59 protein-coding genes and 2 pseudogenes (2 of these 61 cut by a window edge) are annotated in these 55,648 nt (G+C 60.6%); 34 read left to right on the forward strand and 27 right to left on the reverse strand.

Annotated elements, in window-relative coordinates; translation table 11 throughout:
* Together AC07UR_RS06330 and AC07UR_RS06335 are read right to left on the reverse strand one after the other, a co-directional pair.
* Positions 1–777 carry the 5' portion of an ABC transporter permease gene (locus tag AC07UR_RS06330; RefSeq protein WP_209789335.1) on the reverse strand. Its footprint begins 123 nt before the window's first position, so 777 of the gene's 900 nt are visible here — the first part of the coding sequence; the start codon lies at positions 775–777; its stop codon lies beyond the left edge, outside the window.
* Position 778: 1 nt separating this feature from the next.
* Positions 779–1,870: an ABC transporter ATP-binding protein gene (locus AC07UR_RS06335; RefSeq protein ID WP_173421544.1), complete on the reverse strand. Its 1,092-nt coding sequence runs from the start codon at positions 1,868–1,870 to the stop codon at positions 779–781.
* 165 nt (positions 1,871–2,035) lie between these two features.
* Here AC07UR_RS06335 and AC07UR_RS06340 point away from each other — a divergent pair, with 165 nt between their 5' ends.
* The 9 genes from AC07UR_RS06340 to AC07UR_RS06380 all read left to right on the forward strand — a co-directional run bounded on the left by AC07UR_RS06340 (position 2,036) and on the right by AC07UR_RS06380 (position 11,724).
* A complete protein-coding gene (locus tag AC07UR_RS06340) occupies positions 2,036–3,115 on the forward strand; it encodes a polyamine ABC transporter substrate-binding protein (protein ID WP_209789336.1) in 1,080 nt (359 codons plus the stop codon).
* A gap of 101 nt (positions 3,116–3,216) precedes the next feature.
* Complete coding sequence (locus tag AC07UR_RS06345) at positions 3,217–4,071, forward strand: MurR/RpiR family transcriptional regulator (RefSeq protein WP_173421545.1); 855 nt, start codon at positions 3,217–3,219, stop codon at positions 4,069–4,071.
* 93 nt (positions 4,072–4,164) lie between these two features.
* Entirely contained in the window at positions 4,165–4,380 is a 216-nt protein-coding gene (locus tag AC07UR_RS06350) for a hypothetical protein (protein ID WP_209789337.1), read from the forward strand.
* A 144-nt stretch (positions 4,381–4,524) separates the two neighbouring features.
* Positions 4,525–5,361, forward strand: a complete 837-nt coding sequence (locus tag AC07UR_RS06355; protein WP_209789338.1) for a MurR/RpiR family transcriptional regulator — start codon at positions 4,525–4,527, stop codon at positions 5,359–5,361.
* 27 nt (positions 5,362–5,388) lie between these two features.
* The gene (locus AC07UR_RS06360) at positions 5,389–6,507 is read left to right on the forward strand and encodes an ABC transporter substrate-binding protein (RefSeq protein WP_412728346.1); all 1,119 of its coding nucleotides are present in this window, start codon (positions 5,389–5,391) and stop codon (positions 6,505–6,507) included.
* A 117-nt stretch (positions 6,508–6,624) separates the two neighbouring features.
* Positions 6,625–8,310, forward strand: a complete 1,686-nt coding sequence (locus AC07UR_RS06365) for an ABC transporter permease (protein WP_209789718.1) — start codon at positions 6,625–6,627, stop codon at positions 8,308–8,310.
* Positions 8,307–9,407: an ABC transporter ATP-binding protein gene (locus tag AC07UR_RS06370; protein WP_173421548.1), complete on the forward strand. Its 1,101-nt coding sequence runs from the start codon at positions 8,307–8,309 to the stop codon at positions 9,405–9,407. The genes AC07UR_RS06365 and AC07UR_RS06370 overlap by 4 nt, the downstream gene beginning before the upstream one ends.
* Positions 9,404–10,009 carry a histidine phosphatase family protein gene (locus AC07UR_RS06375; RefSeq protein ID WP_209789340.1) on the forward strand — a complete coding sequence of 202 codons (606 nt, stop codon included), beginning with the start codon at positions 9,404–9,406 and terminating at the stop codon, positions 10,007–10,009. The genes AC07UR_RS06370 and AC07UR_RS06375 overlap by 4 nt, the downstream gene beginning before the upstream one ends.
* Before the next feature lie 29 nt (positions 10,010–10,038).
* The gene (locus tag AC07UR_RS06380) at positions 10,039–11,724 is read left to right on the forward strand and encodes a Na/Pi cotransporter family protein (RefSeq protein WP_173421550.1); all 1,686 of its coding nucleotides are present in this window, start codon (positions 10,039–10,041) and stop codon (positions 11,722–11,724) included.
* A 169-nt stretch (positions 11,725–11,893) separates the two neighbouring features.
* Here the strand turns inward: AC07UR_RS06380 and AC07UR_RS06385 are convergent, their stop codons facing one another.
* Entirely contained in the window at positions 11,894–12,145 is a 252-nt protein-coding gene (locus AC07UR_RS06385) for a hypothetical protein (protein ID WP_077501159.1), read from the reverse strand.
* Between the two features lie 390 nt (positions 12,146–12,535).
* Here AC07UR_RS06385 and AC07UR_RS06390 point away from each other — a divergent pair, with 390 nt between their 5' ends.
* A complete protein-coding gene (locus AC07UR_RS06390; RefSeq protein WP_209789341.1) occupies positions 12,536–12,958 on the forward strand; it encodes a RidA family protein in 423 nt (140 codons plus the stop codon).
* Between the two features lie 106 nt (positions 12,959–13,064).
* Here AC07UR_RS06390 and AC07UR_RS06395 read toward each other — a convergent pair whose 3' ends face one another.
* Positions 13,065–14,204, reverse strand: coding sequence for a GlxA family transcriptional regulator (locus AC07UR_RS06395; RefSeq protein ID WP_234941675.1), 1,140 nt, complete (start codon positions 14,202–14,204; stop codon positions 13,065–13,067).
* On the opposite strand from AC07UR_RS06395, the gene AC07UR_RS06400 reads away from it, so the two are divergent.
* Both AC07UR_RS06400 and AC07UR_RS06405 read left to right on the forward strand, forming a co-directional pair.
* Positions 14,203–14,679 (forward strand): SRPBCC domain-containing protein, encoded by a 477-nt coding sequence (locus tag AC07UR_RS06400; RefSeq protein ID WP_209789342.1) that lies wholly within the window; start codon positions 14,203–14,205, stop codon positions 14,677–14,679. The genes AC07UR_RS06395 and AC07UR_RS06400 overlap by 2 nt on opposite strands.
* 239 nt (positions 14,680–14,918) lie before the next feature.
* Positions 14,919–15,890, forward strand: a complete 972-nt coding sequence (locus AC07UR_RS06405) for a 3'-5' exonuclease (RefSeq protein ID WP_173421553.1) — start codon at positions 14,919–14,921, stop codon at positions 15,888–15,890.
* Positions 15,891–16,147: 257 nt separating this feature from the next.
* Here the strand turns inward: AC07UR_RS06405 and AC07UR_RS06410 are convergent.
* From AC07UR_RS06410 to AC07UR_RS06420, 3 genes and pseudogenes are all read right to left on the reverse strand, one after another.
* A pseudogene (locus AC07UR_RS06410) lies at positions 16,148–16,774 on the reverse strand (DinB/UmuC family translesion DNA polymerase); the annotation flags it as partial.
* A 373-nt stretch (positions 16,775–17,147) separates the two neighbouring features.
* Complete coding sequence (locus AC07UR_RS06415; protein WP_268833707.1) at positions 17,148–17,279, reverse strand: hypothetical protein; 132 nt, start codon at positions 17,277–17,279, stop codon at positions 17,148–17,150.
* A gap of 18 nt (positions 17,280–17,297) precedes the next feature.
* Positions 17,298–17,423: pseudogene (locus AC07UR_RS06420) on the reverse strand (helix-turn-helix transcriptional regulator); the annotation flags it as partial.
* A 176-nt stretch (positions 17,424–17,599) separates the two neighbouring features.
* Here AC07UR_RS06420 and AC07UR_RS06425 point away from each other — a divergent pair.
* From AC07UR_RS06425 to AC07UR_RS06450, 6 genes are all read left to right on the forward strand, one after another.
* Entirely contained in the window at positions 17,600–17,899 is a 300-nt protein-coding gene (locus tag AC07UR_RS06425) for a DUF6634 family protein (RefSeq protein WP_209789345.1), read from the forward strand.
* Positions 17,886–19,748: an AAA family ATPase gene (locus tag AC07UR_RS06430; protein WP_209789346.1), complete on the forward strand. Its 1,863-nt coding sequence runs from the start codon at positions 17,886–17,888 to the stop codon at positions 19,746–19,748. Before AC07UR_RS06425 ends, AC07UR_RS06430 begins: the two co-directional genes overlap by 14 nt.
* A gap of 215 nt (positions 19,749–19,963) precedes the next feature.
* On the forward strand, positions 19,964–20,350 hold the full coding sequence (locus tag AC07UR_RS06435) for a hypothetical protein (protein WP_209789347.1): 387 nt from the start codon (positions 19,964–19,966) through the stop codon (positions 20,348–20,350).
* Between the two features lie 115 nt (positions 20,351–20,465).
* On the forward strand, positions 20,466–20,879 hold the full coding sequence (locus tag AC07UR_RS06440) for a hypothetical protein (RefSeq protein ID WP_209789348.1): 414 nt from the start codon (positions 20,466–20,468) through the stop codon (positions 20,877–20,879).
* Positions 20,876–21,757 carry a hypothetical protein gene (locus AC07UR_RS06445; protein WP_209789349.1) on the forward strand — a complete coding sequence of 294 codons (882 nt, stop codon included), beginning with the start codon at positions 20,876–20,878 and terminating at the stop codon, positions 21,755–21,757. The genes AC07UR_RS06440 and AC07UR_RS06445 overlap by 4 nt, the downstream gene beginning before the upstream one ends.
* Positions 21,758–22,246: 489 nt before the next feature.
* Positions 22,247–22,606: a hypothetical protein gene (locus AC07UR_RS06450; RefSeq protein WP_209789350.1), complete on the forward strand. Its 360-nt coding sequence runs from the start codon at positions 22,247–22,249 to the stop codon at positions 22,604–22,606.
* On the opposite strand, the gene AC07UR_RS06455 is transcribed toward AC07UR_RS06450, so the two are convergent.
* From AC07UR_RS06455 to AC07UR_RS06485, 7 genes are all read right to left on the reverse strand, one after another.
* Complete coding sequence (locus AC07UR_RS06455) at positions 22,525–23,874, reverse strand: adenylate/guanylate cyclase domain-containing protein (RefSeq protein ID WP_209789351.1); 1,350 nt, start codon at positions 23,872–23,874, stop codon at positions 22,525–22,527. The genes AC07UR_RS06450 and AC07UR_RS06455 overlap by 82 nt on opposite strands.
* A 118-nt stretch (positions 23,875–23,992) precedes the next feature.
* Positions 23,993–24,277, reverse strand: a complete 285-nt coding sequence (locus tag AC07UR_RS06460) for a copper-binding protein (protein WP_209789352.1) — start codon at positions 24,275–24,277, stop codon at positions 23,993–23,995.
* Between the two features lie 23 nt (positions 24,278–24,300).
* Entirely contained in the window at positions 24,301–24,780 is a 480-nt protein-coding gene (locus AC07UR_RS06465; RefSeq protein ID WP_234941676.1) for a cupredoxin domain-containing protein, read from the reverse strand.
* A gap of 39 nt (positions 24,781–24,819) precedes the next feature.
* Positions 24,820–26,169, reverse strand: a complete 1,350-nt coding sequence (locus tag AC07UR_RS06470; RefSeq protein ID WP_209789354.1) for a multicopper oxidase family protein — start codon at positions 26,167–26,169, stop codon at positions 24,820–24,822.
* Positions 26,170–26,183: 14 nt separating this feature from the next.
* The gene (locus AC07UR_RS06475; protein ID WP_209789355.1) at positions 26,184–27,647 is read right to left on the reverse strand and encodes a TolC family protein; all 1,464 of its coding nucleotides are present in this window, start codon (positions 27,645–27,647) and stop codon (positions 26,184–26,186) included.
* Positions 27,644–27,871, reverse strand: coding sequence for a hypothetical protein (locus AC07UR_RS06480; protein WP_234941677.1), 228 nt, complete (start codon positions 27,869–27,871; stop codon positions 27,644–27,646). Before AC07UR_RS06480 ends, AC07UR_RS06475 begins: the two co-directional genes overlap by 4 nt.
* Before the next feature lie 88 nt (positions 27,872–27,959).
* The gene (locus AC07UR_RS06485) at positions 27,960–28,337 is read right to left on the reverse strand and encodes a hypothetical protein (protein WP_209789356.1); all 378 of its coding nucleotides are present in this window, start codon (positions 28,335–28,337) and stop codon (positions 27,960–27,962) included.
* 277 nt (positions 28,338–28,614) lie between these two features.
* Between AC07UR_RS06485 and AC07UR_RS06490 the strand changes: the two genes are divergently transcribed.
* The 5 genes from AC07UR_RS06490 to copM all read left to right on the forward strand — a co-directional run bounded on the left by AC07UR_RS06490 (position 28,615) and on the right by copM (position 33,261).
* The gene (locus tag AC07UR_RS06490) at positions 28,615–28,989 is read left to right on the forward strand and encodes a hypothetical protein (RefSeq protein ID WP_209789357.1); all 375 of its coding nucleotides are present in this window, start codon (positions 28,615–28,617) and stop codon (positions 28,987–28,989) included.
* A gap of 323 nt (positions 28,990–29,312) precedes the next feature.
* Entirely contained in the window at positions 29,313–30,224 is a 912-nt protein-coding gene (locus AC07UR_RS06495; protein ID WP_209789358.1) for a CheR family methyltransferase, read from the forward strand.
* 195 nt (positions 30,225–30,419) lie between these two features.
* A complete protein-coding gene (locus tag AC07UR_RS06500; RefSeq protein WP_234941723.1) occupies positions 30,420–31,859 on the forward strand; it encodes an oligosaccharide flippase family protein in 1,440 nt (479 codons plus the stop codon).
* 54 nt (positions 31,860–31,913) lie between these two features.
* On the forward strand, positions 31,914–32,384 hold the full coding sequence (locus tag AC07UR_RS06505; RefSeq protein WP_209789720.1) for a YqaA family protein: 471 nt from the start codon (positions 31,914–31,916) through the stop codon (positions 32,382–32,384).
* Between the two features lie 448 nt (positions 32,385–32,832).
* A complete protein-coding gene (gene copM / locus AC07UR_RS06510; RefSeq protein WP_209789360.1) occupies positions 32,833–33,261 on the forward strand; it encodes a CopM family metallochaperone in 429 nt (142 codons plus the stop codon).
* Between the two features lie 142 nt (positions 33,262–33,403).
* On the opposite strand, the gene AC07UR_RS06515 is transcribed toward copM, so the two are convergent.
* From AC07UR_RS06515 to AC07UR_RS06530, 4 genes are all read right to left on the reverse strand, one after another.
* On the reverse strand, positions 33,404–33,910 hold the full coding sequence (locus tag AC07UR_RS06515; RefSeq protein WP_327795824.1) for an SRPBCC family protein: 507 nt from the start codon (positions 33,908–33,910) through the stop codon (positions 33,404–33,406).
* Between the two features lie 12 nt (positions 33,911–33,922).
* Complete coding sequence (locus AC07UR_RS06520) at positions 33,923–36,013, reverse strand: copper-transporting P-type ATPase (protein WP_209789722.1); 2,091 nt, start codon at positions 36,011–36,013, stop codon at positions 33,923–33,925.
* Between the two features lie 210 nt (positions 36,014–36,223).
* Positions 36,224–37,678, reverse strand: coding sequence for a multicopper oxidase family protein (locus tag AC07UR_RS06525; protein ID WP_209789723.1), 1,455 nt, complete (start codon positions 37,676–37,678; stop codon positions 36,224–36,226).
* A 98-nt stretch (positions 37,679–37,776) separates the two neighbouring features.
* Entirely contained in the window at positions 37,777–38,214 is a 438-nt protein-coding gene (locus tag AC07UR_RS06530) for a hypothetical protein (protein ID WP_209789361.1), read from the reverse strand.
* A gap of 104 nt (positions 38,215–38,318) precedes the next feature.
* Here AC07UR_RS06530 and AC07UR_RS06535 point away from each other — a divergent pair, with 104 nt between their 5' ends.
* Both AC07UR_RS06535 and AC07UR_RS06540 read left to right on the forward strand, forming a co-directional pair.
* Entirely contained in the window at positions 38,319–38,726 is a 408-nt protein-coding gene (locus AC07UR_RS06535) for a hypothetical protein (protein ID WP_209789362.1), read from the forward strand.
* A gap of 2 nt (positions 38,727–38,728) precedes the next feature.
* Positions 38,729–39,277 carry a c-type cytochrome gene (locus AC07UR_RS06540; RefSeq protein ID WP_327795825.1) on the forward strand — a complete coding sequence of 183 codons (549 nt, stop codon included), beginning with the start codon at positions 38,729–38,731 and terminating at the stop codon, positions 39,275–39,277.
* 37 nt (positions 39,278–39,314) lie between these two features.
* On the opposite strand, the gene nirK is transcribed toward AC07UR_RS06540, so the two are convergent.
* The 3 genes from nirK to AC07UR_RS06555 form a co-directional block, all read right to left on the reverse strand.
* Positions 39,315–40,391 carry a copper-containing nitrite reductase gene (gene nirK, locus AC07UR_RS06545; protein WP_209789364.1) on the reverse strand — a complete coding sequence of 359 codons (1,077 nt, stop codon included), beginning with the start codon at positions 40,389–40,391 and terminating at the stop codon, positions 39,315–39,317.
* A gap of 122 nt (positions 40,392–40,513) precedes the next feature.
* Complete coding sequence (locus AC07UR_RS06550; protein ID WP_209789365.1) at positions 40,514–41,428, reverse strand: LysR family transcriptional regulator; 915 nt, start codon at positions 41,426–41,428, stop codon at positions 40,514–40,516.
* Between the two features lie 61 nt (positions 41,429–41,489).
* Positions 41,490–41,711 carry a heavy-metal-associated domain-containing protein gene (locus AC07UR_RS06555; RefSeq protein WP_065376960.1) on the reverse strand — a complete coding sequence of 74 codons (222 nt, stop codon included), beginning with the start codon at positions 41,709–41,711 and terminating at the stop codon, positions 41,490–41,492.
* A 209-nt stretch (positions 41,712–41,920) separates the two neighbouring features.
* Here AC07UR_RS06555 and AC07UR_RS06560 point away from each other — a divergent pair, with 209 nt between their 5' ends.
* On the forward strand, positions 41,921–42,523 hold the full coding sequence (locus tag AC07UR_RS06560) for a Spy/CpxP family protein refolding chaperone (protein WP_209789366.1): 603 nt from the start codon (positions 41,921–41,923) through the stop codon (positions 42,521–42,523).
* A gap of 128 nt (positions 42,524–42,651) precedes the next feature.
* Entirely contained in the window at positions 42,652–43,179 is a 528-nt protein-coding gene (locus tag AC07UR_RS06565) for a hypothetical protein (RefSeq protein WP_209789367.1), read from the forward strand.
* A 90-nt stretch (positions 43,180–43,269) separates the two neighbouring features.
* Here the strand turns inward: AC07UR_RS06565 and AC07UR_RS06570 are convergent, their stop codons facing one another.
* Genes AC07UR_RS06570 through AC07UR_RS06590 form a run of 5 tightly spaced genes read right to left on the reverse strand, consistent with a single transcriptional unit; the run spans position 43,270 to position 47,312 of the window.
* Entirely contained in the window at positions 43,270–43,986 is a 717-nt protein-coding gene (locus AC07UR_RS06570; protein WP_209789368.1) for a nickel/cobalt transporter, read from the reverse strand.
* Between the two features lie 5 nt (positions 43,987–43,991).
* A complete protein-coding gene (locus AC07UR_RS06575; RefSeq protein WP_209789369.1) occupies positions 43,992–44,426 on the reverse strand; it encodes a YqaA family protein in 435 nt (144 codons plus the stop codon).
* 37 nt (positions 44,427–44,463) lie between these two features.
* Positions 44,464–45,786: an MFS transporter gene (locus AC07UR_RS06580; RefSeq protein ID WP_209789370.1), complete on the reverse strand. Its 1,323-nt coding sequence runs from the start codon at positions 45,784–45,786 to the stop codon at positions 44,464–44,466.
* A 16-nt stretch (positions 45,787–45,802) separates the two neighbouring features.
* A complete protein-coding gene (locus AC07UR_RS06585) occupies positions 45,803–47,029 on the reverse strand; it encodes a nickel/cobalt efflux transporter (protein WP_209789371.1) in 1,227 nt (408 codons plus the stop codon).
* 7 nt (positions 47,030–47,036) lie between these two features.
* Positions 47,037–47,312, reverse strand: coding sequence for a metal-sensing transcriptional repressor (locus AC07UR_RS06590; RefSeq protein ID WP_209789372.1), 276 nt, complete (start codon positions 47,310–47,312; stop codon positions 47,037–47,039).
* 81 nt (positions 47,313–47,393) lie between these two features.
* On the opposite strand from AC07UR_RS06590, the gene AC07UR_RS06595 reads away from it, so the two are divergent.
* The 3 genes from AC07UR_RS06595 to AC07UR_RS06605 are packed head-to-tail and all read left to right on the forward strand — an operon-like array spanning position 47,394 to position 49,230.
* Complete coding sequence (locus AC07UR_RS06595; RefSeq protein WP_209789373.1) at positions 47,394–47,777, forward strand: hypothetical protein; 384 nt, start codon at positions 47,394–47,396, stop codon at positions 47,775–47,777.
* Positions 47,778–47,824: 47 nt separating this feature from the next.
* On the forward strand, positions 47,825–48,556 hold the full coding sequence (locus AC07UR_RS06600; RefSeq protein ID WP_209789374.1) for a HupE/UreJ family protein: 732 nt from the start codon (positions 47,825–47,827) through the stop codon (positions 48,554–48,556).
* 23 nt (positions 48,557–48,579) lie between these two features.
* Complete coding sequence (locus AC07UR_RS06605; protein ID WP_209789375.1) at positions 48,580–49,230, forward strand: transmembrane anchor protein; 651 nt, start codon at positions 48,580–48,582, stop codon at positions 49,228–49,230.
* A gap of 237 nt (positions 49,231–49,467) precedes the next feature.
* On the opposite strand, the gene AC07UR_RS06610 is transcribed toward AC07UR_RS06605, so the two are convergent.
* Positions 49,468–50,958 carry a sensor histidine kinase gene (locus AC07UR_RS06610; RefSeq protein WP_209789376.1) on the reverse strand — a complete coding sequence of 497 codons (1,491 nt, stop codon included), beginning with the start codon at positions 50,956–50,958 and terminating at the stop codon, positions 49,468–49,470.
* 362 nt (positions 50,959–51,320) lie between these two features.
* Here AC07UR_RS06610 and AC07UR_RS06615 point away from each other — a divergent pair, with 362 nt between their 5' ends.
* From AC07UR_RS06615 to AC07UR_RS06630, 4 genes are all read left to right on the forward strand, one after another.
* Complete coding sequence (locus AC07UR_RS06615; RefSeq protein WP_234941679.1) at positions 51,321–51,698, forward strand: hypothetical protein; 378 nt, start codon at positions 51,321–51,323, stop codon at positions 51,696–51,698.
* A gap of 112 nt (positions 51,699–51,810) precedes the next feature.
* Positions 51,811–52,215 carry a FixH family protein gene (locus AC07UR_RS06620; protein ID WP_209789377.1) on the forward strand — a complete coding sequence of 135 codons (405 nt, stop codon included), beginning with the start codon at positions 51,811–51,813 and terminating at the stop codon, positions 52,213–52,215.
* The gene (locus tag AC07UR_RS06625; protein ID WP_209789378.1) at positions 52,212–53,639 is read left to right on the forward strand and encodes an efflux RND transporter periplasmic adaptor subunit; all 1,428 of its coding nucleotides are present in this window, start codon (positions 52,212–52,214) and stop codon (positions 53,637–53,639) included. The genes AC07UR_RS06620 and AC07UR_RS06625 overlap by 4 nt, the downstream gene beginning before the upstream one ends.
* Positions 53,636–55,648, forward strand: the 5' portion of a protein-coding gene (locus AC07UR_RS06630; RefSeq protein WP_209789379.1) for an efflux RND transporter permease subunit. The gene runs 1,164 nt beyond the window's last position; only the first 2,013 of its 3,177 coding nucleotides appear in the window; its start codon is at positions 53,636–53,638; its stop codon lies off the right edge, out of view. Before AC07UR_RS06625 ends, AC07UR_RS06630 begins: the two co-directional genes overlap by 4 nt.

Below are 55,648 nucleotides of genomic sequence, written 5' to 3' on the forward strand. Positions count from 1 at the left end.
GGCGAGGAACTGCTGCTCGATCAGGTTGCCGAGCATCATCACCTTGGCGCCGCCGAGGATGGCCGGAACGACGAAGTTGCCGAGCGCCGGGATGAAGACGATGATCGCACCGCCGACGATACCGGGGGCCGTCAGCGGCAGGATGATGCGCCAGAAGGTGCGGATTGGGCCGGCGCCGAGATCGAGCGAGGCGCGCACCAGCGTCCAGTCCAGCTTCTCGACGCTGGCATAGACCGGCATGAACATGAACGGGATGAAGACATAGACCATGCCGAGAATGATGGCGCCGTCCGTATAGATCAGGTCCAGCGGCCGGGCGATCATGCCCGTCGACAGCAGCATCTCGTTGACGAGGCCGGTCTGGCGCAGGATCAGCACCCAGACGAATAGGCGAACGATCAGGCTGGTGAAGAAGGGTAGCGTGATGAGGAACAGGCAGAAGTTCTTCCACCGCTCCGACAACCGGGCAATGCAGAAGGCTGCGGGATAGCAGACGAGCAGGGCGGCCAGAACCGTCAGTGCCGCGATCTTTACCGAGCGGAGGAAGATGGCGATGTAGACGGGATCGAAATCCTCGAACATCGGATCGGCAAAACCGAGGATGCGGCCGAAGTTGTGGGGATAGAAGGTCCACTCGACGCCGCCGTAAAGCCCCGGTGCCAGAAAGCTCGTGACCATCATGATCGCCAGCGGGCCAAGGAAGAACACGGCAAGGAACAGGGAAACGGGACCGAGCAGGACGGCGAGCTGGACGCGGCGGCGAATGGCGATCGACATGTCACGCCTCCGCGCACGGTTGAATGAGGTGAACGGCGGCCGGATCATAGGCGAGCCTGGCGCGGCGCGTTCGCTCGATTTCGCCGATCAGGCTGCGGCGGCCGGCTGGGATCTCGGCGACGATCTTTCTGCCTGCCGGTGTGCGGCCGAACAATTCGAAGGTCGAGCCGACGAACACGATCGCTTCGAGGTCGACGTCAAGCGTGGGGGACGGCTCTCCCGCGTCGGCGAGAAAGAATTGTTCTGGACGGATCAGCGCAGTCGCGGCACCCGACGTTGTCGACGGGGTTCGCCGATAGCGAATTTCCGTGCCGTCGCTGGTCATCAACCGGTCGCCATCGATCCGCCCCTCGAACAGGTTGCTCGCGCCGATGAAGGTGGCGACGAAACTGTTGACCGGGCGGTCGTAGATCGCTCGCGGCGTATCGAGCTGCTGGATGCGACCGCCGGAGAGAACCGCGACGCGATCCGACATCGTCAACGCCTCCTGCTGGTCGTGGGTTACGAAGATGAAGGAGATGCCGAGCTCGTGCTGCAGCGTCTTCAGCTCGATCTGCATGGCCTGGCGCAGGTTCTTGTCGAGGGCTGAAAGCGGCTCGTCGAGCAAAAGCAGTTTTGGACGGGCGATGATGGCACGGGCCAGGGCGACGCGCTGCTGCTGGCCGCCTGAGAGCTGACGCGGACGCCGGCCCTCCATGCCCTCAAGTCCCACCATCTTCAGTGCCGCTGCCACCTGTTCGCGTCGCTTTGCCTTGGCGACGCCAGCGACTTCAAGTGCATAGGCGGTGTTCTCGCCGACGGTCATATGCGGAAACAGCGCGTAGTTCTGGAAGACGGTATTGACGGGGCGGCGGTAGGGCGGCCGGTCGGTCATGTCCTCCCCGTCGATCAGGATGCGCCCGCCGTCGAGCTCGACGAAACCGCTGATCGCCTGCAGCAGGGTGGTCTTGCCGCAACCGGATGGCCCGAGAAGCGTCAGGAACTCGTTGCGCCGCACCTGAAGATCGATGGCGTCGAGCGCGGTCACGCTCCCGCCTTCCGGAGTGGCGAAGGCTTTGCTCGCCCCCTCCAGCCGGACAATGGAATCCTGCATCTGTCATTCCCCAAAATGTTATTTAAATAACGCTTGTGCGTTTTGGATATATGGATACCATTTGTTCATCGGTGTCAACGGCCGCAGAAGCCGGAGCCGGCAAGGACCAGGGAACGGTCCGATCCTGGGGCGCCAAGCCCCACGAACCATCAGAGGAGACTATCTATGACAAAAGCAAGCCGCGTCGTCCGGGCGACCAAGGCCAAACTCCTGGGCTCCACGCGGGCCGCCGCATTCTCGCTGTCCGCCTTGTTCGCCATGGCCGGCCTTGGCCAGGCGGCCGAACTCAACATCTACAACTGGGGCGAATACATCAATCCGGCCGTCCTGAAGAAGTTCGAGGAAGAGACGCAGATCAAGGTCAATCTTTCCACCTATTCCTCCAACGAGGAGATGCTGGCGAAGATCCAGGGCGGCGCCACCGGCTACGACGTCGTCTTTCCGTCGGTCCACATGCAGGACATCATGTCCAAGCTCGACCTCTTGGAGAAGACCGACATCAATGCCTATGAAGGTTTCAAGAACATCGACCCGGCATTCCTGAGGGCAAAGAGCGATCCGAAGGGCGAGTATTGCTTGCCCTATGCCTTTGGAACCGTCGGCATCGTCTACAATCGCAAGGTGCTCGGCAAGGACGTCGTCGGCTGGAAGGACCTGATTGCGACCGTCAAGGAGAAGGGGCTGAAGTTCACCCTGCTCGACGACATGCGCGAAGTGCTGGCCGTCGGGCTGATCCTCAACGGCCACAAGGTCAACTCGACCGACCCGGCCGAGCTGCAGCAGGCGGCCGATACGATCATCGCGATGAAGCCTGACGTCGCGGCCTTCACCTATGATACCCGACCGATGGTGCAGTCCGGCGACGTGGCCGCCGGCCACTTCTTCGTCGGCGCGATGGTCGATGTCTTCGCCAACCAGAAGGACCTCGGCTACGTGATCCCGGAGGAAGGGGCGACCATGTACCAGGAGGATATGTGCGTGTTGAAGACGGCGCCGAACAAGGACAGCGCCATGAAGTTCCTGCAGTTCTATACCCGGCCGGAGGTCGCAGCTCTCAACGTCTCCCAGCAGACCAACGGCACCGCCAACGTGCCGGCGCGACAATTGACCCCCGACCAGATCAAGAATAGCAAGGAAATCAATCCGACGCCCGAAACGATGCAACGGCTCCAGATCTTCGAGGACCTGGGCTCCGGCGTGCGCCAGCTCGATCGCGTCTGGACCAAGGTGAAGACGGCGCAGTAACGGCGGAAAGATCGGCAATTCCGCCCGCGTACAGCGTATTTTGCGTCGGATATCGGGCGCGCGGCACTGCAAGCGGGCGGAAATACCTCCGGGGAGGGGACGTGGCACAACGAATCCTGAAGCTCGTGCAGAGCGAGGAACTCAGGCGGTCGAAATCCGACAGGCTGATTGCCCACTACATCGAGCGCAATCTGGCGGAGATCCCGTTCGAAACGGCAAAATCGATCGCAAGCCGTCTCGAGCTCTCGCCGATGACTGTCGGGCGCTACCTCCGGCGCATGGGTTTCGATGGCCTCGATCAGCTGAAGCACGAGCTGCGGCGCGGCAGCTCCAACCCGGCCTGGCAGGTGAAGGGGCCGGTCGATCGACTGCGCGAAGACATTCGTGAGGGCAAGCTGCTCGCCGGCCTTATCCAGGAACAGATCAACAATCTCGGTCTGGTCTACGAACTGACCACCTCGCCGGAATGGCAGCAGGCGATCGAGGCGCTGATCAGTGCCAGCGAGGTTTATGTCGCAGCCTATCAGAACGTGCGCGGCATCGCCCAGTATTTCGCAAGCCAGCTCTCCTATACCCGCTCGCGGGTGCAGTTCGTCGATGGCTTGAACGGCACCTATTCGGAACTGCTGGATGGTTCGGTCGAGGGGCGCGTGCTTTTCCTGCACGATGTCAGGCGCTTTGCTGCCAAGGCCAAGCCGCTTGCGATGGAAGCGCGCCGCGCCGGCGTCAAGGTTATCCTCTACACCGACGAATATTGCCCCTGGGCAGCGGAAGTGTCGGATATCTGCCTGGTTGTCCCGGGTTCGCACGGCCCCCTATGGGACGGCGCGGCGACGACCATCGCCGTCATGGACCTGATGCTCAGCAACATTATCGTCGTTCTCGGCGACGAGGTCAGCGAGCGCGTCGGCATGTTGACGCGGCTTCAGGACGTGTTCGGCGACTTCGAGGCTTGAGCGGCGCCAAGGGCGCTCCACTTGCGCTGCCTTCGTTCGTCGTCGCGGGAGGCCTGCTGCCTCCTTTCCAAAATGCTTTCCCATGGGCCGCGATTGAACATCGTGGTGGCCAATGGATGCCCTGCTGACCAGGCCGATGTTTCGGTGCCCACCGCCTTTGCACCGCCCGCGCCTTCGACCGCCGCCCCGCTGATCGGCGGCACGGCGTCCGATCCTTTGCGGGTCTTTGCAAAGATTTTTGTCGGCACCATTCTGCACTGTCGCAAGCGCCAGTTTTCTACCGACTTTGGCGCCGATTTCGTCCGATAGCTGCAGAAAACCCCAGAAATTGGACTGACTTTCGAGCATTGGACCAAGCCTTGCAGGGTCTTGCAAGGATTCTTGCGGGCGTTGCCTTGACTGCAAGATGGTTTGCCTGAACGATGGGTCACGCAAAGAAACTTGTAGAGCGCCATGACACTCATCGATCGCATAAAGGCACAATCGAAAAGGCTGACCGAGGCGGATCAGAAGCTGATCGCGACGATGCTTGAGAACCGGGCGGAGGCTGCCTTTTTGTCCGGGCCGCAGCTATCGCAGCGCGCCAGCGTTCATGAGGCGACTGTGACCCGCCTGGCGCAAAAGCTCGGCTACCGCGGCTTTCCCGACCTGCGGGCGCAGCTGCAGCGCGAGGTGCTTGACGATCAGGATGCGGCGACCCGCATGCGCCGCTCGGTCGCCAAGGTCGAGCACGGCGACTACCTGACCGACCTGATCGCGGCCGAGATTTCGGCCCTGGAGACACTCGCGCGTTCGGTGCCGCAAGGTGACGTGGACCTGGCCGCCGACATGATCTTCGAGGGGCGCCGGGTGTTCGTGTTCGGTCAGGGGCACGCGCAGTCGGTCGCCGGCTTCCTGCAGCGCCGGCTCGACCGCTTCGGCATGACGACGATCGCGCTGACCGGCCGTGGTCGCGATATCGCCGAGCGCATGGTCAGCATGGACAAGAACGACATCGTCGTCGCACTCGCCTTTCGCAAGCAGCCGCAAAGCTATGCGCCGCTGGTGCAGCATGCCCGGCGCGTCGGCGCGCGGACGATTTTGATTTCGGACCTTGCCGGCCCGCTGATGGAGCCGGTTGCGGACCTGATGCTCGCAGCACCCCGCGGGCGTTCGGGAAGCGAGTTTCAGACACCGACCATTCCGTTTGCCATCGTCAACGGCATCGTCCTGACGATTGCCGGCAGGCATGAGCGCGAGGTGATCGGCAGGCTGGAGAAACTGTCGGAGCTGTTCAACGACTTCGATTGACTGGGGAAAATGGAGGAGGAAACCATGTTGAAGCGACTGATGAAGTCCGCACTTGCGGCCTGCGTCGTGCTGCCGACGGCAGTTACGGCGGCAGATCTGGATGGCATGACACCCGAGCAGCTGCTGCCGCTCGCACAGAAGGAGGGCAGCGTCACCGTCTTCTCATTATCGAGCCGCATCGCCAAGATCGAGAAAGCCTTCGAGGAAACCTATCCGGGCATCGATCTGATCGGTCTCGACATGAGTTCGACGAAGCAGATCGCGCGCCTGGAAGCCGAACAGCAGGCCGGCGTGCATGCCGTCGACGTGCTCTACATCGCCGACACGCCGGTGGTCTTCAGCAAGCTTCTCGAAGCCAAGCGCATCGTCAACTACGTGCCGCCGCGCGTGGCAGGTCAGATCGACGATCGTTACAAGGGGCCGCTGCTCACCCAGCGCCTGTCGACCAAGGTGCTGATGTACAACGAGAAGGCTTTTCCCGGCGGCTCACCGGTCACCAATCTGTGGCAGCTGACCCAGCCGGAGTGGCAGGGCAAGGTGCTGATGGTCGATCCGAGCCAGCGTGGCGAACTGCTCGACCTCCTGACCGAGATCGCACTCCATCCGGATGAGATGGCCGCGGCCTACAAGGCGCAGTTCGGCAAGGATATTGCCGTGGACGCCGATCTTCAGGGCGCCGGCGAGCAGTTCATCAAGGATCTCTTTGCCAACGACCTGATCCTCGTCCCCAACAGCGACGTGCTCAACAAGTCGGTCGGCGACGCAACGGCCAAGAACCCGCCCGTCGGCTTTGGCACCTATTCGGACCGCCGCGACAACGAGAAGGAAGGATGGGCGCTGCAGGTCGCCAACAATGTCGAGCCGGCCAACGGCATTCTGTTTCCCGCGATTTTGACGATTGCCGACAAGGCACCGCATCCAGCCGCCGCGCGGCTGCTGATCGACTTCATGTTCGGCGACGACACGCCGACGGGAGGTGCCGGCTTTGAACCCTTCAACGTTCCCGGCGATTATGCCACGCGCACGACCATCGCCCACCATCCGGACTCCGTCAAACTCGGGGAGCTGAAGGCCTGGACTATCGACCCGGCCAAGACCGCCGCCGCCCGCGGACGTGTCTCCGATCTCATCATCACGCTTCAATAACAGGCTGTTTGCCGGCGCAACTGAGCTTGCGCCGGCAAACGCCGAGGTTCGCAAATGACATTCATATCGACCTTCGCGCCATCGGGCGGTCGCCGGCTGCTCCGATCAAGCTTCGTCATGCCGGCAATCCTCGTTGCCATCGTCGCCATCCTGGTGGTGGCGCCGCTTGTGCGCATCCTTCTGTCGACACTCACCCCTGAAGGCATCGCGGCCTGGCAGGCGGTGCTTGTCAGCCCGCTGTCCTTCAATCTTTGGTGGCGACCGCTGTTTAACACCATGGTTCTCGGGTTCGGGGTCGCGAGCGGCTGCCTCATCCTCGGCGGGTTTCTGGCCTGGCTGGTAGTTCTGACCGACGTGCCCGGACGTCGCCTGCTCGGACTTATGGGGACCTTGCCCTATATGATCCCAAGCTTCGCTGCGGCGCTCGCCTGGGGAACGCTGTTTCGAAATTCCCGCCTCGGCGGTTCCGCTGGCTTCTTCGAGACCAATGGCCTTGCCATTCCCGACTGGCTCGCCTGGGGGCTGGTGCCGACCGCGATCGTACTGATCGCCCACTACTACTCGCTCGCCTATACGATTATCGCCGCAGCCCTCAGTTCGCTCGGCGCGGATCTGGTTGAGGCGGGGCAGATGGCCGGTGCCAAACGGCCGCGCATCTTCTTCGGCATCATCCTGCCCGTGGTCACGCCGGCCCTGATCGCCGCCGCTTCTCTTACCTTTGCCGGCGCCGTCGCCAACTTCGCAGCGCCCGCACTTCTTGGCCTGCCGGTGCGCATGCAGACGCTTTCCACCCGCCTCTTCGGCATGATCGAAACCGGTCAAAACGAGCGCGGCTTCGTGCTCGCTCTGCTTCTGATCGCCGTGTCGGCGCTGTTTCTCTGGATGTCGGACCGCATCGTCTCTGGCCGCAAGGCCTTCGTCACGGTCACCGGCAAGGGCGGTCGCACGAAACGCTTTCCGCTCGGTGCCTGGCGCTGGCCGCTCTTCGCGGTTGCCGTAACCATCGGTCTTCTGACCACCGTGGTACCGGTTCTGGTGCTCGCCGCCTCAAGCCTTGCGCCGCAAAGCGGCGCGCTGTTTTCGCACTGGACGCTGCATTTCTGGATTGGCGAAGGCGGCGGCGAAATTGCGCAGGGGCAGGCGGGTATCTTCCGCAACCCCGTGCTGATCGACGCCCTCTGGAACACGATCCGCCTTGGCCTTGTCGTCGCGCTGACGACGATGCTGCTGGGCCTCGCGCTCGCCTACACCATCGTCCAGCGCCGTGGCAGCCTGCTGGCCACGATCCTTTCCCAGCTTGCCTTCGTCCCGCTTCTGGTGCCGAGCATCGCCTTTGCCGCCGCCTATATTGCCCTCTTTGGTGCACCGATCGGTCCGCTGCCTTCGCTTTATGGTACCTTCGCGCTGCTGGTGATTGCGGCATCTGCGCATAATCTCCCCTTCGCGGTGCAGTCCGGCCGATCGGTCCTCGGCCAGATCTCTGCCGACATTGAGGAGAGCGCGCGGCTGACTGGGGCAGGCCTGCTTCGCCGGTTGTTCGCGATCATCTTCCCGCTGGCAATCCGCGGTCTGTTTGCCGGAGCGATCCTCGTCTTCGTCAAGATGGTGCGTGATCTCTCGCTGGTCGTGCTCCTGTTCACCGCGACGTCGCCCGTGCTCAGCATGGTCGCCTATCGTTATGCCGCCGAGGGCTTCATGCAGTTCGCCAATGCCATCACCCTCGTCATCCTTATCGTCTGCCTTGCGGCCTCGTTTCTGGCCCATGGCCTCCAGAACCGCGTCCAGAAATGGAAACAACCATGAACGCACTTGCAACCGGCGCCGCGGACGCCATCGAGATCCGCAACCTCGTCAAGCGATTTGGCGCCTTCACCGCGGTCAAGGATGTCAACATATCGGTACCAGCCGGCTCGTTCCTGGTCCTCGTAGGCCCCTCGGGCTGCGGCAAGTCGACATTGCTGCGTATGCTGGCGGGACTGGAAGGTCCGAGTGAAGGCGAGATCGCCTTTGTCGGCCAGACCGTGTCGAGTGGTGCGGGCGGCGTGATTGCCGATGCGGGCCGACGCAACGCCGGCCTCGTCTTCCAGAGCTACGCTTTGTGGCCGCACATGACGGTCGCCGGCAATATCGCATGGCCTTTGAAGGTTGCGCGGTGGCCGCGCGAAAAGCGCGATCGTCGGGTCAAGGAAGTCCTTGCTTTGCTCGGCATCGGCGCCCTTGCCGAGCGTTATCCCGCGGAAATCTCCGGCGGCCAGCAGCAGCGCGTGGCGATCGCCCGCACCATCGCGCCGGAGCCGAGCATTCTGCTGTTTGACGAACCCCTGTCGAACCTTGATGCCAAGCTGCGTATCGAGATGCGCAGCGAATTGATGCGGATCCACAGGGCAACCGGTGCTACCTCTGTCTATGTCACGCATGATCAGGTAGAGGCCATGACCATGGCGACGCATGTCGCCGTGCTCAACAATGGCCGCGTCGAGCAGTTCGGCAAGCCGATCGAACTGCTGCGCAATCCGGCCACGACCTTCGTCGCCACCTTTCTCGGCACGCCGCCGGCCAATCTTTTGCCGGCACGCCGGGTCGCGGACATGTTCGTCTTCAACGATACACCGCTGACCTCGGGTTCCATCGCGCCCGGTCACGACGCGGTACAGCTCCTCTATCGCGCCGAAGACGTGTCTGTTGGCGCGGTGGCGGACAAGCCTTCGGTCACCGCGCGTTTCGCGGAGGCCGCGCCGATTGCCGGACGCACGATGGTCACGGCCATGCTCGGCGAACTCAGGATCACCGGTATGGCGGAAGGTTATTTCAGCGCCATGCCTGGCGACCCTGTCACACTGTCATTCATACGGACCCCTGACGCAGTCTTTGCCGTCAGCGGAGAAAGGATAACTCAATGAGGCTGATCCTCATGCGCCATGGCGAAACCGAGTGGAACGCCGAACAACGACTACAGGGCCAGGACAACTCGCTTCTGTCCGAGCGCGGCATGGCCCAGGTCCGGCGGTTCCGTCCCTATGCCAAGGCGCTAAAGCCTGCGCGCATCATCGCCTCCGATCTCGGCCGGACTCGGCAGACCGTTGCGCTCATCGGGCATCCGGATGCACCCTCCGACGAGCGCTTTCGCGAGCTCGACATGGGAGAATGGACGGGGCGGCGCAAGCCGGAGCTGATCGCCGAGCGCCCGGAGGATTACACCGCCTGGCGCGCCGGGACATTCACGCCCGCCAATGCCGAAACCTGGATCGCCTTTCGCAACCGCGTAGCCGACGGGGTTCGCGACTGGATGTCGCGAACGGACGGCGACCTGCTCGTGGTGGCGCATGGCGGCGTCATCCGCGCGGCCTGCCACGAATTTCTGGACCTGCCACCCTCGCGCGTCGTTCCCGTCACGCCGGGAACGGCAACCATCCTGAACTTCCCCGTAGCGGACCGGTCTGCAGCGCAGCTCGAAGGCTACAACATTGGATCTGTCGCTCCCGACATATCTGTCGCCGATTGATCGCCTGAAGCGCAAGGGCCTCGCAAAACATGAATTCCGGAACGTTTGTCATTGTGGAACTGCTCGGCGGCGTCGCGCTGCTGCTCTGGGGCGTGCGGATGGTGCGGACCGGGGTCATGCGCGGTTGGGGTGACCGGCTGCAGCGCTTCGTCGAGCAGCGGCTCTCCAACCGGCTGACCGCGTTCGGTGGTGGTATCGCCGCCACCGCCGTTCTCGGCAGCGCCACGGCGATGGCGCTGATCATCGCCGGCCTGGCAGGGGCTGGCGCTATCGGGTCGGCGACGGGCCTTGCGGTGCTGCTGGGGGCCGATATCGGCTCGGCGCTCGTTTCCGGCCTGTTCGCGTCGGGCTCGTCGCTGGCAACGACGATGGCGCCACTCTTTCTGTTCGCGGGCTATCTCACCTTCGGCGCGTCGAGCGAGTTTCGCCCGCGAAATGCCGGTCGGATCATGATGGGCCTTGGTCTCATGCTCCTGGCACTGAAGGTCATCGTTTCGGCGACGGCTCCCTTGCGGGAGGCCACGCTGTTTCACGACGTTCTGGCGGCGATTGCCAATGAGCCGGTTCTCGGCTTCCTCGTCGGTGCGATCCTCGCCTGGTTCTGCCATTCGACCCTGGCGGTCATTCTGTTGATCGCATCGCTCATGACCAATGGCAGCCTGGAGGTGGCCGGCGCCGTGCCTTTGATCCTCGGCGTCAATTTCGGCGGCGGTCTGCCTGCCGTCAGCGCGACCCTCGATCAGCCGTCTGTCGCCCGCAAGCTTCCGGTCGCCAATCTGCTCTGTCGTGGTTTTCTGGCCGTGGCACTGCTGCCGCTGTCACGACAGATCGTCGATCTTGCCGGGCATCTGCCGATAGACCCCTTGCATGTTGCGGTCGGGCTCCATGCCGCGTTCAATCTTGTGGTCGCAGCCGTGTTCCTGCCGATCACCCCAGTCGTCGTGCGTATTGTCGACCGGTTGATCCCGAATGCCGCGACCGCCGACGATCCCCTGGCGACGCCGCGCTATCTCGACAGCGTCTCGTTGGCAACGCCAGCCATTGCGCTTTCCAATGCGACGATGGAGACGATCCGGATGAGCGAGTTGCTGGAGCGAATGTTCCTGACGTCGCTGACCGCGCTGTCTTCCAGTCGGCTGGAGGCATTGAAGGAGGTCAACGCCATCGATCTCAAGCTCGGGACCTACATGGGCTCGGTCCATGCCTATCTCGGCCGCCTGGCCCAAGGCGAGCTTTCGGCAGTCGACACCCGCCGTGCCTTCGAGATCATGCTCTTTGCCAGCAATATCGAGCATGCCGGCGACGTCATCAAGCTCAACCTGGCTGACCGCATCCGGGCAAAGATCAGGCAGGACATTGAGCTCGCGCCGAGCCAGCGCGAGGCCATCGACAGGCTTTGCGAGGAGGTGGCCTCCTCGCTGCGCCTGGTGCCCGCGGCCCTTTCGTCACGCGACGTCGGCGCCGCAGCTCGTCTGGCTTCGCAGAAGGACCGCTTCCGCGCGCTTGAAGAGCGCGCAATCAACGGGCATCTCGGCCGGGAAGGCATGGAAAAGGGCGTCAGTTTGAGCAGCAACGCCCTGTTCATCGATCTCGTCGGCGACCTGCACCGGATCAATTCGCACATAGCCGCTGCGGCCTACCCGCTGATCCAGGCGGCGGGATTGCTGAACGAGACCCGCCTTCGCACGTCTGCCTTAAGCGAACGGCTCGCGTGAGAGACCAACGAGGTCGGTGCAATGAACGGCCGGATGGCCTTGTCGCGTCTGTCTACAGACGAACAAGGTTGTCTTCTCTTGGTGACGGACGGAGTGCAATGCCGAGGCGTAAGGGGCAACCCTCGCCCCCCTATCGCATCTCGTGACGATCTATCTTCGCTGGCGCTTGTCAGTGCAGTGCAGAGGGCATCACGAACACGGACATGCCGTCCTCTTCGACGGCGCTCAGAAATTCGGCGAGCGCGGCCGCATCGGTCGCAAACAGGTCTTCCCAGCGCGTCGACATGCCCTGGCTATCGGTGACTTCGAGCGCCCATTCGTTGCCGTCCTCGACGCGGGAGATTTCGACTGTCACAGTGATCCCGTCGCGCGAGAATTCCTGCGAGAGCGGGGACAGGACGATTTTCGGTTCTTCGTTCATGCGACACCTTTTGCCATGTCGGTTGGATCGATCCGTCGAACCGACTGCCTCTAGCTACGCCATTGCCGCTGGGGCAATCAAGGCCGCCTTCAGCGTCGCCGGGAGGCTATCCAACTTTGCGAGGGTGGAAGCAGTTCGTCCATGGTGTCGCGGGGGCGTCGGCGTCGGATCTTGTCTGTTTCGCTGCGAAGGTCCCGGCGGGCGCACCGGCTGGTGTTCGGGACGTGCATGAGCAAGCGAAAAAAATGCCACGCGACCGCGTCACAGCGGGCGTTGCCGGTTCGTCAAGGTGATATGGAGCCGGAAGGTGCGCACGACGGCACACCGTATCGACGATCGTGCAAATGCGCTTTCCAAGGCTTCCTCGTGCAACAAACGGAAAGCAAAACAATGGCATCGACACTTTCGAAATCGCCTGTCCGTCTCTTTAACCCGGTCGGGCTCTATGATGCATCGGTCAATGGTTATTCCCATGTCGGCGTGGTTCCATCAGGCGTGCGGCTGGTCTTCATCGCCGGCCAGGGCGGGGAGGATGAGCAAGGCAGCCTCGATCCGGATTTCCGGCAGCAGGTTCGCCGGGCGCTTGCCAATCTGCGCACCGCGCTTGCCGCGGCGGGCGCTGGGCCAAGTGATATCGTCAAGCTGACGGTGCTGATCGTCGATCACTCCGAAGAGCGACTGCACGTCTTCGGCGCCGAACTGGAAGCGGCGCTCGGCCACGGTACCAAGCCGACATGCACGCTGATCCCGGTTCCGCGGCTGGCGCTCGACGGAATGCTGTTTGAGATCGAGGCTGTTGCGGCACTCGGTTAGCCGGAACAGGGACGGGTGCCGCCCAGGGTGCTCGTCCGAAGTCCGGGCAGCGGGATGTTTGGCGCGCCCACTATCCCCTTTGGCGGAAGCAGGGTGAAATGCTCCCTCAAGGATAGCGCGCGCGAAAACGCTGACGGTATTGCGCCGGGCTGATGCCCGCCATGCGCTTGAACAGCCGGCGGAAAAAGGTCGGGTCCTCATATCCAACGTCCGCCGCGACGTCGTCGATGCCGCCGTCGCTGGTTTCCAATATCTGCTTGGCCTCCTCGATGCGGATGGCCTGCACGTAGTCGACAGGCGCGTAACCGGTGGCCTGCTTGAAGCGACGCTTGAACGTGCGTTCCGGCAGCCCGGATTGCTCGACCATCCGGGTTGCGGGATTGCTCACCGCATAATGGTCGGCGATCCATATCTGGCTGCCGGCGATGATGGCATCCTCATGCCGCCGTGGCTGCGCCATCGCCGCAAAGGGCAGTTGCCCGTCCCGACGATCGCCGATCAGAAAGAGCTTGGCGATCCGGGCCGCCTCCGTCGGGCCGCAGAAGCGGCCGATCAGGTAAAGCACAAGCTCCTGCCAGGCCGAGGCGCCGCCGCTGGTCATCAGCCGTCCATCGTAGCCGCTTTCACACAGGATGCGCTCCGGCCGGAAACGGACAGCGGGATAGAGGTCACGGAATAACCCGGCGGCAGTCCAGTGCGATGCCGCGTCCTTGCCGTCGAGCAGGCCTGCTTCGGCGAGCAGCAGCGAGCCGCTGCAGGTGGAGCACACCGTCGCGCCGCGCCGCAACTGTTCGCGCACCCAGGCGATTTCTTGGCTCCAGCGTCCGCTGGGAACGTCCGTCGGCCCCAGCTCCAGATCACAAATGATGATCAGGTCTGCATCGGCTTGCGTGTCGATCGTTTCCTGCGGCGCGATCGGCACGCCGATGGCGGAAGGAAACGGTTCCATCTGCCGCGCGACGATGCGCGGGCGCAATCGGCGAACGGGAGGCCGCCTCGTGCCGGCATCAAACCTGCCGACATGGCTCATGACCTCGTAAAGGCCGTAAACTGCCATGGGGCCGGTTTCAGGCAGGACCAGAATGCTGACGGTGAGATCGGCGCCATCGGTGTTTTTCGGAAACATCGCCGATGATTGGCATGAATGCCCCGCTCCTGTCCATATCGGCTCTAACAGGTCGACGGCCCCCGGCTTAGCTTTCCCGCAGGCAGTCAATCCCGACCGGCATATCAAGGAGAGCGCCATGAAAACGTCGAAAGCCGAACACGCCACCGTCATCGTCGAACGAACCTATGCAGCCCCGCCGCATCTCGTCTTTGCCGCCTGGTCGGACCGCGATGTGCTCGCAACCTGGAGTGCGCCCGGCGATGGTTGGAAGCTGGCCTGGCGCGCCTTCGATTTCACCGTCGGGCACACAGATATCTGCACGTTCGGCGCGATCGATGCCGAGCCCTATATCAACACCACGCGGTACGAAGAGATCAAGCCGAACCAACGCATCGTTTATACAAGCACGATCTCCTACATGGGCGACCTTATCTTTGCCGGCGTTGTCACCGTAGAATTCTCGGCCGTCGACGACGCGACACGTGTCGTCATGACCGAGAGTGGCGTCTATCTCGATGGCAGCGATAGCGCGCTCGGGCACGAGGATGGCTGGGCGGCGATGCTCGACAGTCTCGGAGATTATCTGATGCGCCGCCTGCGGCGTGCCGCGTGACATCGTGCCCCCATGCCTCATCACAGAGGCTGTCGTTTCCCAAACTCGATGAGGCGCAGGATGCTCACGCCGCGTGACGGCACGCTGCGGGTATCCCGCCCGCAGCATCCGGGCCCAATTACAGGTTTTCCCGCGTTAAATCCGGTCCTCTCGACACAGGTCTGTTGACAGAGCGGGAAAGTGATGGCGCGATGGCCACTCGGTCTTCCCTTTCACCAAAAGTTCCGGGAGAAAGGCTGATGGCATTGCAATACGACATGTTTGTTTCGTCCGATCCGGACGAAAAGGGAGCACGCTCCAAGCGCGCATCGTCTCGCGCGGCTGCCGGCATGACTGCCGGGGCGATGGTCGATCATCTCGAGGCGACGGGTCGCTACCGCGTGCTGCAAAAGCTTGAGGCGCGTCCCGTCGTGACGCCGCCGCGGGCGGAATTTCCGCTCGTCGGCGTCATTCTCGATACTGAAACGACGGGCCTCAATCATCGCAAGGACGAGATCATCGAGATCGGCGTGATCGCGTTTACCTTCGACGCCCATGGTGCGATCGGCGACGTCATCGACGTTTATGGCGGTCTGCGGCAGCCGAGCGGTCCCATTCCTGCTGACATCACGCGCATCACCGGCATTACCGACGACATGGTCGCCGGCCAGACGATCGACCTTCCTCGGCTCCAGGCGATCATTGAACGTGCCGACCTGATTATCGCCCACAATGCCGGGTTCGACCGGCCGTTTTGCGAAGCCTTTTCGCCGATCTTCGAGAAGAAGGCCTGGGCGTGCTCGGTTTCCGAGATCGGCTGGAGCGACCGCGGTTTCGAAGGCACGAAGCTCGGCTACCTTATCGGCCAGGCGGGATATTTTCACGATGGTCATCGTGCCGTCGACGACTGCTTTGCGCTGCTTGAGGTGATCGCCGGGCCTGCAGATCAATCGCAGCAGACACCCTTTGCCGAACTCTATGCGGCAAGCCAGCGCTCGCGCGTCCGCCTTTACGCGGAAAACAGCCCCTTCGAGATGAAGGACCACCTGAAGGGTCGCGGCTACCGATGGTCTGATGGCAGCGATGGTCGCCCGAAATCCTGGTGGATCGAGATCGGCGAAGAGGCGCTGGACGAGGAGCTTCGCTACCTCAGAAGCGAAATCTATCGCTGGAGCGAGGCCGACCCGCCTATGGTGCGGCTGACCGCCTTCGACCGGTTCAAAGCGCGCTGACCCGTCCGACCGGCGCTCAGCGCATGGCTGCCCTGCGAAGTCGGCGCTACGAAAGTGGCCGGCTTCCTGTATATTGCACTCATCGAAGTGATGCACCTCCTCCCGCAAAGCTTCGATGAATGCAGGCGCTTTCTCCTCCTCCCAAAGAGCGCCTGTCGGAATGGCAACACTCCTCCTCCCAGTTGCCATTCAATCCCTTTAAGAGCCTGCCGCACCTCCTCCCGCGGCAGGCTTTTTCATTTGGGCGTGCGGGTACTTCAGAACGAAAGCTCGAGCTGGGGTCGTTCGTCGGCATCATTGCCGTTGAGCGACGACAGGGTGACGCCCAGCAGGCGTACGCCGCGCTTGAACGGATGGACGGACGTCAGCAACGACACCGCCACCTCCAGCATCTCGGGTGCCGCGGCGACGGGACCACTGAGCGTTCTGCTGCGCGTTGCCTGGGTAAAGTCCGAGTATTTCACTTTGACCGTCACGGTCTTGCCGCTCATCCCATGCGCCTCGCAATAGCGCCAGACCTTGTCGGTCAAGGGCAGTAATTCGGCACAGGCCGGCTCGAGCTCGAAGATGTCCTCGATGAACGTGTCCTCCGCGCCCACCGATTTGCGTACCCGGTCTGGCTGGACGCGCCGTTCGTCGATGCCGCGGGCGATGCCGTAGAAATACGGTCCGGATTTGCCGAAATGCTCCTGCAGGAACGCCAGGGATTGCTGCCGCAAATCAAGGCCGGTCTCGATTCCCAGTCGCTTCATCCGCTCTGCCGTGGCCGGCCCGACGCCATGAAACTTCTTCACCGGAAGTGCTTCCACGAAGGCTGGTCCGTTCTTCGGCGTGATTACGAACTGTCCATCAGGCTTGCGCTGGTCGCTCGCCATTTTGGCGAGGAGCATTAAAGCGGAACTGGTTGTGTCAACAACGACGTAAAGCGTTGTAATAGCCTATAATGTCAAGGACACCGCACCCTAAACTGTAAACAAGTTGCTCGATTGCCCTTCGGTTCGTCCATGGGTATCGGTCTGCCGACGTCACTCACAAGGGGCATCGAGAGGGGAACATCAGTTCGCCTGGTGCGGTCGATCCCTCTGGGGAATCGAACTGAGAGAAAATAGAGAGACGCTCATTAATCGAGCGCTGCAAGTCCGTTGCTGCAGGCGTCGCCTTAGCACGCCGGCTTAGTAGATCCGACCGCGGCGAAGCGAAGGGAGGCTTTGACCGTGGCCCGGATTTCAAGACGCCGAGGCGATTTCCCGTTGTAGGTCACACGGAGCCTTTGGCTAGTTCCTGCTGGCCAGCCTTGACCGCCTGCGAATTGTCGATCAACCCCCAGCCATTCTCCCCGGCCGGTCGAACGAAGACGACACCCTGTTCCTCGTACCAGGTCTGAAGCAAGATCGAGGCATGCGTCCTATCTAGCTCGCCCGACTCGAGACGTTGAATTGTACGCCTCGAGATCCCTGCCCCTGTGGCAGCATCCACTTGTTTCAGGCCGAGCAACTCACGTGCGGCGCGCAGGACATTGGGCGGAGCGATCATTGACTTCAGATCGCACGTGTCGTGAGGCCAAGCAATCGTTCATCGCGTAGGTTTGCTTCTCATGAAGACAATTCAAGGATTCGCAAAAATCAACGACGCCTAAGGCGTCGGACGTGACGCCCGAAAACTTGTCTGCTATAGCGCTCTCGAATGTTACCCATGAGAGGAATGGATCCTTGACCTTTCGATTCGACAGCCCTGAAACAGCATTGCGATTGTTCGACGATCTCACGCAGCTTAATGACGGCACATTGGATATCCCCTCTGCCCTCGCCGATGCTCCAACGCTGAGCGCCCATAAACTTGTCCTTGGTTGGTCGCACGCGCTCAGCGGAGTGGTTCATGGCCATCCCCATCTCCAGGACGGGAAGAAGATCGTCACGAGCCAGCTCTTTTTCCTTGATCAGCATTTGGGACTGGCTCGCACCATGAACCGCTGGTACCGGCTCGGTGGCTCCAAGCATGGGGTTCAGTGATATGAAGGGAGGAGATACCGGCGACCGCCTGCGCAAGCTGATCAAAAATCCAGCCACATACCTGGCCTATCGAGGTCTGCGTCGAGCTCTACTGGAAACCGGCCGATCGCTGCGTTCGAGTTCCAGCGGGTTCGTCATCTTCGTTATTCCGCCCGGATATCGCGCAGCGGACTATGAACTGGCTGCCTGGGATTTGATTGGTGTCGACCGGCAGGAGTGGGTGCCGCGGAGTGATGAGATACGGCTTAGCAATCCGCCCAGGAAGAAGGGAAAGCCTCATGATCCCATATCGGTATTCGACCTCCCCGGACTGGTGGCGCTGATTGCGAGGGACATCGACGAGGTTCCGAAGGACGTCCGTTTCGCGACCGCGGCAGTCATGTTCGTCGAACCGCCATCCGCAGGGCACATTCATGCGGCGCGCCGCCTTTTGGGAAGACCTCCGATTTCCGAAGACCACGCTCTTTTGCTAGGCCGCAAACCGCAAAATATCGTGGTTGCGGCAATCCTCAAAAGTGACCTCGGAGATCAGGATATTGCTCTCCTCGAAGACCTGGAACGTCCCCACATAGAGGGGCCGAGCCTTTTCGAATTGCCGGGATACGAAGAAGCGAAGCTCTGGGTTAAAAGGCTTCGTTCCGACGTCGTGCGGTGGCGAGCAGGCGGGCTGCCGTGGAGGGAGGTCGGCAGCGGTGCGCTTCTGTCGGGTCCCCCGGGCACAGGCAAGACGTTCTTTGCTTCCGCACTCGCGAAAGCACTGGGAGTGAGGCTGATCCCTACGACCATCGGAGAATGGCAGTCGGCGGGACATCTCGACGACACCCTGCTGGCAATGCAAACCTGTTTCGAGGGGGCGAACGACGGTCGAGGCGCTGTCCTCTTCATAGACGAAATCGACAGCATTGGGACGCGGTCGGTCAAGTCCGCCGGCGACAGCAATAATCACTATTGGCGGATCGTTCTGAACGAGTTTCTGAGCCTTCTATCTAGGCTGGGCGAGGGCGTCATTGTGATTGGAGCCACGAACTTTCCGGAGTACATCGACCCAGCAGTCAAGCGCGCCGGTCGGCTTGAGCACCATTTCACGCTGCCGCTTCCGGACAAAGTCACGCGAGCCGAGATTTTGAACTTCCACGCGGAGGGACACTTTCCGCTCGAATCCTTGGCTGAGATCGCCGAGGATTTGGAAGGCAAGTCCGGCTCTGCGCTGGAACAACTCGTGCGCGATGCGCGAAAGATGGCACGGGACGAAGATCGAGGACTGGAACTGAAAGACCTCAGAGCTCAGCTTCCGGAAAGGATAAGCTACACGGCGGAAGAGCTGCTCCGTCTCGCAGTGCACGAGACCGGTCATGCCCTTGTCTCACTTGCAGTCGGATACGCGACAAGTGCCACGATCGAAATCCAGGACTCGTTTGATCCAACAGCTCCGGGGTACCTTGGTGGTATGGCTTCCTACGAGCTGACGAAGGACCATCTCCCAACGGAAACAAGCCTTCTCAATCGCATTGCGGTCGCTCTTGCCGGTATGGCGGCAGAGGCTGCGGTATTCGGGGATAGATCAGTCGGATCGGGCGGCATCATGGGCAGCGATATCGAGCGCGCGACGTCACTCGCTCGACGGATGGTCGGCAGTTACGGTTTAGGCTCGAAACCCGTATTCATGGGGACCGTCGAAGACCTGGCTGGCGCGCGATTGCCTGAACGCTTTGAGAACGAGGCCCTTGATATTGTTGGCGCTCAGTATGACCGAGTCTTTAAGATGCTCGTAGACGAGCGGGATCGTGTCGTCGCTCTTGCTACGGAGGCGGTCAACCATCGTGCTCTGAAGATCGAACGCGGAGGATAGCAAACGCGGTGTAGCAAAGGGTGACGTTAACGGAACTTGGTAGTGTCGATCCGGCACCAGTTGTCTATGCGACGGGACGTCGACAGGCACCGATGTCGCCATGGCAATCCTGTCGAGTCCCGCAATCGAATCCTTCGATGGCATTGCTTCCTGACGGGGTAGAACCTGCCTCCGAATAGAGCGTGTCCTAGACTAAGGATTCAAATGGATGTTCGATGAATGTTTTGAAGACGTATCTTTGTAATGTGACCGTCGTCATCATCGACGATGCGGAAACTACAGCGAAACTCGAGCAGGCTTTTACGGCGGTTGGAGCGGTCGTTTTCGTCGTGAGCGATCTCTACACACGCTGCAGACTGAACCCGACTTTTCTCCCAGACGTCATGGTGGTCGACCCTGGGGCTATTGCCGATCGTGAACTGCGCGCGCTCGCGTTTAGTTGGGCCGACGACGACAGGTGCGTCCCGATTTTCTACGATACCCAGTGGCCGGAGGATCACTATGGTCGCAATGGAATGATCCATAAATCGAGACCCATTGCTGAGGTGGTCGAGGCCGCTGTTTTCGGAATGCGAGCGCGTACTCAAGAGCAAACCAACTAGCTTAAGAGATCATGAGCGTCGGGTCGCTCGGGCAGCCATTGGACGGCCCGTGAAAGGCAAGAGATCTTGAGGCTTGTAGCCACGCTCCCCAATCCCAGTCGGGAGTTCGAAGAACATGGATGCCAGAATACTCAAACAAGTTCAAAACGCCCGCAAGGCCACCAGGCAGGACCTCGTAGATGGCCTCGTACAGACGATCGTTCAGATCGGCGGCGATCCCCTAACCGTGAGAAAAGCACGGGACGAACTGAGCGCAGTGCTCAAGAAGGCTCGAAATGGCATACCTCAGGCTATCGGCAATCCCAAGACAACCGAAGGCATGACAGTTGTAATCTCACTGAAGGATCTTGCCGAGCTTGTCGCTGCTGCAAGGGAGGGAGAGAGCTTTGGGGAGGCTCTCGATGCTATAGGCTTCAAACCGTATACGGGCGGTCACATCATCGTCGGTCAAGGCCACAAGCGTGAACTCGGCCAATCGGTCTTGGGAGTTCCTGCGCCAAAAGGGAGAAAAAAGGGACCCAAGCAATGAGTCTGATCACCGGTCTAAGCGACCGATATCCGCACCTGGGATTTGACGACCGTCCATTTGCGGTCGCATGCGACGATGGCTGGCTGGGCATCCTGTGTGCATTCTTCGCCAACGCGGACAAAGCCATGGCTGCAGGAGGCTCTTTCATGCTGCTGCAGGTGAAGGAGAAGATGGGTGGTCTGCGCATCAATTATGCCACGGCAGACATCGCACCTGACGCTTGCCAGGCGATCGCCGATGCTCACCGGCTGGCCTCAGTGCGGTCCTTCCACGTCTGCGAGATCTGCGGACGCCGTGGGCGGCTGAACAACTTCCGTGGCCTGTGGAAGGTAGTCTGCGAAGAGCACGCTGACGGCGAGTTCGCCAAGGGTGTTCCTTTCGAGGGCCCTTCCAATCCTGACGATCCTTATTCCCCTGAGGCGGATCCGTTCGTAGCAGTTCGGCCGACCGTTCCGGAGTTCGATGCCGCTCCGCTGATTGAAGGATGGCTGATCGAGGGCCAGGGCGAGAGCGGTCCGCGCCCATGGCTATACGGCTGGTTCTTCGGCCAACCTGATATCAGCGACGGCGAGCATGGCCACACGTCTCCCATCGTGCAGATGGACGATATGATGCCCCCGCGCTGGGTTCGGACGGACAGTCGGCTTTACCGCCTCGGCCTGTATTACCCCCCGGCCGAGCGTGAGATCCGTTACTGGGTACAGAAGCTGGCTCGGCGTCCTGTCGTCCAAGGTAAGCCTCCCGGCGGCACCGACGATATGGAGGCGATGTTGTTCTTCCTCCGCTCGACCGGCCGCCTTCGAACGATGAAGATCGACCGCATGGAGCAGGCCTACCGCGAAGAGCAGCGGGACAAGGAAATCAGCCGCGGCAGGTGAGCCCAAGGCTGCTGGTACTTTCGCCCATGCTCGAGACTGTCACGAAGCCTCTGCTCGGAAGTTCGGCGACCTCTGCTCCGGGATTGATCGCCACTTTCGGCGTGGCGTTCGCGGTACCGCTTGCAGGTCGCGGCCCGATACCACGGCTGCTGGCGGCGGCTGGCACGGTTTTCTCCGCTGCGTTGATCTTTCGGATCCTCGATGCGCCGCTCTGCGGATCTTGGAGCGTGGGCACGCACTTCATATGGCATCTGCTCAACGCAGTCGCCCTGGGATTCGCGCTCCTGTCTGTAGTGGGCCGTGCAGTCTCGTGGTCGAAGCCCGTGCCGTCTGAGTCCTTGGGTTACTGCTGCCAGCCCGCGCTGGAGTCGAGCGCGGGTAAACCGGGCGCAGGCGAACACGAAGCGCGCTGCGCCCCGCGCATTTCACTCCTCCAGCATAAGTCTTCGTGGTATAGTCCGTCCATCCCATGAACCACGGGAGGGGTGAATGCGTACTCTTGTTTCAGCCCTGGTGAGCGGACTTGCGTTGGCAACGCCTGCCGCCGCTACCGAACCTTTCCACACAGCCAACTTCCCCGACCACACCATCGTCAGCCTGAGCCTCGTCGGAAACCTGACGGCGGCAAGCGGCGAGTATGACTACGACGTCTACATTTCGCTTTCGACCGCGAGCACCGACGGCTACGGGTCCTACAGCGATCCAAGCAGGCACAAGGCGTCGGTTCGCTGCCATGCTCCCGAAGCGGTCGCGGTGAGAGGGGTCAGCTATCCTATCCCAACAGCGACCGGGGGGGGCGACTGGAAGGACGATCTCTGGAGGGCTGTCTGCAAACCACCTGTATCGTAGGTTTCTTCCGACGGGACAATGCGACCGGATTCGTGCGCCAAATACCAGATATCAATCGGTAACCGCCGCCCAGGGAGCGCCACTTCTTTCTGTGCCACCCAGAGTGCAGGAGGAACAGGTTTGCGCAACTGGTTGACCAGCGCGGACGAGATCACAAGCGGAGAATTTAATGCCTTCGTAAGCGCCTCAAGACGCTGCGCGACATTTACCGCGTCCCCTATGACCGTGAATTCGCTGTGACATCCACTGTCGAGGACGCCGCCGACGACGGTACCATAGTGCAATCCTATCCCAGCGTTGAGGGCAGGATTGCCATCTACTAAGCTCTGGTGCTTCCAGTCGTTCAACGCGTCGACCAGATCGAGAGCGCACTCTAGGGCTCGATCCGCGTCGTCTTCCATTGGCGTAGGTTGGCCGAACACCGCCATGACGCCGTCGCCGATAAATTTGTCAACTGTCCCGCGGTGCGCGAAAATGGTTCCGGAAACCAGATGGCGGTATTGCGCCAGCACTGTCGCCAATTCGCGGGCGGGGGCCGTCTCGGCAAAACTGGTGAAGTCACGCAGATCGACAAACATGATCACAGCATTGCGCCGTTCGAGTTCGAGGGCCGAGCTTCCTTCCTGAAGGTCGGCGACCACAAACGGTGAGAAGAATCGCGAAAGATTGAGACGCCGCCTGTCTGCCAACAGAGCCTCCTTCCGCGTTCGGTCGTGATCTTTGGCAAGCAGATAGATTGCAAAGGCGGTGAAGCCATAGCTCACCGTCAGTCCCAGGTCCTGATTGAAAAAGGAAGCGACAAACGAAACTACGTCCGCCGTGTGGTGTCTGGCTGCTGTAACTGCCAGCATCCCGATCCAAGCCACAAGCACGATGCAGGAAAAGACAAGGACCAGCCGACGGTCAAGCTTCAGGCCAACGTGATTGAGGAGAATAAATGCGACCACGAGACTGGTCGTGGTCACGTTGTGGTTTTCGGTAACTGGGCCGCCAAGAATATGAGCGTAAAGGAGCAACGCGACCAGCAACGCGTCCAGAATGACAAACAGCGTTTTCAGCCAGGACCGGCCAGGCAGGAAGCGGGCACTCGCCACAGATGCGATGCTGATGACCAAATAGCAAATGACGACCGCTAAATGTGTGCCTTCGGCCCCTTCGTCGCCGCCTAGCAAGAGATTGACGAGCAGGATGGTGAAGGCGACGAACCGCAGAAGGATCGAACGGATTTCCCGCTCGAAGTCCCAGTCAGCGCTGAGTGAAGACGTCATGTTCTTCTCTGAACGAACGGATCGGTTTCGTAATCTCACGGTCAGCCGAGTCCGCTCGCTCTCGCTGCCGTGAGGAAGAAGGCGCGGTCAAAGTGGAGACCGCGCCCTCGCTAGTTGGTCACTTGACCTGTGTGACGGTCAGCTTTCCGTTAACGCGCTCGGCGATGAACTCGACGCTTGAACCTTCCTTGAGCTTGTCCATCAGCGCATCGTCCTGAACGCGGAAGACCATCGTCATCGCTGGCATCTCAAGATCTTTCAGTTCTTCATGAATGAGCGTGACTTTTTTCGCCTTCACGTCCAGTTTCTTTACAGTTCCCTTGGTGAACTCCGCCGCGTATGCCCCGAAGGCAGTACCAAGGGCGAGCGCGGAGGCCAGCGTAATTTTGATGATCGTTCTCATTGTCTAGTTCCTTTCAAACTTGATTATTTGGCCGCGACGCTAACGTCGCCATGCATGCCGGCATCGTAGTGGCCGGGTACCAGGCAGGCGATCTTGAACGTGCCGTCGTTGGTGAACTTCCAGATGATTTCGCCGGACTTTCCGGCGGCGAGGCGGATGGCGTTCGGGTCGTCATGTTCCATCTCCGGAAACTTTTCCATCGCAGCCTTGTGCTCGATGATCTTGTCTTTCTGATCGAGCACGAACTCGTGATCGAGCTCGCCCGCGTTCTTGATTGCGAAGACGATGGTCTGGCCTTTGCGCACCTTGAAGGTCGACGGCGTAAAGATCATCTTGCCGTCGTCGGTTTCCTTCATGGTGACACGGATCGTCTGTGTGGCCTTAGCCTTATCGCCGGGCTCGCCGACAGCCATCGCCTCACCGTGTCCGCCTGCGTGCGAGCCCGAAGCCAATGCCGGGGAGCCGAGTGTGGCAACGAGCATTCCGAAAATTACAGCTTTCATGGTGTATTCCTTCGTTTGATTGATGTTCGGCATGCGGGATCACCCGTGGTTCTTATGCTTCGGTGTGATCTGGGTCTTTGCGTCATTGGCCTTGGTTGTGTCGGGAAGATCGCCCGTCCACTCCCAGGCCTGGGTTCCGGGTGGGTTTTCGTACCAACCGGGATCGGAGTAATCGTCCGCGTTGATCCCCTCGCGGACTTTGACAACGGAAAACATGCCGCCCATCTCGATTGGACCATGCGGCCCCCAGCCGGTCATCATCGGGATCGTGTTGTCGGGAAGCGGCATCTCCATCTCGCCCATGTCGGCCATGCCTGCGGTGCCCATGGGCATGTACTCGGGGCGGAGCTTTTTGATCTTCTTGGCGACTTCTTTCTTGTCGACACCGATGAAGGTCGGGATATCGTGGCCCATGGCGTTCATCGTGTGGTGCGACTTGTGGCAATGGATCGCCCAGTCACCGACGTATTTGGCATCGAACTCGTAGGCCCGCATGGCGCCGACGGGGATGTCGATCGAGACTTCCGGCCAACGCGCCTCCGGGCGGACCCAGCCGCCGTCCGTGCAGGTCACCTCGAAATCGTAGCCGTGCATGTGAATTGGGTGGTTGGTCATGGTGAGGTTGCCGACCCGCACACGCACGCGGTCGTTCTTTGAAACAACAAGTGGACTGATGTCGGGGAAGATGCGGCTGTTCCAGCACCACATGTTGAAATCCGTCATTTCCATAATGCGCGGAACGTATGAGCCAGGGTCGATGTCATAGGCGTTGAGCAGGAACACGAAGTCCCGATCGACCGGCATGAACTTCGGGTCCTTCGGATGAATGACGAAGAAGCCCATCATTCCCATCGCCATCTGAACCATTTCGTCGGAGTGCGGGTGGTACATGAAGGTGCCGGACTTCACGAGATCGAACTCGTAGACGAAGGTCTTGCCGACCGGGATGTGCGGTTGCGACAGGCCGCCAACGCCGTCCATACCCGACGGAAGGATCATGCCGTGCCAATGAATGGTGGTGTGCTCCGGCAGTTTGTTGGTGACGAAGATACGGACCCGGTCGCCCTCGACGGCCTCGATCGTCGGGCCAGGCGATTGGCCGTTGTAACCCCAAAGGTAGGCGGTCATGCCGTCGGCCATCTCGCGTTCCACCGGTTCGGCGACGAGGTGGAACTCCTTGACGCCATTGTTCATCCGGTGCGGCAGCGTCCAGCCATTAAGTGTGACGACTGGCGTATAGTCTGGTCCTGAGCTGGGCCGAACAGGTGTTTGGGTCTCTGCCGTTTCCATGACGGCAGCTTCGGGGAGCCCCATGTTCGAGGTTTTTGCCCAGGCGGCGGTCGAAACGAGCGCGGCGCTTGCGCCGAGTATTTGTCTTCTGTTGAACATTGTCCGTTCCCCTCTCAATGACCGCCACCGCCGCTTTCGGCGGCTGCCGCGACTTCACTCCCGCCTGAAGCAGATCCTTGGCCACCGCCGTAGATGGCAGGGGCGAGATTGGCTTCGGCTAACCAGAACTCACGCTTTGCATTGACCGCGAGGATGATCGAGTTGATCTTCTCTCGGCTGTCGGCGAGCAATTCGAAGGTGTTGGTGATCATACCGCTATAGGTGAGGAGCGATTCTTCCTCGATCTTGGTTCGAAGAGGCACGACACTGTTTCGGTAATGGCGAGCGATATCGTAGTTGGAGCGGTAGGCTTGATAGGCGGATCGCGCCTCGGAGCGGACGTTCACTGACTTCTCGGCAAGCAGATTAGCCGACCGCATGTAGGCCAACTCGGCCTTGCGCATTCGAGCTTTGCCCGTGTCAAAGATCGGAATGACGAATTCAAGTTCGGCCTGGCCCGTCGTCTCGCGCTTTACGTCACCGTCCTCTACTTCTCGTTCCGTCTCGAATCCTGCGAGAATTTCGAGATCAGTGACGTATCGCGTGGCTTCCGTCAGCTTGTAGGACTTCGCCGTTGCTTCGAGATCGAGCTTGGCCATTTGCAGATCGACACGCCGCTGCAACGCCTCGGCTTCAATGAGGTCGCGCTTCATCAAGCCATTCGGCAACTGAGGCAACCGGTTGGGCACCTGATAGTCTATGTCGGCCCCCCAGAGTCCCATCAGCCGCGTCAATTCTTCCTTGGCGAGGCGGGCCGCAAGCCGAGCCTGGGCGGACTGGCCGGTCAACTCAGCATAGAACACGTGTTCTCGAGCCTGCGCTTCCTTTGTCATCGCGCCCGTTTCACCAAGCTTTCCAGCAAGGTCGGATGCGGCGTCCGCTGCAGCCTGTGCCTGATTGAGCTGGGCCACGGTTTCCCAGGAGCCAACAGCATTGATCCAGGCGCGGCGCGTGTCGGCGGCAAGCTGCAGCGTGCGCAGAGCGGCGTTGAGTTGGGCCTGACGAAAGCGGGTGTCGGCAATTTCGACGTTGCGCTTATGCGTTGCCAGCGCCAGGATATTTGCTGCAATCATTCCCTCAACGGATTTGAATGCTTCAAGGCCAGGGGCACCCATGCCGTTGAATCCGACCGAGACCGTAGGATTGATCAGCATCGTTGACTGCCAGGCATCTGCCGATGAATCACCGAGATCGGCGTAAGCCGCCTGGAGCCCCTTGTTGTTCAACAGGGCCACTTGAACGGCTGTTTCGACGTCGATGGTTTTCCTAGCCATCAACGTCTTCACGCGATCGGACACCACCTGAGCCTGTTGTTGGTTTTGAACCCAGACGGACTGCTTTCCGGTCGCCTCGGTGGTATTCGCCTCGACAGACGAAAACCCTGCATTGTTGGCCGCGTACTCGTTCGCAGAAACACAGCCGCCGAGAAGCAGCGGTAGCGCCAGAGTTGCCGCCATTTTGGACCTGAATCCGGTCATGACGCGTCTCCTTCAGGAGCTTGCGCGTCATTCTGATTCCGCCACGGCTTGGGATCGACCGGAGCGCGGTGCGTGTAGCCCGTAACCGGGCTGTGGTACTGAACAGGGCGGACTTCGGCCGGGGACGCGGCGAGGTTGCCCGAAGCAATAACGTCAGGAGGCAATGTGGCTGCGCATCCACTCAGGAAGAGCGGCAGAGCGGCCACCAAAAACAAACGTTTCATGGTGTGATCCGAATAGGAGATTGCAGCGGCGCAGGGAGCAAATCACGCTCACAGACGCACGATTGACCCGTAAAAGGGTGTCTCTAATTCAGATATTCGGGGGGCGGTGCAGCGCCGGAAGCTCGCCGATGACGTGAGCGTCGTCAATGTATTCGCGAATGGGAGCTACGTATGGGCCACCAACTGCATGTACGTGCGCGACAATCGCCATGCTGACGCAGAAGCCTTTGCAGCATTCTTGCTTCGACGTTTTCTCTGTATCTTCGGGGGAGGAGGCGTGGTCACCGTGAGGAAGCTGATCGCTTGCCATCTCGTGATGATCGCCGGGCTGCACAATTTCCGGATTTGGCGAAGCGCCATGCATTGCAGCGGAGGCAGTCGGCAACGAATAGCCCGCCAGTGACAATACGATCACCAAGCGAAGCAGAACCAGCATTTTTTGCAATGTGATTCGAAGCATACCCATGCCCGAGGACTACCATCGGCTGTTAAGTTGTCAATTGTCAGGTTTTACTAATAGACGATTCGCGTCGATTCTGTGGCGCTGTGCGACGGGCCTGTTGTCGAAACGGCGCTTGGTAACCCTTGTAGTGTTTCCAACGATGGTAAGGTCAAGAGCTTTCGGTTGGAGAGTGCGGGGCCCTGCGAAAAGAAACAGGCTTAGATGCATTACGCAATTTGGCTGATTTCTTCGGCCAGACTGCGGAATTGATCGGATACCCCAACGAACCTAGAAATGCAGGATGGCGAAGCTGTGGATCTCACATCTGAGTGGTTTGATGAAGCTAACGATTATTTTGTCGTTCGCTGCATTCACCTTCAGTAACTCAGAACAGGCTGCATTCGTTGTTGCCCAAAGTAGCGCCGCGCTTGTCCAAGCCCCGATTGATGTCGGCCCTTCCCGTCATTGCGTGAGTGCGGCAGAGAAAAAGAGCGACCACCACAAAAGCGAGCATGCCAAAGGCAAGTGCTGCGGTGCGATGTGCTCTGTTTTCGCGGTTCTGACGGACAATGCGACGTTGGCTGAGCGGACACCAGACACGACGCACGCACCCGCTGTTTGGTCGGAGCCGAATCCATTCTTTTCCCCCAGCCTCTATCGCCCTCCAATCGCCTGATTTTGTGAATTCGCGCCGTATCCGCAGCGCGTAATCGCGTAGACCGCCTAGCGGAATCACACGATTAGAGATTTCACAAGACGTAGGTTCATAGATGAACGGGTGCTCGCATCCGGTCCGGCGCAGGTGCCCATCCAGCACACCTCCGAAAGCCGACGGCTGGCGCTTACGCGCGGCTGGACCGGATTTTTGATGCGCGTTCATCGACCGAACTCACTTTGCCCGTCGCTTGGACACCGTGTGGCGCGAACCTTTCGCTAAAAGGGAGGTCGTTGCCATTCGGGATTGCGCGGCGTCGGAGCAACTCATCAGGAGTTCCGTGCATGTCTGCTATCAATTTCACCGATGTCGTTTTCCAAACGCCGCGCCGTGTCTGCCACAGTATCTGGGACGGGTTGCCTGGCGCGATTACGCAGACCCGCGCTATGCGCCGTTTGGGCAGATATATTTACCGCAGGTTCACCCGCCACACGGTTCGTACCCAGAGCCACTACACTCAGTTCATGCGAAACCCGCCGCTGTTGGATGTCTTGGCGAGGCTCCTGTCGGAGTACCAGATCGGGTCGACCGTCAAACTGGCTTCAATAGGATGCAGTACAGGCGCGGAGTTATATTCTGCCCTGTATGTCCTGCGCCGAGCCCGGCCAGATTTGAAAATTCTCGCGACTGGCGTGGATATTTCAAGCGAGGTCATCAAAGCTGCCGAACGAGGCATCTATTGTCCAGGCCAGTCCGCCGCAACAAACGGCTTGTATCTGGAAGGGCGACCAGAACTCTTTTGGGAAGACGCGAAAGCTCTTCGCGACCTGTTTGAAGTTCAGCACGGTGGAACGCTCCGGGTGCAAGATCGGCTTCGCAAGGACACCAACTGGCTTACAGCCGATGCAACGGAAGGTGGGCTCGCCGACACCCTCGGACCGCAAAATATCGTTCTCGCAAACAATGTGATGGGTCCGATGGACGACTCACTCGCCGAAGTCTGCTTGCGTAACGTGATGAACTTAGTCGAGCCCGGGGGATACCTTGTCGTTGATGGTATCGACCTCGATTTGAAGACGAGGGTTTTGGCAACGTCCGATTTCAAGCCGGTCCTCCTGGGACAGGAAGAGCTGTGGTCGGCTGATGGCTCAAAGGATGGGTGGCCATGGGTTCGTTGGGGGCGCGAGCCCCTGGATCGGACTGAACCGACCTGGGAGCTGCGATATTCCATTATCTTCCAGCATGCCCGTGTTTGAGGAGCGAGAGAAATTGGGTGGGGGGATGCGCTTTGGCGTATTCTCCCCTTACTGATCAACCAATCGCGCTGCCAAGTCTTCGCATCTTGATGAAGGACCAGTCCTTTGAACGTTGACAGGTCGGTAGGCCAGCCAAACCAGGCGCTAGATGAAGGCGGTGGAGGCGCAGAAGGCGCGAACCACACCCGTTCAGTCATGGCCGGAGGAGTTTGGGTGATTGCGGCCAAGGCGACTGCTCAAATCACACAGCTTTGTACGTTCTTTGTTGCCGCACGACTTCTCGCGCCGACCGAATTTGGATTGTTCGCATTCATTTCGGCCATAGCCATTCTGTGCGTTGTTCTTGCGGAAGGAGGTTGGGCCGAATTCATAATGAAATCCGGTGACGACCGCGATCGTTTCGACCAGGTGGCGACGATCGCTTTGCTGAGCGGTCTGTTCTTTACAATGTTGGGGGTGGGTGCCTCGGCAGCGCTTTATCTCTGGACGGAGAGATTTTGGGAGAGCGCTCTTCTCGCACTCTTCAGTTGCTGGATTCTGCCAGCCGCCGTTTCGACCGTATATGACGGCACCCTCGTTGTTCGTGGTCAGTTGCGTCAGCAGGCGTGTATTCGCATCCTGGCGGAGGTGGTCGGCGTTGGTGCCACGATCAGCGGGCTTCTTCTCGGATGGCATGCGGCCGCTCTGGTCGTCGGCAGAATTGCCATCCAGATGATGGTACTTATGGGGTCAGCCTGGACCGTTGGCTGGAGGCCGCGTTTATTTATCTCGCGATCGGTGGTGAAGGACGTTTTTGAGTTCTCACGGCATATTGTCGCGAACCGGATCATCGTCTTTCTCAGCTCATATTCTGGAACGCTCGCAGTCGGTAGTTTCCTTGGCGTAACCGAGGCCGGGTACTATCGCGCTGCGGAACGAATAGTCTCGGCCATCTCCGAGTTTTTAGGGGAGCCAACCCGGGCACTTGGTTGGATCGTCTTCAGGCGTGCCCGGGACAGGCAGGCCAAGCACCAAGACAATTCAGTCGCCGAAGCGAGCGGTCGCTTTCTGACCGTCCTGCTTGTTGTTGCTTCACCCATCTATCTTGGGCTGATGCAGGTGTCGGGCGCCCTAGTCTACTTCGTGCTTGGAGAGCAGTGGATGCCTGCCGCACTCATCGTGTCAGTCCTGTGCCTGAAGCAACTACTGCTCCTCCCGGGTTACATCAGCGAACCGTTGCTGTCCGTGATGGGCAACGTGAGCAAGAGACTGCCTGTCACCCTGTTGAACGTCTTCGTGTCGTTGTCACTCATTGTCGCGCTCGCACCATTCGGTCTGCTGCCGTTGGCGGTGGGACAATGCGTCAGCGCCGCCTTCGCATTGACGACATCTGTCAGATTACAGATACGGTTCGGCGGCGTTGACTGGCGAAGCGTGATGAAGAATATCGCAATCCTAATCGCGCCAGCCGCTTCAGCAATGGTCGCAGTTGTCGTTGTTCTTCATGGCAAGTTGGAGGTGCCGTCGATCCCGTTGATGTCGACATTCCTGTTACAGGTTGTGATTGGCGCTGCGGTCTATTGCTCGATCTTCCTGCTGCTTGCTCGATGGACAGGACGCGTGAAGCTTGCCCGGCAAGGTGAGCTATCGTTGTAGAGGTCGGCGAACTGGTTCCCCACGACGGTTCGATTGCCGAACCATTACCGCTATATGTTGGTCTTTTTTCCTGTGATCGATCTAACTGCCTACATTGGACTTTTCCTGGTTGCGTTCGGTGCGGCAACGATCTTGCCGTTCCAATCTGAGCCTGTGCTCGTCGGCCTTCTTTTATCCGGCAAATTCTCCGTGGCGGGATTGATCGCCGTCGCCAGCCTCGGGAATGTTTTGGGAGCTGTTACAAACTGGGTTGTCGGTCGGTTCATTGATCGGTTCCATGACGCAAAATGGTTTCCGGTCAAGGCGGCCTCGCTGGAACGAGCCAGCGGATGGTATCGACGCTATGGACGATGGTCGCTGCTTCTGTCGTGGATGCCCCTTTTCGGCGATGCGTTGACCGTGACGGCTGGTGTGTTGCGCGAACCGCTATGGTCTTTTGTGGTGCTTGTAACCTTGGCCAAAACGGGCCGATATCTGGCACTAACAGCCGCGACGCTAGGTACCCAAGCCGTCCTCGGGTTGTGATAGGGCAGGGCGTTCGCCGCGAGCTTTCGGGAACATTCTCTTCGCAGGCGCGTTTTTGAGGCGAACGGGAAACTGCCTCCATGCCAATCTGGAGCATAATTTACCGCTGGGTCAAAGTCGCGGCTCTGTGCATCATGGTAGTGAACCTCCATGTTGCGGCAGTCTCGGGCAACGGCAATAAATCTCTCAGTTGTCCGACGGTCACAGAAATAACCCATGGGTCTGGATCCGTGTCTCATCATAATGCCTGCTGTGCCGGTACGCAGTGTTGCCCCGTTATATCAGTGCTGCCATGTGCTGACCCGCCCGCTGCTCTCGTCCAACTGCCAACGACTTATGTGGACCAGTCACGTCCATTCCTCATCGTGCGCGGGCTCGACCCACCGCCGAAGTCTTCAGCCTCCTGAGACGACACTCGATTGACGTTCAAACCCACAGGAGAATTCCAATGAAAGCTGTCCTCAAGTTCGCGGTTGCAGCAGCGGCTGTGCCTTTCGTCATTCTTTCCGCAGGCACAAACGCCAAAGCTCAGATGTCGATGCCAGATGCCTGTAAGACCGAAGCCTCCGCCATGAAAGACATGAATATGTCGGGTGGTGGGATGCAGATGGGGGACATGGCCGAACATCAGAAAGCGACAATGGAAAGCATGCAAAAAATGCACCCTGCTATGATGCAGGCCATGATGGCGAAAGATCCGGACGTAGCCTTTGTTTGCGGCATGATCGCCCATCACATGGGCGCAATCAGCATGTCCGAAGTTGAGCTGAAGTACGGTGATGATGAGCAGGCCAAATCAATGGCGCAAAAGATCATCGACGCCCAGAAAAAGGAAATCGAAGAGATGACGACCTGGGTGAAGGATCACGCCAAGTGACCTCCGTTTCATTCGAAAGGGCAAGACTGCGTTGATGCGTGCCGCCGTTGCGCGGAGAACTGCCATAGCATGGCAGGATCGACGTGGTCCCGAGGGTGCCTTCGATGGGCACCCTCGGGAATTTTGTGCCCCTTGACGGCTATCAGGGCGCAACAACACTCGACTGAAATTTGGCTGCGGCATCCTCGGACATCTGACGAAGGCACCAACGTGCGTATGCCCTCCCAAACATCATGCCAATGAACTTGCCAAAGATGGTGCTTGGATAGTTGTAGTTGATGAAAATTCGCAGTCGACAAAACCCTTTTGCGGGTGTGATTTCGAATCCGACTTGATGAGCGCCGATAACGAAAAGACGTGTTCGGCCGAAGGTCCGCCAGGTTTTCCTATGGGGCGGATGGCGATCGACGATCACTTCTTCCACTGCCAAAGGAAGGCCGAGGAGGCTCCCGTGCATCTTGATCACGGAGCCAATCGCTTGCCCTCCGCGTCCGTCAAGCTCGTAGATCATCCTCGCGCCCAACATCATCATGGAAGACTCTCGCATGTGGCTCCCGATACGCGCGGGGTCATCCATGTAGCCGAACAACGCTTCGGCTGACGTTGAAACATCGCTGAGTACCTGTGCTGAATGGTCGTACAGGATCACTTTCGCACCATCTCATATGTCCACGGCTCTCAATCTGAGCGAATTCGCGATAACACTCACGGATGAAAGAGCCATTGCCGCAGCGGCGATTATGGGGGACAGGAGAATCCCGAAGGTCGGGTAGAGGACGCCAGCCGCCAAGGGTACGCCAGCCGCGTTGTAGATGAAGGCGAAGAACAGGTTCTGCCGGATGTTTTTCATAGTAGCGTGGCTCAGTTGTCGTGCCCGCGCAATGCCTTGAAGATCACCCTTCAGCAGGGTTACCCCGGCGCTTTCAATCGCTACATCCGTGCCGGTACCCATGGCGATACCGACATCAGCGGCCGCAAGGGCCGGGGCATCGTTCACTCCGTCACCCGCCATCGCGACGATCCGGCCTTCCTTGCGCAGACGCGCGACGATCTCGCTCTTGTGTTCCGGCAGGATTTCCGCTTCGACCTCCTTGATGCCGAGCTTCCGGGCGACAGCGTTCGCCGTGGTATTGTTGTCCCCGGTCAGCATAACCACGCGGACGCCCTCGTTCACTAAAGTTTGCACGGCTTTGGGTGTCGTCGCCTTGATGGGGTCGGAAATGGCGAAGAGGCCGCTGACGCGACCGTCGATGGCGACAAAGATGACGGTCGCTCCTTCGCCACGCAGAGCCTCTGCCTCCTTGGTCAGGGCCGACACATCGACGCCGGACTCCTCCATGATCCGATGACTGCCGATGATCAGCTTGCGACCGTCGACGGAACCCGTGACACCCTTGCCGACCGGGCTGTCGAACTCTTCCGCATTGCCGAGCGTCAGGCCGCGTTCTGTCGCTGATGCGACGATGGCGGCCGCGAGCGGATGTTCGCTGGCGCGTTCCAGGGTCGCAGCCATTCGAAGCAGATCGTCCTCGCTCAGGCCCCCGGTCGTGGTGATCGAGGTCACCTTCGGCTTGCCCTCGGTGAGCGTTCCCGTCTTGTCGACCACCAGCGTGTCGACTTTCTCGAAACGTTCGAGAGCCTCGGCGTTCTTGATCAGCACGCCGAGATGTGCTCCGCGGCCGACCCCGACCATGATCGACATCGGCGTTGCCAGACCGAGGGCGCACGGGCAGGCGATGATCAGCACCGCGACGGCGGCCACCAGTCCGTGCGCGAAGCGCGGCTCTGGTCCCAGCCACATCCAGACTGCAAAGGCGATGATGGCGATCGCGATGACCGCGGGAACGAACCAGCCGGAAACCTCGTCGGCGAGCCGCTGGATCGGAGCGCGGGAACGCTGGGCCTCCGCCACCATCTGCACGATCCGCGACAGCATCGTGTCGCGCCCGACCTTGCCTGCCTCCATAACGAAGCCGCCCGTCTTGTTCATCGTGCCGCCGATCAGTTTTGCCCCGGCTTCCTTGGTGACGGGCATCGACTCGCCGGTGATCATGGACTCATCGACCGAACTGCGGCCCTCCACAAGGGTGCCATCGACGGGAACCTTCTCGCCAGGGCGGACGCGCAGCTTGTCGCCGACGGCGACAGCCTCGAGATCCACATCCTCGTCGGTGCCATCGGAGCGTATGCGGCGGGCGGTCTTCGGTGCGAGATCGAGAAGCGCCCTGATCGCGCCGCCCGTCTGTTCCCGCGCCTGCAGCTCGAGAACCTGCCCGAGCAGCACCAGCACGGTGATGACGGCGGCCGCTTCGAAGTAGATCGCGACCGCCCCTTCGCCGGATCGGAATGTTTCCGGAAACAGGCCGGGGGCGACTGTTGCGACGACGCTGTAGACCCAGGCGACCCCGGTGCCCATGGCGATCAGCGTGAACATGTTGAGGTGCCTGTTGACGATGGATTGCCAGGCCCGTTCGAAGAAGGGCGCGCCAGCCCAGAGGACGACCGGGGTCGCCAGGGTGAGCTGGATCCAGTTCGACGTCTGCGGACCGAGCAGCATGTGCAGGTTGGTGAGATGGCCGCCCATCTCGAGCGCCAGCACGGGCAATGTCAGCACTAGCCCGATCCAGAACCGTTGCCGCATGTCGACAAGCTCCTCGCTTGGACCCATGTCGGCCGTCACGACCGCGGGCTCGAGTGTCATGCCGCAGATCGGGCAGTTGCCGGGGCCGAGCTGGCGTATTTGGGGATGCATGGGGCAGGTGTAGATCACGCCATCCTGCTGTGAGCCCTGCTTGCCTAAGGCCTCGGGGCGCTTCGCGTTCTGATTGGCGTGGTGGTGATGGTCGTGACCTTCGTGTTCGTGGTGATGCTTATGCTCGTCCATGGGATTTCTCCGTAACGGTATCCGCCTCCAACAGAGCTAGCGTCCAGCCACCCAGTAAGGGGGCCGGACGTCTCCTGTTTATGCGTAGGCGACGAAGGACATCATTCCCGATGCCATGTGATAGAGGTGATGGCAGTGGAGCGGCCAGCGGCCCGGATTGCTTGCGTCGAACACGACACTCACGCTCCCCATCGGCGGCACGAGAACGGTGTCCCGCACAGCGCCGCCGAATGCTTTCCCGCCGATGTCGACCACCTGGAAGTGGTGTCCGTGCAAATGCATCGGATGGGACATCATCGACATGTTGCGCATGACGACCCCAATCCTTTCCCCCTCGCGGACATCAAGGCCGTCGCCGCCTTCGATCCGCCATTCGTAGCCGCTCATATTGCCCGTCAGATTGAGCTCGAACCGGCGGTCGGCGAGACGGGTGGGGAGCGGTGCGACGGCTGCCAGCCGCTGTTCCAGGTCAAGCCCGACGACCGGGCCGGGTTCCGTCCCGCGCGGGGTAACCTTGGCGACCTTTGTACCGGAGGGTGCCAGGATGACGCCCGTGCGATGATCCGTTCCCTCGCGCAGCGCAAGGATTGGATGGGCGTCGGGCGACTTCGGAAGCTCTAGCCGGATATCGAGCCGTTGACCCATGGAGATCGGGAAGCGGTTTCCGGAAATTGGTTGCACGAGTTGCCCGTCGACGGCGATCAACTGTCCGGTGAGCGTGCCCGTGTCGATCGTGAAGGCGGTGGCCGTCGCGCCATTGATGATGCGCAGGCGGACGCGTCCTCCGCTCTCGACGGTGAAGACTTCAGGATCGTCGAGCGTTCTGTCGTTGGCGAGATAGGCATCGTACTCGATGTCGTTCAGATCCATGGCGGCCATGCCCGGCATCGCAGTGCCGGACATCTGACCCTGCATGTTGGACGCCATGCTCTGCATCATCGCGCTGTGGTCCATCCCGTGACCGCTAGACGATCCCTTCAGCTTGGCGAGCAGTTCTTCGGCAGGTGTGAAGGAGAAGTCGTGCAGCAGGACGACCACTTCCTGCTCGTCGCGCTGCCTGTCGTCGGCGGTCCGCACGATCAGGGGCGCGGCAAGCAGGTTCTGCTCCTGGAGTGTATGCGCATGCATCCAGTGCGTGCCGCCGGAGCCGACCGGAAACGTGTAGCGCCGGGTTTCGTTCGCTTTCAAAAGTGCTGCGGGATTGTCCGGAACCCCGTCCATATTCCATGGCGGCGCAAGGCCGTGCCAGTGGATGAGCGTTGCTTCCCCGCCTTGATTTGAAAGGGCAACGTCGAACGCAGCCTCCGCGTCGAGCGTCAGCCCGACAGTGCCATCTGGTTGGAGGAGCCCGAACACGTCGGCGGCTTTGCCGTTCACCTCGATCACGCGCTTCGTGATCGCAAGATTGCGGGTACCCGCGTTTGATGTTGCCTTGCTGGCCTCAGCCCAGCTTTTGTTTGGATGCAAAGCGGCAGCCGATGCGGCGACCACGACGCCCGACATCAGTCCGCCCAGGAATTCACGGCGTTTCATATCCATTGACCTCTCGTTCCGTGCCGGCCAATGCCGGCGAAGGTCGCATCACAGGATGCGACCGGGGAAGACAGCCGACAAGCGACGGCTGTTCTCGTTCATATGGCGGATCGAGGAGGGCCTATGGCGGGGCGGGAGGTGATCCCGGCGATGGACGGTTGAGGAGCGAGGTCACGACGGCCGTCCGAGTTCAAGTTGATTTCGCCGATAACTGAAGTGGGGAACACCGCGTAGCACAGGCTGCAGACGCTCATGCAGCACGCTTTCGGGCCGTGTGGTTTGCTGTCGACGTGAAGATCGGTTTTAGCCTGGGAGGAGATGGCATGTTGACTGCCGACAGCGTGTGTCCCGCAATCCACGGCGGCGGCTTGAGTCATCGGCACGAACAGAAACAGAATTGCGACGAGGACGGCCAGCAATTCCCTTGCACGTTTCCGGACGATGTGACTGGCGGCGATCATGGTTTCGTTCGACACCCTGTGCTGTCTTCGCGCACAATGCGCAATTCCTGCATGCATCGCCTTGACCTTGATCAATCGACACCGATTGCGAGTCCTTGGCGTGGAGGCGGGCAGATTGCGCCTCCCGCCCACCGTGATAAGGTTTCGCTCTCACCGGAGACGGCGGAAGGGCAAGCCCAATGAACCCTCCCAAAACGGAACACCTTCCGTTCTACATCACCGCTCCCGGCGGAACGGACTACTTGTTCGTCGGCGTCACGATCGCCTTCATTTCGATCATCATGCTGGTGGGCGTCCTCTACCTCCGCCTGCACCACCTGCCTGACCACATCGCGAGCAGGGGGCAAAAGGTCCAGCTAGAACTCGTTGGTGTTCTTGGCCTGATTGCAATGTTCACGCACAACAACGTGTTTTGGATAGCCGCCCTGCTTCTGGCTTTGATCACCGTTCCAGACATCTCGACTCCTTTGGCGAGCATAGCACGATCTCTTGCCAAAATTGCGGCTCGTAAGACCGCTACGACACCCGCGAGCGTTTCGATAACACCGACAGAACAGCCGCTGCCTCGCGAGACAGGTCGAGCATGAGAATGAAAGCGAGACTACTGGTCCTGTCGGCCGCCGTCTTAACCATGACGATCTCCGCAGCGACGGGCCAATCGACATCACCGAAAGTGACCGAGCGACAGCAGGACATGAAGGCGATAGCGGGTGCCGCCAAAACCATCGACGCCATGTTCAAGGGCAGCTCGCCATACAATTCGACGGCCTTCAAGGCAGCCGCCGAGACCATCCGGACGTATTCCGGCGAAAGGCTCGCTGCCCTGTTCGAAGCGCCTGTCGTCTCCGGAGGCTCCAAGGCCAGTGACAGCATCGAGGCCGATCGGCCGACATTCGACAGGCTGGCGGCCGAACTCGGCGCTTATGCGTCGGTCCTTTCAGTCGCGGCCGTCCGCAACCCGGATGTTCTCGGTCCCGATATGCGGATGAAAGGCGGCGACGCGACGATGGGCGGGCCGCTCGCCAAGAGGAAGGCGGCGGCTCCCGATCCAATGTCGATACCCGCCGAGCACGCCTTCCACATGATGCTGCAGACGTGCACATCCTGCCACGCCAAGTTTCGAGTGAAGGGCGAGTAGCGGCCGACGTAACTGGCGCACGAGGGCCGCGGCTCGCTCAGTGAGCGCTGTGTTCGCTGTGCTCCACCTCGGCCGTCACAGGCGTGGCGCTCTGGAACAGCTCGGTCCGGCTCTCGCCGCTCACGACCAGTTTGCCGACCAACCCACGAGCCGCCCGCGACAACGCGTGATCCACCAGGACGTATTCGCCGGGAACCTCCAGCTTCATGTCGACCGCAGCCGCGCCTCCGGGCGGCACGGTGATCGTCTGGACATCGGATAGCGGCTCGGTCGTCAGCGACGCCAACTGGTACACCTTGTCGAAGATTTCTCCGATCACATGGAAGCTGGATGTCTTGTTCGGTCCCCCGACACCGAAGTAGATGCGGACGGTCTCGCCGACCCTCGCCGTCAGGGCATTTTCGCCCGTGAGCGCATTGGCGGCCCCGTTGAAGACATAGTATTCCGGGTCTTCCTTGAGGAGCTGTTCGACGCTTTCCGTCAGCTTCCCCTTGGAGCCGTGTGGCTGCGACGTGTAGACCTCGCCTTGCATCACGTAGAACTCCCGATCAACGGGCGGCAGGCCGCCCGGCGGTTCGACGAGGATCAGGCCATACATGCCGTTGGCGATGTGATGGGCGGCCATTGGCACAGCGCAGTGATAGACGTACAGCCCCGGCTTCAAGGCCTTGAACGAGAAGCCTTTGGTCTCGCCCGGCGCGGCATCGGTCGCGACCGCTCCGCCGCCAGGCCCGGTCACGGCGTGGAGATCGACGCTGTGGCGTTCGCTGCTGTCGGCCTTGTTGGAAAGCTCCACCTGGATCGTGTCGCCAACGCGGGCACGCACGAACGGACCGGGGACCTTCTTGTTGAATGTCCAGTAGTGGTAGGTCGCGCCGTCTGCTAGCTGGCCCGTCACCTCGACGGTGTCCAGTTTCACCGTGATGGTCGCAGGCCCGCTTCTTGCAATCGGCGGCACCAGGTCAGTGGCCGGACGGACTATGTCCAATGGAGCCTTGGCACTGCCGTTTTCCGCCGGATGCTCGTGGGAGCCAGATGCGAGGGCTGAAGTCCCGGTCGCCGCCAGAAATGCGAGTGCCAAGGCTGCGTACGAGGGTCCGGAAAAGCGTTTCATGGCGGGCTCCTGAGCAATGCTTGTTACTCAGGTATTCAAGACCTCGCCGATGCTTCGATCTTTGACCTACGACAAGGAGCGCATGTCCTCGCGAGATCGTGATAGCTGCGCGAGTTACCATGTCAGGATCGACGCAGGCGGCTCTGCTTCGATCTCAGGCGTTGGATGGACCATTGCGCGACAGGACCGAGGATCGTGTCGGCGCGATGCACGACATGGACTGGCAAAAGATCGACGGGGGCGGGTAGGGAGTCGGTTGCAAGGGCCTTGAGCCTGTTGCAGGCGAGATCATCCGCAACGAGATGCAAGGGCATAGTTCCCCAACCCAGTCCCGCCCGGAGGAATTCGTGCTTCGCGCCCAAATCCGAAACCCGCCACGTGTTCGGCGAGAGGACACCGAAGTCTCGTCCTTTCGTAAGTTCGGTCCTGTCGGTGAGCACGATTTGGATGTGTTCAGAAAGCGTAAGGTCGTCGGCGGGCTCATCAAGCCTGGCGAGAGGGTGATCCGGGCCCGCAACGGGGAGGGTCTGGATGCCTTCGAATGCATAGGCTTGCAAGGCAGGCGGAATGAAGGGCGACGTCACGACGATCCCGATCGAGCAACTGCCGCTCAAGACGAGTTCCGCGACAGCGGTGAGAGATTCGACCTGTACGTTCACGCCGACGGTAGGGTAGGCGAAATGAAGGTCTCTAAGCAGAAGGGCAAGACTGCTGATCGGATAAAAGCAGTCGACTGCGATTGAAAGTTCCGGCTCCAAGCCGCCGGACAGCGCGCTGGCGTGGGACTTCAGCCGATCCGCCTGAGAAACTACTTCGACCGCATGGGGAAGGAGGGCCGTCCCCATGTCGGTCAACGTCAGGCGGTAGTTCGAGCGCGCGAAAAGCTCCACGCCGAGCTGCCGTTCCAATGTGCTGATCGTGTAGCTGACTGCCGATTGCGCGCGGCCGAAGCGCCGCGCGGTTTCCGAAAAGCTGCCCTCCTGAACGACGGCAAGGAAGACACGGAGATGGTCAAGTGAGAGGCCTTCGATATTCATAATCTAGCTCCCCAACGCGGGCGCGCTCAGCAGCAAGGAGAGCGCGCCCGCCGCTGTGACGTCACGCGACGTGGCTGCAGCAGGATTTCTTGAAGGAGGCCTGGTAGCCCGCTTCCTCGATCGCGGAAACAAATGCATCGGAGGCCACGGGAGAGTCGATCGATGCGGTCTTGGCATCGAGATCGACGGCGACCTTGGCGTTGGGGTCAACCGACTTCACCGCCTTTTCGACGGCTCCGGCGCAGTGTCCGCAGGTCATGTCGGGGATGTTGAGATGGTACATTCGAATTTCCTCCATGGAGTTTTGATGGGCCGAATGTGGTGCTTCCAACGATGGGAAGGTCAAGAGGCATCCGACAGAATCTGCACGTTGCTCACCTTCGTCTTCGAGCCTTGGCGACTTCTGATCCGAGCTTGATCTGCGTCAATGTGAACTGTCGCGACCGTCGTACCCTCAGGTCCAGTCGTTGATCGGAGCTTAGGAGAAGCGAAATGACGACACTGCGGACGATCCTGCTGGCGGGTACGGTGCTCATGCTCTCGACGCCAGTCTTTGCGGAAGACGCGCATCATCCCGAGACCACTGTGGAGCAGGCGAGCGAGCAAGCAGCCCAGCCGTCGGATTCCGCGGCGGACCCGAATTCCATGATGTCCTGCGGCATGATGTCGGGTGACATGATGGGCAACATGATGCGGATGATGGCTGGCGGACCGGGAGAAATGAGACCCCGGGGCATGGGGCCGATGGCCGATATGATGGCCCCAGAACATGTCGAGGGAAGGATCGCGTTCCTGAAGACGGAATTAAAGATAACGCCGGAGCAGGAGTCGTCGTGGAACGCCTTCGCCGACATTCTGCGTGCCAATGCCGGTGGCATGCAGAAGAGCATGATGCAGATGCCAGACGCGACGGGCACGCCTGGCCCAGCGACACCGTTGCAGCGTCTCGAACGCCGCGAGAGCAGCTTAAACAGCCTTCTCGAGGGCGTGCGTAATATGAAGGCTGCCCTTGCCACTCTCGATCAATCGCTCGGGACGAAGCAGAAGCAGATGGCCGACAAGCTGCTCGTTCCTCCCATGATGGGCATGATGTAGGGAGAGAGGAGGTCGCGCGTGGCACACCAGAGCAGTTGGCTGCGACCACGGACTGAGACCACCTCTGCCGAACGCCACCCAGACGCAAGTGGATGGAGCGAATCCTTCTCTGCTCGCTAGACCGTGATTTGGCGCGCAGGTCCAATTCCCTGCAGCCTTTGCGCCTGCGCTCCGCGCGCGAATGCTACGCAGTCGGAGGACGTGGCGGTGCCGGCACGGTTCCATCGGCGGGCCTACAGATCGAAGGATGCAAGGATCGGGCAGGGACCAGACTTGTCGGCCGCGCACTGCCCGACGAGCCGCTGCAACGCTCTCCGCGCACGCTGAAGGTCGGCGATCCTCGCATTCAGAGCATCGATGCGTTTCCTCGCGAGGCTGCGCTTGCCGAACTCGTCGAGCTAAATAGCATCATCGAATGTCTGCTGCAGAACGTGCGCTATTCGGGAAGCGTCGCCCGGCTTGCCGCTCCTTGTGTCAAGGCTGCGATCGGATGCAGCAACTCGATTGCAGACAATGCCGCCATTGCTTTCACGCGCTCCTTCTTCCGGGCTCTCGCCCACGGCGAGTCCTATGACAGGGCCTTTCGTCACGCCAAAAACGAAGTGAGGATCAACTGCGCAGGCGCAGAAGCCGACAAGTACGTGATTTTCGCGTGATCGATGCTACTGCAGTGTCGATGATCGCAACCCCGTAGATCACGGTTTCCGCGCTTTGCTCGGAGCTGCTAAGCGGCCCGACGGCTCATGTCAGTGCATGATCTCGTGGATCGCAACTGCGACGAGAACCACACCCGCGATTGCCTCGATCGCCTTTGACGTCCTGGTAAGAAGTGTCGGCCGGGTGATGAGCAGTCGTTCGACCTGTGTCCGGAAGAAAACCGTCGCCGATGCCACGCTGCATAGTGTCAGTGCCACGCCGGTCATCATGACGGCCGCGAACATGATTCCTGCTTCGGGCACGCCGCGCGACATGGCAAAGGTCATGACGAATAGGGTCAGGGGACAGGGGATTAGTCCCGCCATGAGACCGACGGCGACGCCCTCCTGCTCTCCATGGACGTGCGGCGGGCGGAAGAGGGCGCTCCAAAGCATCCAGGCTCCAATGACACCGAGGAGGCCGCGGCTCAGGTCCTCAAGCAGCGGAGCTGAACCAGCGCTGCCGATCATGACGGAGACCAACGGTAGCGAGAGCAGAGCGATCAGCACCGCCATCGTGACGTGGGTGACCGATAGCGCGATCGAAACCATCAGCCCACGTGTTATCTTCGCCGACGACCCGGTTAGGTAAGTTGCCAGCAGAGCCTTGCTGTGGCCGGGTGTCATCGCATGCACTGCGCCGAAAACAATGCCCATCGGCAGGAACGCGAGGAAGGCCGCCCAACCGCCGCCATTCGCGAAGGTTTTGATGTGCTCGGCGAAGGCGAGATAGATGTCCCGCTGGATGTCGACGATCGACTGTAGCAATGCCTCTAAGCCCAGTTCATAGTAATGGCCGCCACGACTAGGTAACGTGTCACTTTGGCGATCGCCACCAGCACCACAAAATGCGTTAGTGGCTCTTTCATGACGCCAGCGACAACGGTGAGCGGGTCGCCGACGATTGGTACCCAGCTCATCAGCAGCGTCCATTTGCCATAACGATGATACCAGCGCTGGGCGCGCTTCAACCCGGTGTCGCTTGCCGGGAACCAACGCCGGTGGCGGAAGCGTTCGATGCCGCGGCCAAGCAGCCAATTCACGACGGAGCCGAGCACGTTGCCGATGCTTGCGACCGTGATGAGCAGCCACGGGGAGTAGTCGGCGATCAACAGGCCTGCCAGCACGGCCTCCGACTGCATCGGCAGGATGGTGGCGGCGGCAAGCGCCACGACGAAGAGCCCGGCGTAGGTGGCGAGTTCATTCATCGCTGGCAAATGTCCGCCCGTAGATCGTAACCCGCCCTCATCGCTCTGCCGGCCAATCGGGATGATGGCTGTCGATCACGAAGATATGGGAGTGCCTATGCCCGTTTACGACGCGTGTCGCGCCAACGAGATGAGGGTGGTCCTCGTCTAGCTCATCATGGACGTGCTCGATCTCGTCAGGGTCATGCGCTGGCCAAAGCCGTGTTGCGACGACGATGGCCACTGCGGCGATGACGGCGAGTGTCGCGAAGGTCGCGGGCAGGCCGACGGTCGCGCCGAGCCAGCCTGCGAGCGGATAGGTGATCAGCCAGCAGGCATGAGACAGCGCGAACTGTGCGGCAAAGAGCGCCGGCCTGTCTTCCGCATGTGCCGAGCGCCGCAGCAGCCGGCCGGAGGGCGTCTGCGTCAATGAATAGCCAAGGCCGATCAGCGCCCACAGCGGTAGAAGCAGCGCGAAACTCGATACGAACATGCCGACGAACAGTCCTGCAACGAGAATGGCGGCGCCCCGGAGCATCGCGGCGCGATCGGGTGTCCTGTCGAGAAGGCGTGGCAACAGGAGGGCCGCGAGCATCGAGCCGCCGCCGAAGGCGGCGAGTGCTATCGCCGTGTCGCTCTGCGTGAGGCCGAATTTCGCCTGAACCATCACCACGGTATTGACGATGACCATCGATCCCGCCGCCGAAACGGCAAGGCTGAGCGCAAGCAGTCCACGAAGCCGCGGCGTCGCGAGATAGATCCGCAAGCCTCGCGTCGTCCGGTCGTAAATGCCGCGCCGCTCGGTCGGCTTCGGGCTCGGAAGGACAACGGACACAACGAGGGCGGCGGAGGCGAGGAAGCCGACGACCGTGCCGGCAAACAGGCTGTGGAAGTTGATGACGGTCAGAAGTGCGGCCGCAAGCATCGGGCTCGCGACGCTTTCGAGATCATAGGCAAGCCGCGAGAGCGAGAGGGCGCGGGTATACTCCTTCTCCTCCGGCAGTACGTCGGGAATGGTTGCCTGGAATGTCGGGGTGAAGGCCGCCGATGCCGACTGCAGGACGAAGATCAACACATAGACCTGCCAGATCTCGGTAACGAACGGCAAGAATAGGGCGACGGCTGCGCGTATGAGATCGAGCGAGACGAGCATCGCACGGCGGGGAAGCCGTTCGGCGAAGGCGGCGGCCACCGGTGCAACGCCGACATAGGCGATCATCTTGATCGCGAGCGCCGTGCCGAGCACCGCGCCTGCTTCAGCGCCTGCGAGATCATAGGCGAGAAGCCCGAGCGCGACGGTCGCAAGACCGGTGCCCACGAGCGCAATTACTTGCGCCAGAAACAGATGGCGGTAGGTGCGGTTGGCGAGAACTTGCAGCATTTTCTAAAACTCTGGATTACTTGGTTGCCGTCGTTGGCGATGCGACAGCAGCGCCTTCCGCGGCATGGGCTGACAGGCCTGACCATCCCTGGATACCGACATAGACGCCGACCGCGATGATCAGGATGCTGGAGAAATATGGGGCACGGCGGGCGAAGGTGTTGAACCAGCTCCAGCGCTTCGTGGCCTGGCGAACGCTCAGTGCGGCGGCTGCGCCGACAACGACGAGCGTGATTGCCAGGCCGATCGAGAAGCAGAGGACCAGCGCAAAACCGAGCGTGAACTCCTTGAGCTGCAGGCAGAGCAGAAGCACAGTGATTGCGGCGGGGCACGGGATGAGACCGCCGGTCAGACCGAACAGGATGATTTGTCCGGTCGTGACATTCTGGTTGGCAAACCTGCGGCGAATGTCGTTGGAATGCGCCAGTTCATGCGCATCCTGGTAGCCGTCTGCCCCGACCTGAAGGCCCTGCAGTTCCTCGTGTATGTGATCGTGGCCGTGTCCTTCGGTGAAGGCCAGATCGTAGTCATGGGTATGGTTGCCATGGCCAAGGCTCACGCGCGCCATGAATTCGTGCGGCTCCGGGATCTCCTCGACCGATTCGAGATAGCCATCGAGAATTCCGCCCTTGGAAACGAAAGCGAAGCGCTGGCGCGATCCGTCCGGGCGTTCTGTCTCGACGCTGACGTCGCCTGCTGACGACCAGTTGTGGCCGCGTTCGGAGCGTAGCCGCCAGCGCGGCGGCACACCGTCCTCGAAGACCTCGACGCTGATCGTGCCGTGACCGGTGTCGATCCGACGAAGGTCACCATCACCGTGCGAATGGCCATGGTCGTGCCCACCGTCTCCATAGCCGCGGCTTCCGTGGGTATGTCCTGCTGCGGCCCTCGCTTGTCTCTGGTCCTGCCATGTCCGCCATAACATCCAGAGCGCGATACTGATGATGATTGCCGCCGAGGCAAGCTGGAAATAGGGCTCGAAGGATTCGGTGTCGACTCCTTGCCAGAGATACATGCCGGCGAAGGCGATTCCCCAGACGATGATGGTGTGCGAGATGGTTGCGGCAAGCCCAAGCAGGACCGCCTGCGAGACCGTGCCGCGGATGGCGACGATGAATGCCGCCATCATCGTCTTGGAATGGCCAGGTTCAAGCCCGTGCAGCGCGCCAAGCAGAATAGCGCTCGGGATAAACAGCCATGCGTGAGCGGATCCCTGTTGGATCAGGTCGGCGAAATTGGGCATCGGAACCTCAAAGGTATTTGGTGATCGCCTTGAACTCGTCGATCGATTGGCGCTGGTCGCGGGCAAGAGCGCCGACGGTGTCTTCGAGGCAATGGTCCAGATGGTCCTGGATCAGTGTGCGTTTGGCTTGTGTGATCGCCTTTTCCACTGCGTGGAGCTGCTGGGCAATGTCGAGGCAGGGCCTGCCTCCCTCGATCATGGCGATGACGCTTTTCAGATGTCCTTCGGCGCGCTTGAGCCGCTTGACGATCTCGGGGTGGGTGTCGTGTCTGTGTTCGCTCATGTCAAATACCTATCCCCCCGGAGGGGATATTTCAACTGTTGAATCTTGCTCGAAGCCGCGAACACGAGTATCAGTGCCGCCATGGCGCTTCGTCCGGCACAGAACCTGCTAACCATCTTCGCTGCCTTTGCGGCGAGCGTCGCGATGCTGCTTTATGCGTTTGCCGCGCCCGGTACCCATGCGCCCAAGCTGCATACAGCGCAGGTCGAGATTGTCGTGGCTGCCGCCCATCCTCACAGCCATGGCGATCATTCGCACGATGACATGGAGATGGACCAGGACGATGGTGCGTCGCAGGACCACCATCACGCCGACCATAGTCACGAAAAAGCTGAACTGGTCCGTGCCGGGCAGAACGGTCCCCGTGCGTCCGTCGGCCTCGATTACTCCATCCTGGCCACCGACCTTGCCAGCGGACCACCCTACGGCATCGATCGCCCGCCTCGACCCGTGACGTTGATCTGACGATTGCCGCTCCGGCGGCTGGTTCAACGAAATCACGGAAATTACACATGAAGCTACCACCACTTGGAGGCAGCCAGCGCGGGTTTGTGCCCGGCTCGCATGCCCTCCGGTTCCTTCTTGCCGCGCTTTCCCTGCTTGCTTTGGCAGGCACGGCGGCCGCCCATGCAGTCGCCGAGGGCGACAAGGGCTATATCCAGGAGATATCCGGGGTGAATATCATCCCGTTCATCTACCTTGGCGCCAAGCACATGGTGACCGGCTACGATCACCTGCTTTTCCTCTTCGGCGTGATCTTCTTCCTCTATAGGCTGAAGCACATCGGTATCTATGTCAGCCTGTTTGCCGTCGGCCATTCGACGACGATGCTGCTCGGTGTTTATTACGGCTGGAACGTCAGTTCCTACCTGATCGACGCCATCATCGGCTTGTCTGTCGTCTACAAGGCGCTCGACAATCTCGGGGCTTTCCAACGGTGGTTCGGCTATCAGCCCGACACCAAGCTTGCGACACTGATCTTCGGCTTCTTCCACGGCCTGGGTCTCGCAACCAAGATCCTCGAATACGAGATCGCCGAAGACGGGCTGATCCCGAACCTTCTCGCCTTCAACGTCGGCGTCGAGATCGGCCAGCTCATCGCGCTCGGTATGATCCTGATCGTCATGAGCTACTGGCGGAGAACGCCGAGCTTCCTGAAGCATGCCTACACCGCCAACGTGCTGATGATGACCGCCGGCTTCGTACTGATCGGCTACCAGCTCACCGGCTATTTCGTATCCTGACCTTCCCAAGAAAGAGACAGAACATGTTCAATTCACAAGCACCGTCGCTCGACGATCTCCCGACCTCGGCCCAGCTTTTTCGCTCGACCGTTTTTGCCGCACTAGCGGCCGGAGCGATCCTGGTTACCGTCGTCTTGCCGTCCGAGTATGCCATCGACCCGACCGGGGCGGGCTCCGCGCTGGGCCTCACAGAAATGGGCGAAATCAAGACCCAGCTTGCCGAGGAGGCCGAACGCGACAGGCAGCTCGGCAAGGACAATGCGGCGTCGCCCGCAAAGGATGCCGCGCCCCAACAGGGCTCCAGTCTGATGGAACGCATCATCCGAGAGTTCGGCGTTTCGAGCGCTTACGCTCAAGAGCTTCGTCAGGACGAAATGTCAGTGACGCTTCAGCCGGGCGAAGGAGCGGAGGTCAAGCTCGTCATGCTGAAGGGCGCTAAGGCGAACTACGCATGGACCGCCAACGGCTCGCAGGTGAACTTCGATACCCACGGAGACGGCGGCGGAGAAAACATCAGCTACGAAAAGGGGCGTGGCGCGGCTGAGGACAGCGGCGTCCTCGAAGCGGCGTTCGATGGCAATCATGGTTGGTTCTGGCGAAATCGCACCAGCGCACCCGTTACCGTCACTTTGAAGACCGACGGAGCCTACTCCGAGATCAAGCGCATGATGTAAGCGAGACAAGCCCGTTGCCAGCGAGATGCTGCTGGCAACGGGCGCCTGCCAAGGATAGGTCGGGCGCTGGATTCTGAAGAACTAAAACTGGAGGTCGACAACGCGCCAGCGTTGAGCCGCTTGCATTGATCTTGAGGCAGGGCCCTTTGCAACCATGGATTCAAGAGGGCGCACTGAAGCACCAAGCTGCACGCTGGGCGAAGCTGCAGGCATAGGCAGGCGATGAATCTGCATTGATCAGACTGCCGCCGGATCCGAACTTGGGGTCCACGGGCGCATCAATTTCTCATCGAGCGGTAGGACCATGCCCAACACGGATCCGGTCGTTCGGTATTCGAACGATAGGGTACCGCCGAAACTCTCCACACGCTGCCGCAGTCCGTCTATTCCCATCCCTCCAACAGTTTTGCCAGGCGGGGAAAGCCCGTTTTGGTGGCCGTTGTCGTGTACTCGTACGAAGAGAGAGTCATCTGCAAAACGGCATTCAACTTTCTGGCCATTTGCACCCGCATGCTTGAAGGCGTTGTTCAGGCCCTCCTGCAAAAAGCGGAAGACGCAGGTCTTGATAGGGGTGGGAAGCCTGAGATCCATGCGGGCCATGTCCACCTCCACGGTCGTGCCCGTTCTCGCTTCGTGCAGGCGGATTGCGCGGCCAATTACCTGTTCCAGGTCAAGGCGCTCGATGTCAGGAAGCAGGAGGGCCCTGGCGATCATGCGGATTTCGCCCAAGGCGTCTTCCAGAGTTTTGCCAATGACTTGAAGGGTGGCTTCGCGCTCAGCCTTCGTCTTCGATCTCCTGGCGGTGTCAAGTTGTAGGACGGCAAAACCAATTAACTGGGCCGGACCATCGTGGAGGTCAGCGCCAATCTGGCGGGCGAGCTTTTCGTTCGAATCCGTCAATCTCACGGTGGCGAGGCGAGCTCTGTCGCTGAGGTCACGGACCTGCTCAGAAACTCGTTCTGCCTCTGCGGCACGCTGAATCAGCTTTTTGCGCTGGGTTTCAATGGTCATGCTACCACGCCGAACGATGCCGAAGAGACAGAGCAGGATCAAGGCAGACGCGCCTGCGACGATCAGCCAACTGCTGAGACGTACCTCAAACATTTCCTGCGTCAGGGGGCCGCTCTCCTCCTGGATCTCTGCGACTGCGACGATCGTCCCGCCATCCGCGGCTCGAACTGGACTATAGATCTCGAGATAGGGCGTGGTGAATAAGCGGGTTGTGTGTTCGGCGGCGTGCAAATCGGTAAAGTCCGACACAACGTTGCCTTTCCGAGCCTGGACAAGCCCTGAAGGTGGATCGAAACGTTTGCCGATAAGCTCGGATGAGGTTGAATAGACTATGGTGCCATCAGCGCGCCATAACTCGAGATGCGGGAACCGCGAACGGAACTCCTGGTCAGAGAACACCTGATCCAGGGTCTCTATCGATGATCTCGAGAGAATCCTGCCGGTTGCCAATTCCTCCGCGAACGGTGAAAGGATACTCTGCATGAACAATGCCGATGCGGCGGCACGATCATTCAAGGTGTTTTTCGAGACCTGCTCGGTGATCAACAGTCCCGCTATCCCTGCGGCGACCACTATGAGAATGCCGCTCGCGACGACGAACTGGAATGCCAGCGTCTGCTCACCGAACCAGTCCCGCCACCAGCCGGGTTCTCGTCCACCTCGCAGCATTTTTCGTTCTGGCGGGCTGGGCGTATCCTTCGTCAACTCGTGCACCATCCGCCTTATCCCCCCAAGTTCGGCGCGACCATTGAAACACGGCTGACATCAGTTGAGAATTCGAATTTTAGAAGTATCGCAATCAAGTGCGTTGATAGGCCCGCTGACCGATTGGGAATCGAACGCGATGGAGCCTTGCGGATGTCTGCAGCCGACCCGCAAGGGTATCGAGCGGAACCTGTGACGTAGATTGACGATCTCGAATACCGCTTCTCTTGATAAGATCCCAGCAGAGAGTGCTCGAGCTTTTTCGGCCGGGCGTGGATTCGTGACGAGAAGCAGGATTCGTCTTTTTCGTGGTCCATCCGTCCGTCGCAACTTTCCGTGACCGACTTCCAATCGGCCTTTGCCTATGCAAGCATATGCGCATGTTGTTCGTTGCCATCCGGCGTTTTCTGTTTTCGCTCGCATTGCTCGGGATCGTGTCCGGTCCGGTGAGCGTCGGTGCGGCCGCCAGTGCAATGGCACTTCCCGGCGAGATGCAGATGGCGGCCATGCCCGGCATGGACAATCTCGACGACATGTCTTGCTGTCCGGAAGAGAAACCCGCTCAGAAGAACGACTGCGGGAGTTCATGCCCGTTGGCGTTGATCTGTTCCTCGAGCATTCTGGTGCATGAGCCGAAAACCGACGGCTGGCGGGTCAATCTTGCGTGGCATGGCCTGACGCATGATCTCCTTCAGGAAAGCCATCTGCCCGCGGCCCTCGTCGAACCGCCGGCGCGACCTCCCAAAGCCTGATCTCCCCTTCGAGTAACCGGACCGGCACTTCCCTAAGCGGGGACACATCCGTTCGATCATCGTTGTTTTTGAAGGACGCGGCCCGACGTGCCCGTCCTGGGTGAGATTTTCCATGACCACATATTATCGTTCGCCGAGGGCAATCCTTGGCTCCCTGGCCATCGTGTTGGCCGCAACGACCACCTCCTTCGCAGCGGCAACAGACTACGAGTTCCAGCTCGTCCAGCCCGAAGTCGCCCACGGTCCCGATGCGACCGTCGCCGTCCGCCTCGTCGACAAGAGGACGGAGAAACCCGTGCCCGACGCGGTCATCTTCACAACGCGGATGGACATGGCACCCGAAGGCATGGAGGCCATGACCACGCCCGTCGAGCCGCTGCCGTCGCAGGAACCAGGGGTATACAAGTTCAAGACGAACCTGAGCATGGAAGGTGGCTGGCGCTTCAAGCTGGCGGCCAAGGTCCAGGGCGAGACCGACACCGTCCAGGGCGAACTCGTTTTGCAGGCGACGCCGTGAATACGTCCAAATTCCTGCTCTTCGTCAGCTCCCTCGCCATCGCCGGCGGGGGAGGGTACGTCGCTGGGACGCGTGGCCTTGCCCCAGAACTCAACGAATTTCTCTCCGGGTCCGCTCTCGGGGAGACCATCAGTCAGAGACCCGCACCAACGGGCGAAGTCATCTACTATCAGCACCCGGACGGAACGCCGGAATATTCAGCCACTGCGAAATCGACAGCGGACGGTCGGGCGTTTCGCGCCGTGCGGCAAAGCGAAGACGTCAGCTTCGAGCCGACAAAGGCGGTCGCGACCCAAGCGGATGTCGGCTCGTCCGGTGACCCCAGGAAGATACTGTACTACCGGAACCCGATGGGCCTGGCGGACACCTCGAAGGTGCCGAAGAAGGACTCCATGGGCATGGACTACATTCCCGTCTTCGATGGTGACGACGAAGACGGTTCGGTCGTCAAGGTCTCCCTGGGCAAGCTGCAGCGCACGGGCGTGAAGACCGCCATCGCGGAGCGCAGCGTGATCGCCCGCGAGGTGCGCGTGCCGGGGACAATCGCCTTCGACGAGCGGTTGATCCGGATCGTCTCAATGCGGGCGGACGCCTTCATCGACGATGTCGCCAATGTCACGACCGGTGACCGCGTACGCAAGGGTGACGATCTCTTCCACTTCTACTCGAAGGACATAGCGAAAGCCGGAGCCGAGTATGCCACCGAACTCCTGAGCGGCGGCAAGGTGAACGCGAACGTCGGAGCGGCGCTGCAACTGCGCAATCTGGGCGTCGCGGACGAAACGATTAGTGCCATTGCCAGGACGAGGGTGGTTCCACGGAGCATTCCCTATCTGTCGCCGAGCGACGGCGTCGTGCTGGAGCGCAGCGCGACGACCGGAATGATGGCCGAAGCAGGCGATGTCTTGTTCCGTATCGCCGACACGTCGCGGATTTGGGTGGTTGCGGATGTCCCCGAGTACGATGCCGCGTCCATCCGGCAGGGTGCTGCGGCGACGGTGACGCTCCGGATCCTGCCGGGCAGGACCTTCGAGGGCATCGTCGACCTGATCTATCCGGAAGTGCAAATGCAAACCCGGACCGTCAAGGTTCGCATCGAGCTTGCGAACGCCGAAGGCCTGCTCATGGCCAACACCTATGCCGAGGTAGACATTGACACGGGTGGGGCCGAGGCGGTCGTTGCCATCCCACACAGCGCCATAATCGACACGGGCGACCGCCAGTTGGTGTTCGTCGACAAGGGCGAGGGGCGGTTCGAGCCGAGGAACGTGTCTTTGGGCATCCGAGGCGAAGAAAGGACTGAAATCCGTAGTGGGATCGATGCGGGCGACAGGATCGTGGTTTCGGCGAACTTCCTGCTCGACGCCGAAAGCAACCTCAATGCGGCGCTGAATGCGCTCGGCACAAGCGAGGACCAGCCATGATCGCGAACGTCATTGCCTGGTCGGCCCGCAACCTCGTTCTCGTCGTCATCGCTGCAGCGCTGGCGATCGCCGCGGGCATCTACTCGTTACGCACGCTACCTCTCGATGCGATCCCTGATCTCTCGGATGTGCAGGTGATCGTCTTCACCGACTATCCCGGTCAGGCGCCACAGGTCGTCGAAGACCAGGTCACCTATCCGTTGACTACATCGATGCTGACGGTGCCGCGCTCCCGGGTCGTTCGTGGCTTCTCCTTCTTCGGCGTCTCTTTCGTCTACGTGATCTTCGAGGACGGAACCGATCCGTACTGGGCGCGCAGCCGGGTGCTCGAGTACCTGAACGCTGCCTCAAGCCGTCTTCCGGACGGCGTGTCGCCTAGCCTTGGACCCGACGCGACGGGCGTCGGCTGGGTCTACCAGTATGCGCTCGTCGCGAAGGAGCTTTCGCTCGCGGAACTGCGCTCGCTTCAGGATTGGGTGGTCCGCTTCGCGGCTTCCAAATCCGAAGGCGTTGCCGAGGTCGCAAGCGTCGGCGGCTTCGTGAAGCAGTATTCCATCGTTGTCGATCCGGCCCGCCTTAAAGCTCAGAACGTTACGCTCAGGCAAATCGCCGACGCGGTGCGTGCCAGCAACCGCGATGTGGGCGGGCGGACCGTCGAGATTTCCGAGTTCGAGTTCATGGTCCGCGGCAGAGGATACCTCCGGGGCATCAAGGATATTGAGAACATCGTGCTGATAACCGAGGGGGGCACGCCGCTCCGCCTCGGCGATGTCGCCCGGGTGGAGATCGTTCCGGACGAGCGGCGTGGCATCACGGAACTCAACGGCGAGGGCGAGGTCGCAAGCGGCATCGTGCTGCAGCGGTTCGGAGCGAATGCACTGACCGTAATCGACAACGCCAAGAAGAGCCTGGATGCGGTCAAGGACAGCTTGCCCGCCGGAACGGAAATCGTGCCTGTCTATGATCGATCCGAACTGATTAATGCCGCGATCGAGACGCTGAAGGGAACGCTTGTCGAGGAATCGATCGTCGTTGCGCTGGTGACCATCGCCTTCCTTCTCCATGTCCGCAGTGCTCTTGTCGCGATCATCATGCTGCCGATCGGTATCCTGATTTCCTTCGTCGCCATGCGCGCGTTGGGGATCGGGGCGAACATCATGAGCCTCGGCGGCATCGCCATCGCCATCGGCGCGATGATAGACGCCGCGATCGTCATGATCGAGAATGCCCACAAGCACCTCGAACGCGCGCCGCCCGACAAGCCACGCACCGAGGTCCTGATCAAGGCCGCAAGCGAGGTCGGGCCTGCGCTGTTCTTCAGCCTGCTGATCATCACAGTTTCGTTCCTGCCGATCTTCACACTGGAATCGCAGGAGGGCCGCTTGTTCGGGCCGCTCGCGTTCACGAAGACATTCGCCATGGCGGCGGCCGCGCTATTGTCGATCACGCTGGTCCCGGCGCTGATGGTTGTCTTCGTCCGCGGCCGCATCGTCCCCGAACACAAGAATCCTCTCAACCGGTTTCTGATCTGGATTTACCGCCCGGTCATAACCGGCGTGCTTCGGGCGAAGACGGTCACGATCCTTCTGGCCATGGTCGCCCTGGCTGTGACGGTATGGCCCGCGCGGCAGATCGGCAGCGAGTTCATGCCGAGCCTGAATGAAGGCACGCTGATGTATATGCCGACGACGTTGCCGGGTTTGTCGGTGACGAAAGCGGCTGAGTTGCTGCAGACACAGGACAGGATCATCAAATCTTTCCCGGAGGTTGAGACCGTATTCGGCAAGGCGGGCAGGGCGCTGACCGCGACCGATCCGGCACCGACTGAGATGTTCGAGACCATCATCACCCTGAAGCCGAAGTCCGAATGGCGGCCGGGTGTGACGATCGACAGCCTGAAACAGGAGATGGACAAGGCGCTGCAGTTTCCAGGGGTTTCGAATGCATGGACGATGCCAATCCGCGCGCGCATCGACATGCTGTCGACCGGGATCAGAACGCCAGTCGGC

This window comes from Ensifer sp. GW821-FHT05G01, assembly GCF_059419585.1.

Bases quoted from the DNA above. Each gene is read 5' to 3' on its own strand.
- AC07UR_RS06335 (WP_173421544.1), bottom strand. From the start codon at position 1,870: ATGCAGGATTCCATTGTCCGGCTGGAGGGGGCGAGCAAAGCCTTCGCC.
- AC07UR_RS06340 (WP_209789336.1), top strand. From the start codon at position 2,036: ATGACAAAAGCAAGCCGCGTCGTCCGGGCGACCAAGGCCAAACTCCTG.
- AC07UR_RS06355 (WP_209789338.1), top strand. From the start codon at position 4,525: ATGACACTCATCGATCGCATAAAGGCACAATCGAAAAGGCTGACCGAG.
- AC07UR_RS06365 (WP_209789718.1), top strand. From the start codon at position 6,625: ATGCCGGCAATCCTCGTTGCCATCGTCGCCATCCTGGTGGTGGCGCCG.
- AC07UR_RS06370 (WP_173421548.1), top strand. From the start codon at position 8,307: ATGAACGCACTTGCAACCGGCGCCGCGGACGCCATCGAGATCCGCAAC.
- AC07UR_RS06375 (WP_209789340.1), top strand. From the start codon at position 9,404: ATGAGGCTGATCCTCATGCGCCATGGCGAAACCGAGTGGAACGCCGAA.
- AC07UR_RS06380 (WP_173421550.1), top strand. From the start codon at position 10,039: ATGAATTCCGGAACGTTTGTCATTGTGGAACTGCTCGGCGGCGTCGCG.
- AC07UR_RS06385 (WP_077501159.1), bottom strand. From the start codon at position 12,145: ATGAACGAAGAACCGAAAATCGTCCTGTCCCCGCTCTCGCAGGAATTC.
- AC07UR_RS06390 (WP_209789341.1), top strand. From the start codon at position 12,536: ATGGCATCGACACTTTCGAAATCGCCTGTCCGTCTCTTTAACCCGGTC.
- AC07UR_RS06400 (WP_209789342.1), top strand. From the start codon at position 14,203: ATGAAAACGTCGAAAGCCGAACACGCCACCGTCATCGTCGAACGAACC.
- AC07UR_RS06395 (WP_234941675.1), bottom strand. From the start codon at position 14,204: ATGGCGCTCTCCTTGATATGCCGGTCGGGATTGACTGCCTGCGGGAAA.
- AC07UR_RS06405 (WP_173421553.1), top strand. From the start codon at position 14,919: ATGGCATTGCAATACGACATGTTTGTTTCGTCCGATCCGGACGAAAAG.
- AC07UR_RS06430 (WP_209789346.1), top strand. From the start codon at position 17,886: ATGGGGTTCAGTGATATGAAGGGAGGAGATACCGGCGACCGCCTGCGC.
- AC07UR_RS06435 (WP_209789347.1), top strand. From the start codon at position 19,964: ATGAATGTTTTGAAGACGTATCTTTGTAATGTGACCGTCGTCATCATC.
- AC07UR_RS06440 (WP_209789348.1), top strand. From the start codon at position 20,466: ATGGATGCCAGAATACTCAAACAAGTTCAAAACGCCCGCAAGGCCACC.
- AC07UR_RS06445 (WP_209789349.1), top strand. From the start codon at position 20,876: ATGAGTCTGATCACCGGTCTAAGCGACCGATATCCGCACCTGGGATTT.
- AC07UR_RS06450 (WP_209789350.1), top strand. From the start codon at position 22,247: ATGCGTACTCTTGTTTCAGCCCTGGTGAGCGGACTTGCGTTGGCAACG.
- AC07UR_RS06455 (WP_209789351.1), bottom strand. From the start codon at position 23,874: ATGACGTCTTCACTCAGCGCTGACTGGGACTTCGAGCGGGAAATCCGT.
- AC07UR_RS06460 (WP_209789352.1), bottom strand. From the start codon at position 24,277: ATGAGAACGATCATCAAAATTACGCTGGCCTCCGCGCTCGCCCTTGGT.
- AC07UR_RS06465 (WP_234941676.1), bottom strand. From the start codon at position 24,780: ATGAAAGCTGTAATTTTCGGAATGCTCGTTGCCACACTCGGCTCCCCG.
- AC07UR_RS06470 (WP_209789354.1), bottom strand. From the start codon at position 26,169: ATGTTCAACAGAAGACAAATACTCGGCGCAAGCGCCGCGCTCGTTTCG.
- AC07UR_RS06475 (WP_209789355.1), bottom strand. From the start codon at position 27,647: ATGACCGGATTCAGGTCCAAAATGGCGGCAACTCTGGCGCTACCGCTG.
- AC07UR_RS06480 (WP_234941677.1), bottom strand. From the start codon at position 27,871: ATGAAACGTTTGTTTTTGGTGGCCGCTCTGCCGCTCTTCCTGAGTGGA.
- AC07UR_RS06485 (WP_209789356.1), bottom strand. From the start codon at position 28,337: ATGGGTATGCTTCGAATCACATTGCAAAAAATGCTGGTTCTGCTTCGC.
- AC07UR_RS06490 (WP_209789357.1), top strand. From the start codon at position 28,615: ATGGCGAAGCTGTGGATCTCACATCTGAGTGGTTTGATGAAGCTAACG.
- AC07UR_RS06495 (WP_209789358.1), top strand. From the start codon at position 29,313: ATGTCTGCTATCAATTTCACCGATGTCGTTTTCCAAACGCCGCGCCGT.
- AC07UR_RS06500 (WP_234941723.1), top strand. From the start codon at position 30,420: ATGGCCGGAGGAGTTTGGGTGATTGCGGCCAAGGCGACTGCTCAAATC.
- AC07UR_RS06505 (WP_209789720.1), top strand. From the start codon at position 31,914: ATGTTGGTCTTTTTTCCTGTGATCGATCTAACTGCCTACATTGGACTT.
- copM (WP_209789360.1), top strand. From the start codon at position 32,833: ATGAAAGCTGTCCTCAAGTTCGCGGTTGCAGCAGCGGCTGTGCCTTTC.
- AC07UR_RS06520 (WP_209789722.1), bottom strand. From the start codon at position 36,013: ATGCATCCCCAAATACGCCAGCTCGGCCCCGGCAACTGCCCGATCTGC.
- AC07UR_RS06525 (WP_209789723.1), bottom strand. From the start codon at position 37,678: ATGAAACGCCGTGAATTCCTGGGCGGACTGATGTCGGGCGTCGTGGTC.
- AC07UR_RS06535 (WP_209789362.1), top strand. From the start codon at position 38,319: ATGAACCCTCCCAAAACGGAACACCTTCCGTTCTACATCACCGCTCCC.
- AC07UR_RS06540 (WP_327795825.1), top strand. From the start codon at position 38,729: ATGAAAGCGAGACTACTGGTCCTGTCGGCCGCCGTCTTAACCATGACG.
- nirK (WP_209789364.1), bottom strand. From the start codon at position 40,391: ATGAAACGCTTTTCCGGACCCTCGTACGCAGCCTTGGCACTCGCATTT.
- AC07UR_RS06550 (WP_209789365.1), bottom strand. From the start codon at position 41,428: ATGAATATCGAAGGCCTCTCACTTGACCATCTCCGTGTCTTCCTTGCC.
- AC07UR_RS06555 (WP_065376960.1), bottom strand. From the start codon at position 41,711: ATGTACCATCTCAACATCCCCGACATGACCTGCGGACACTGCGCCGGA.
- AC07UR_RS06560 (WP_209789366.1), top strand. From the start codon at position 41,921: ATGACGACACTGCGGACGATCCTGCTGGCGGGTACGGTGCTCATGCTC.
- AC07UR_RS06575 (WP_209789369.1), bottom strand. From the start codon at position 44,426: ATGAATGAACTCGCCACCTACGCCGGGCTCTTCGTCGTGGCGCTTGCC.
- AC07UR_RS06580 (WP_209789370.1), bottom strand. From the start codon at position 45,786: ATGCTGCAAGTTCTCGCCAACCGCACCTACCGCCATCTGTTTCTGGCG.
- AC07UR_RS06585 (WP_209789371.1), bottom strand. From the start codon at position 47,029: ATGCCCAATTTCGCCGACCTGATCCAACAGGGATCCGCTCACGCATGG.
- AC07UR_RS06590 (WP_209789372.1), bottom strand. From the start codon at position 47,312: ATGAGCGAACACAGACACGACACCCACCCCGAGATCGTCAAGCGGCTC.
- AC07UR_RS06595 (WP_209789373.1), top strand. From the start codon at position 47,394: ATGGCGCTTCGTCCGGCACAGAACCTGCTAACCATCTTCGCTGCCTTT.
- AC07UR_RS06600 (WP_209789374.1), top strand. From the start codon at position 47,825: ATGAAGCTACCACCACTTGGAGGCAGCCAGCGCGGGTTTGTGCCCGGC.
- AC07UR_RS06605 (WP_209789375.1), top strand. From the start codon at position 48,580: ATGTTCAATTCACAAGCACCGTCGCTCGACGATCTCCCGACCTCGGCC.
- AC07UR_RS06610 (WP_209789376.1), bottom strand. From the start codon at position 50,958: ATGGTGCACGAGTTGACGAAGGATACGCCCAGCCCGCCAGAACGAAAA.
- AC07UR_RS06615 (WP_234941679.1), top strand. From the start codon at position 51,321: ATGCGCATGTTGTTCGTTGCCATCCGGCGTTTTCTGTTTTCGCTCGCA.
- AC07UR_RS06620 (WP_209789377.1), top strand. From the start codon at position 51,811: ATGACCACATATTATCGTTCGCCGAGGGCAATCCTTGGCTCCCTGGCC.